Below are 57,671 nucleotides of genomic sequence, written 5' to 3'. Positions count from 1 at the left end.
TTGCACTGTTCTAAATTCAATAAATCGATACAAACCGGTTCAATCCGTCAGCTCTGCGGGCTAAAATTCTAGCACCTTAAAAAAATTAAACATATAAATAAACAAAACTTACATGACCTTAAATACCTTATATGGTTGAAATCTTCTACTTTTTAGAAAAAAACTTACCTGACATATATTTTAAAAACTTTATTGTTTAGCGCGTTCGTATTGTTTTGGCCAAACGGTTTCTGCTTGTAAATCATGAGCAAATGTCAATCCTAAATTGGGGTCTCTTAATGATTCTCTAGCAAATAAAACCAAGTCGGCTTTTCCAGAAGCAACAATTTCTTCGGCTTGGTGCGCTTCGGTAATTAAACCTACAGCACCGGTTAGAATTCCTGTTTCTTTTTTAATGCGTTCCGCAAAAGGAACTTGGTAATTAGGCCCCAAAGGAATTTGTTGGTGTGAAACCGCCCCACCCGAAGAGACATCAATTAAATCCACTCCTTTTTCTTTTAGTATTTTCGAAAGTTGTACTGATTCCTCCGCATTCCACCCTCCATCTGCCCAATCGGTAGCCGAGATTCGAACGAACAAAGGCAAATCTTTTGGCCATTCCGTTTGTACGGCAGCTACTACTTCAAGCGTAAACCGAATTCGGTTTTCAAAACTTCCTCCATATTCATCCGTTCTTAGATTCGACAAAGGCGAAAGAAACTGGTGTAACAAATACCCATGAGCGGCATGAATTTCCATTACTTTATAACCGGCTTGCACGGATCTTTTGGTGGCTGATTTAAAATCAGAAAGTACTTTTTGAATTCCGTTTTTATCCAAAGCCACAGGACTTGCTTCATTATCATGATAGCCAATTTCAGATGACGCTACGGTTTGCCATCCCCCTTGAGTCGCGTCTAATTTTTTATTGCCTTCCCAAGGAGCCGAAACACTCGCTTTCCTTCCAGCATGTGCGAGTTGGATTCCAGGAACTGCATTTTGACTTTCGATAAATTGATTGATTTGAATGTATTTCTCGATATGAGCGTCACTCCAAATTCCAAGATCGCCAGGAGAAATTCTTCCTTCGGGGGAAACGGCTGTCGCTTCTTGGATGACTAATCCAGCTCCACCTGATGCGCGACTCCCTAGATGTACCAAATGCCAATCATTGGCAAACCCATCTATAGCAGAATATTGACACATGGGTGAAATGGCAATGCGGTTTTTAAGGGTGATATTTTTTATTTGAAGTGGAGAAAATAATTTTGAGGACATACTTTATATTTTTAATGTATTATAAATGAGAACAACGGAAAAACCGTTTTTGAAAAGTAAAGTTACGGGACATCAACCAAAGGAAAAATTCAAATTCTAATAATTAACAAACATTTAAAAGGGTCTGGAACAATTATTGCAAATTAAACAAATAGAAAACCTTACTTTTGTGAGTTATAAAAAGAATTAAAATTTAAAAATGGATCTATTTATCAAGCTTTCTCAATTTTTATTGAGTTTATCATTACTTATTATACTTCACGAATTAGGACATTTTATTCCTGCTAAGTTATTTAAAACCAGAGTCGAAAAATTCTACTTGTTTTTTGACGTAAAATATTCCCTTATAAAAAAGAAAATTGGAGAGACTGAATATGGTATCGGTTGGTTGCCTCTAGGAGGTTATGTAAAAATTTCAGGAATGATTGACGAGAGTATGGACAAAGAGCAAATGGCTTTGCCTCCACAACCTTGGGAATTTCGTTCTAAGCCTGCTTACCAACGTTTGATTATCATGTTAGGTGGTGTGACCGTGAATTTCATTTTGGCTTTTATTATTTATATCGGAATGGCATTTGCTTATGGAGATACATTTGTAGCCAATACTGATTTCAAAGATGGGATGCTAATCGAAAATCCTGTGATGATAAAAGCAGGATTTAAAACAGGTGATAAAATATTGGCTGCTGATGGTGTCACTATTGCAAAATTTGATAACGATATCAACATGAAAATCATCATGGCTAAAAAAGTGATGATTGAAAGAAACGGAATTCAACAAGAAATAAAAATGCCAATTGATTTTGTAGATCAATTATCAAAGTATGAAAAAGGTTCCCTAATTGCTATTCGTATGCCATTTGCCATTGGTGCTGTTAGCGAAGAATCTCCAAACACTAATTTACAAGCTAAAGACATTATTACTTCTTTAAACGGACAACCAACAAAATATTTTGATGAAGCTAAAGTGATTTTAGCAAATAGCAAAGGAAAAACCATTCCTGCAACTATACTTCGTAATCAAAAAGAAGAAAACATTACTCTAATAGTATCTAAAGATGGAAAACTAGGAGTGAATGCAGGCGGAATAAGCATGGAATCTTTAGAAAAACTAGGATATTACAAGGTAAGCACAAAAGAATATGGTTTAATTGAGGCAATTCCTGTGGGAATCACCAAAGGGAAAGACCAATTAGTAGGATACGGAAAACAATTAAAAATGATTTTCAGTCCAAGTACGGGTGCTTACAAACAAGTAGGTGGTTTTAAAGCCATATTTGACATTTTTCCAAGTACATGGAGCTGGGAAGTTTTTTGGAGAATCACGGCTTTGTTATCAATTATGCTGGGTGTAATGAACTTATTGCCTATTCCAGCGCTTGATGGTGGTCATGTCATGTTTTTATTATACGAAATTGTTTCTGGTAAAAAACCATCAGATAAATTCTTAGAGAATGCTCAAATGGTTGGTTTCGTATTACTTATAACACTGTTACTATTTGCTAATGGAAACGACATTTACAAGTCAATTATAGGGAAGTAAAAAAAAGTAAAAAAAATTTAATTTTTACTTGCAGAAATGAAATTTACCCCTATCTTTGCACCGCTTTACAAGTGAAACAAACGGCACTGCTAAGCACACAAAAACGTTCATTCAGTATCAGAATAAAAATATACAGTTTCCTTCTTAGCTCAGTTGGTTAGAGCATCTGACTGTTAATCAGAGGGTCCTTGGTTCGAGCCCAAGAGAGGGAGCTTTTTAAAAAGACTTTACAGCAATGTAAGGTCTTTTTTGTTTTTACTACTTTCGTATTTGGGGGCAGCTCGCGTTCTAGAGTGCCTTAGTTTTATAAAAACCCAAAATATCCACTACACCCTTTTTTAAAACCTCTTTGTAGTACAGGAGCTATTCCTGCCTTTCCTTTCATTCTTATGTATAGCCTTAGCTTTTCTACAGCATAAAAGGAGCTTCTTGCAGTCGCTCTTTTATACCTAGAAAAACAGCAGCCTCTCGCATAAGGAATTCCATTGCAGTCAGGGCTAGGGGGATTTGAGTTTAAGGGAAACATCGTTCCTATTATTTAATAATTAAGACCACAGCAAGAAAAGCTTTTGATACAACTTAAAAAACACCATAACACTACTAAACTTGATACTTGTTGAGAATAAACCTATATATTTGTAAAGCATAAAAATAAAAACATTGTAAAATTTACTTCCCATAAAAGGAAAACTTTTACACGAAACCAAGGTTAGGTAATGAAAAAAGTTGAAGTAGTCGCAGCAATAATATATTTTAAAAATCAGATTTTATGTGTTCAACGGCCTAAAAACAAACTCAGTTATATATCCGAGAAATTTGAATTTCCTGGTGGTAAAATAGAAGAAGGTGAAACACAAAAAGAAGCCTTAAAGCGTGAATTAGTTGAAGAGTTAAATATTGATACTGAAATTAAATCTCTCTTTGTAACAGTCGTACACAAGTACCCAGATTTTGAATTGACAATGCACAGTTACATTTGTGAAGTGCAATCTAAAGAATTAACTCTAAATGAGCACATCGCTAAAGAATGGTTAAGTTTAAATGAACTTAAAAAACTTGATTGGGCAGAAGCAGATATTCCTATTGTCAATAAATTAATAATGAATGGATAAGATAATTCAAATTTTCAATTCCAGTTTACAAACAGGCTACGTAGATAAAAATATTTTATCCGATCTAGCATACCAACCAGAGTTGCTTGTAAATCAAAAAAATCCACCCAAAAAAGTACTTACAACAATACTTCACGAACTTGAAAATTGTAATCAATTTTATATCTCCGTAGCTTTTGTTACAACAAGTGGAGTAGCTACTATAATAAACAAATTAAAAGAATTAGAAAACCGTAACATAACCGGTCAAATCTTAGTTTCTCAATATTTGAATTTCACCCAACCTGAAGCATTAAGAAGGTTATTACAATTTAAAAACATTGATTTACGCATTGCAACAACTGGTAACGCACATGCCAAAGGTTACATTTTTAAAAATAAACATCATTATAACTTAATTGTAGGTAGTAGCAATTTAACAGATAGCGCTTTATCTACTAATAAGGAATGGAATATAAAAGTATCAGCCTTAGATGAAAGCGGTTTAGTTGGCAAAGTACTAGGAGAATTTCAAACTGATTTTGAAAAAGCAACTCCCGTAACAGTTGACTTTATTTCTCATTATGAAGAAATTTATAAAAAGCAATTTCTTAATAGTAGAACTCAGGAAGCAGATGATTCTTTAACAGAAATTAATCCTAATGCGATGCAAGTAGAAGCATTAAGGAATTTAAATAATTTACGAAAAAGCAATAAAAATAAAGCTTTAATAATTTCTGCGACAGGAACAGGAAAGACCTATTTATCAGCATTCGATGCAAAAGCATTTAATCCTAAAAAGTTGCTATTTGTAGTACATCGTTTGACCATTGCAAAAGACTCATTAAAGACTTTTCAAAAAGTTTTTGGGACAACAAAAACAATGGGATTATTCTCTGGTGAAAAAAGAGATTTAGATTGTGATTTCGTGTTTTCAACAATTCAGACAATTTCAAAACTTACGCATCTTGAAAACTTTTCAACAGATCATTTCGATTACATTATTATTGATGAAACACATCGATCTGGCGCAGATTCGTACTTGCGTTTAATAGATTATTTTGAGCCCAAATTTCTCTTAGGAATGACTGCAACTCCTGAGAGAACTGATGGTAACGATATATTTCAACTGTTTGACCACAATATTGCTTATGAAATTAGATTAAACCGCGCAATGGAAGAAGAAATGCTAAGTCCATTTCATTATTATGGTGTCTCAGATTTATTAATTGATAATAATGTGATTGATAATAAATCGGACTTCAACTTATTGGTTTCTACTGAAAGAGTAAAAAGAATAATTGAACAAGCTAAATTTTACGGCAGTGATAACGGTATCACCAGAGGATTAATTTTTTGTTCAAGAAAAAAAGAAGCGATTGAACTATCTAACTTATTTAATTCAAATGGCCTTAAATCCATTTCCTTAACTGGTGATAGTTCAGAAGCAGAAAGGTCAAAAGCAATTGAAAGATTAGAATCGGATAACATAAATGACAAGCTTGATTATATATTTACTGTTGATATTTTCAATGAAGGGATTGATATTCCTAAAATTAATCAGATAATAATGCTTCGACCAACTGAATCAGCTATCATTTTTATTCAGCAATTAGGTAGAGGATTAAGAAAAATTGAAGGGAAAAATTATGTAACTGTTATTGATTTTATTGGAAACTATGAAAACAACTATCTAATTCCAATTGCACTTTATGGAGATACCTCGTATAGTAAAGATTCTCTTCGAAAATTAATTACCGAGGGTAGTAGAATGATTCCTGGCTCATCAACAATTAATTTTGATGAAATCACTAAAGAAAAAATATTTCAATCTATTGACTCTGCAAACATGCAATTGTTTTCTGATTTGAAAAAAGATTACAACTTATTAAAATTCAAACTCGGTAGAATACCAATGATGATGGATTTTATAGAACATGGCTCTAGAGACCCTTATTTGTATGTGAATTATATCGGCTCATATTATAATTTCATTATCAAAGTTGAGCAAGAATACAATTCCGATTTAAAATCGGAGCAAATTAAACTTTTAGAATTGTTTTCGAAAGAAATAAATAATTCCAAAAGAGTTGAAGAAAGTTTAATCATCAAACTATTAATTAGCAACGGTTCTCTTTCAATAAATAGTTTAAAAGAAACGATATTAAAAAAATATCATTATTCAGTTTCTGAAGAAACAATTCAATCTTGTATCACAAACTTGAATTTTGAATTTATTAGAGAAAAAAAAGAGGGGAAACTTATTTCAGCAAAGGAGATTTATAATTTAGATATTATAAAATTAGAAAATGACAATTTCATTTTCTCAACTACATTTCTTTCGTATTTAAGTCAAGATATTTTCAAAGCTTTTCTACTTGATTGTACCGATTATTCAATTTATGAATTTGACAGACAATTCGAACCAAATAACTGGCAAGAAGGTTTTGTACTATATAGAAAATATTCTCGTAAAGATGTTTTTAGAATATTGAATACTAAAGAAAATCCTGTAGCACAAAATGTAGGCGGGTATTTAGTAAGCCCCGATAATACTCATTGTCCCATTTTTGTAAACTATCACAAAGAAGAAGAAATATCTGAATCTACTAAATATGAAGATAAGTTTGTAAATGCTAAGGAATTTGATTGGATGTCAAAATCAAATAGAAAAATAAATAGCAATGACGTTCAATCTATTCTGGGCAAAAACGGTCCAATTAGACTTCCTCTTTTTATCAAAAAAAATAATGATGAAGGAATGGACTTTTATTATATGGGAGAAGTAAGCCCTGAAATGAATCAGATTGAGCAAACTACGATGGGTAATGATAGTGGGAAACAAGTTTCAGTTGTTAAAATCCGTTTCAATTTAGCTAATCCCGTTTCACCTTCGATGTATAATTATTTGGAAGAAAAAGTAACTGTTAAAGCTGCAAAACCTGAAAAGAAAGTCGAAAAGAAAGGGTTTCAATCAACTATTGATTTTGAACCCGTTTTACACAATCCAATTCCTTTATACGATTTCTATGCAGCAGCTGGAACATTTAGTGAAATTCAATCTGAGAGAGAATTTACCTTAATTGAAGGACCTGCAAATTCTAAAAGCGACTATTTTGCATGTAAAATCATTGGAGAATCAATGAGTAGAATTATTCCAAATGGATCGATATGTTTGTTTAAGCCTTATACTGGCGGTAGTAGAAATGGAAAAATAGTTTTAGTTGAAAATATTGACATTCAAGATCAGGATTTCAATTCGGCTTTCACAATTAAGACCTATTCAAGTGAAAAAGTAATATCTGATGAAGGTTGGGAACATACTTCGATTGCTTTAAAACCAAATTCGTTTGACTCTTCCTATAAAGATATTATTATTAATGAGGAAAATGGTACTTCTATGCGAGTTGTTGGAGAATTTGTTTCAATTATTACATAAAATCAAAAATTTTAATCCACAAAAGAAAAACAAAAAAAGACAATCAACACTATATGTTTTGATTGTCTTTTTTAATTTGTATGCGGCACTTACTTTATTTGCTATGGCAATAAATCAATACCCACCACGATTCCCATCCAACACCACCCACTTTTTATCGCTGTTCAATCTAAAGGTGCCAATGTGCTCTCTATTCCATTCTTGTGGGCTTATCAACGATAAGAAGTTGACTCCTGCCCCATCGCGATACAAATGATAGATCTCGCCTATAACGGGCTCAAAAGAGAACTTCGCACTATAGACCAACTCGTTCCATTCGTATTCTTCCATCAGTTTTTGATACTGCAATTGGAGTTCGTTAAATTTATTACCTAGCTCTTTGTTTACATTCTCAATACCCCTACTTTTCCAAGAAACTACATCATCTACTCTAATTACCGGAGCACCCACATTAGTGCCATAAGGCAATATATTAGAATTAAATCCTTCATCAATTGAATATACCACATTATCAGGTATTTTACTTTTCATCATCTGCTCCTTTAATTTAAAATGACTATCTATTTTTTTGTTTAACAATTTAAACACAAAGATAAACAAAAAAAATAATAGACCCTTTTTTTAATTCAACTTACTATTATTTTCTCGATTGGACTGAAACGTCTTTCCAAAAAATAGATGATCAATGTTCTTAGGTGATTAAAAAATCAAAGACATTGAATAACATCTCACAGGTTAGGTGTACTAAATTGTGTTGGGTTTTATTTTTTTATTTATATTTAACAGTTCTTTAATTAATAACCAAGTAATTAGTATACATTTTTAAAGAATTAATAACTAAACTATCAATTGAAACTATAAACTAAAACGTATTTGCAATGGGAAAAGCACTTTCAAGAAGAAATCTCCTTAAAACTTTAGGCCTTGTTACTGGAGGTATATTAACGATGCCTTTACATGGATTTGCCGAAACATCGATACGATTGCATCTTCCCGATCCAAAAAAGTATCCCGCTCCAATAAAACCAGTTACCGCTATTACACTAGGCGCTGGAAATCGTGGTAATGTATATGGTAATTATGCCGTTCAATATCCAGAACATTTAAAAATTGTAGGAGTTGCAGACCCCATTGATATAAGAAAAGAGCGCTATAGTGAAAAACACGCTATTCCTGCCGAAAATAGATTTGTAACCTGGGAAGATGTTTTTAAACGTCCCAAATTTGCTGATGCCATCATCATTTCTACACCCGATAATTTACATTATGGGCCTTGCATGAAAGCGCTGTCAATGGGTTACGATATCTTACTAGAAAAACCTATTGCACCCACTGAAAAAGAATGTCGAAAAATATTGGCTTTAGCCAAAAAAACAAACCGTATCGTGGCGGTATGCCATGTATTGCGTTATTCTCCTTATTTTATCAAAGTAAGAGAGCTCATCCAAAAAGGATCAATTGGAGAACTAATTAGTATTCAACATCTCGAACCGATCCAGCATATCCATATGTCCCACAGTTATGTACGTGGCAACTGGCACAATAGTAAAGAAACTACGCCTATCATTCTGGCCAAGTCATGCCATGATCTTGATATTTTGCGATGGTTGGTAGGCAGTTCTTGTGAAAAAATAACGGCTTTTGGTGACTTAAAATGGTTTAAAAAAGAAAACACTCCTGTAGGCGCAACGCCTCGTTGTACGGATGGATGTGCAATAGAAAAAGAATGCCCGTATAGTGCTTTGAAAATTTACTACCGAGACAGACAGCGAACCCATGTATTTGACCTTCCTACCGAAGTAGAAAAACAAGGAGAAGCTATATTAGATCGCCTGAAAACTACTAATTACGGCCGTTGTGTGTACCAAATGGACAACGACCAACCCGATCATTACACGACCAACCTTCAATTTTCTAATGGCGTTACAGCAGCATTTAGTATGGAAGCGTTTACCTCTTATGAAGGAAGACGCACCCGTGTCATGGGAAGTCATGGAGATATTGTTGGGGATATGTCGCAATTTACATTAACTAACTTTTTAACTGGCGAAAAAACCGAATGGCAACAAAACAGTGATGCCCATGGTGGAGGCGATTGGAATTTAGTCTCCGATTGGATACAAGCCGTATCGCAACAAAATGCAGGTTTACTATCTTCCTCTATAGACGCCTCAGTGGAAAGTCATATTATTGGGTTTACCGCCGAAAAAAGCCGCTTAAAAGGAACAGTAGAAAAGGTGGTCTTATAAAGGTTAAATTGGCTTATCTCCAGTCGTTCATTAGAGAAAGCCATTACTAAAAACATTTCATTAATTCACTAGTTGAAAAAGCTGCACACCATCCTTTTCTAAAATAAAACCTACATGGAACTACAAAAAAAACGATACCTATCATTAGACATTTTTAGGGGTCTAGATATCGCCCTTATGATCATTGTTAACTCTCCAGGGAAAAGCGCCACTACTTTTGCCCCCTTATTGCACGCCAAATGGCATGGATTTACACTTACTGATTTGGTCTTTCCTACGTTCCTTTTTATTGTAGGGAATTCTATTAGTTTAAGCATGAATAAATACAGCCATTTATCTGATAAAGTGTTTTTAACTAAAGTACTAAAACGGACAGTACTACTCTTTCTACTTGGGTTTTTAATGTATTGGTTTCCGTTTTTTGAAAATGGCGCACTGAAACCCTTGAGTGATACGCGGATTTTTGGTGTCCTGCAAAGAATTGCTTTGTGTTATTTTTTTGGCGCTATTATTTTACGCTTTTGGAAAACCGAAGGAGCAATCATTTTTAGTATCATCGCACTGCTGTCTTATCAATTTTTGCTCTATACATTTGGTGATCTCACGCTAGAAGGAAATGCAGTATTAAAACTAGATACTTGGTTAATTGGAGCAAATCATATGTATCATGGTGACGGAATCGCATTTGATCCTGAAGGCTTGCTTAGTACCCTTCCCGCTATTGTAAACGTTATTGGTGGTTATCTTGCGGGTTCGTTTCTTCAAAAAAGCGGTCAAAATTATAATACCATTATGAAAATGGTTCTTGCTGGTATCGTTTTAATTATAATTGCCGTAGGATGGAACTCTTTTTTACCCATAAATAAAAAATTATGGACCAGTTCCTTTGTTGTGCTTACTATTGGTCTCGACCTCATTATCCTTTCAGTATTGGTTTACCTATTGGATATCTTAAAAAAGACCAAATGGACTTTCTTTTTTGACGTTTTAGGTAAAAATCCATTGTTTATTTACCTCCTTTCGGAATTGTTAGTAATCACGCTTTATCAATTTAAAATAAAAAACACTTCGTCCTATGATTGGATTGCAGAGAATGTTTTTGTGGCGACACTTGGGGATTATATGGGTTCTTTAGGATTTGCTGTTTCCATTCTGCTGACTTGCTGGATCGTGGGTTATTTTCTAAATCGAAATAAAATTTATATCAAGATTTGATTCATTTTCACTATTTGAAGAATTACAAATAGAGAATGAATCTTTTTAATAATAAAAAAGACTTTACAGCAATGTAAGGTCTTTTTTGTTTTTAAGCCATAGTGAAATCAAGACTTTAGCACGTTTAACTATAAAAGGGGAATTTTTGTCGGTTGACAACTTCTACAATGATTTTAGGAAAAAAAGAAATCCAATTCGGTAACACTTCTTTTATAAAAGGTATCCTCCTTTTAAAATGATGCCAAACCCCTATCCCACCTAACCCAAAAGTTATGAAAAAAAATTCCAAGTTTTATTACTTTTAACCTCAACTCCAATTTTAGTAATAAACCTATCTTTTAAATAAATTTTAAAATAAGGCTTTTATAAAAACCAAACCTTTACTAAATTACGTATCTAGACATACAAAACCGTACTAAAATGAAGAATCCCCTTTTCAACAAAAAATATGTAACGATTGCTTTTTTATTTTTACTTACTCTTTTTACTGCCACTAAAGCAAATGCCCATGTTGCCATAGTCGATTTAGAAGACATGTCGGCCACTGACACGGTTTTTCTATACATCAAATTGGGTTTTGAACACATTATCCCACTTGGTATAGATCACATTCTATTTGTGCTCAGCTTGTTTTTACTAAGTCCTAAATTAAAACCTGTGTTGATGCAAGCAACGGCATTTACCGTTGCGCATACAGTTACTTTAGGATTATCGATGTATCAAGTTATTAATCCGCCAAGTTATATTGTAGAACCTATCATTGCGATTTCTATCATGTATGTTGCGATGGAAAATATTTTATCCAAACAATTAAAAAAGACCCGAATAGGAATTGTATTTCTATTTGGATTAATTCACGGAATGGGATTTGCAAGTGTTCTTAGCGAATTGGGTTTGCCCAAAGAATCTTTTTTAACTTCGCTACTGATGTTTAATGTTGGCGTAGAGTTAGGGCAAATTTCAGTAATTGTTTTAGCCTATTTCTTATTAGCAAAATTCTTTGGCGATAAGCCATATTATCGCAAATACATTGTAATTCCTGTATCTGCGGCCATATTCCTAATTGCAACCTATTGGACTATCGAACGCATATTCTTTAGCTAATACCAACTTATTGTAAGCATGTTGTTTCTACATAGATAATGACATAAAAGCTATTAAAAAGTGACTTCTATACAAATCCATCACCTTCCACAATCACTCATTTTACAAGTTAGCTCAGATTATTAAAATCCATGACGAATAAATAATTCTAAAAATGAGTGTTACTTAAATCATTCGATTTACTAAAAAACAAAAAGGAGATACTAATGATGTAAATTAGTATCTCCTTTATTATTAAAAACCTGTTTTGCTTAGCGCAAATTATTCCAATTTAGATTCTAAATCCCTGCCAATACTTGGACTCAAATCGTAGAAGTTTTCATTAGCGGCTTTAAAAAATGCTGTGGCATTATAGCCTTTTTTGCTTGCTTCCATAAGCCTACCCATATAATAAAGTTCCAATGCTTCCAATGGTTTGCCAGAAATGTGTTTTTTATAGATTGCGTTTGCTTCGTCTATTTTGTTATTGTTCAATAAGGCAAATGCATACCAAGAATACGTTTGTGGCGTAGCTCTATTTTGTAATTCGGCTTTAGCCAAAGCCTCTGCTTTACCAGGGTTTTTAAGGATTCCAGTATACAATTGAATTAAATATTTATTGTACATTTTACCATAAATAGAGTCGGTAACAATTGCCTCAAATTCCTTCGCATATTTGGCTTCGGCAACTGCATCTTTTTTATGCTGTGCCACTAGAATTAGTTTGTATAACGGATCTGGAGATTTTGTTTTGGTTTGAACAAATTCGAATATTTTTGTAGCCAAGGCATCTTTACCGTCATTTACCAATGCAATCCATCCGATTCCCATTAAACTATGTAAATCAGAATTATTGATTTTTAAAGATTGTTGGTAACAAGCTAGTGCTTTATCCAATTTTCCGGCGTGTGTGTAAAGATCCCCAACATTGGACAGCGCAGTCGATTTAAGTATTGGATTGTTTTCTACAAGACTGTCTGCTTTTTCCATTCGGGAAATAGACTCCTCTAATTCTCCTAAATAATGTGCCATTTTTGATTTTCTAAATTGATAACCAAAATCTTTAGGATCTTTCATTTTATCTAGATTTGCCGTGGCTTCTTCTATATTTCCTAACTCAAAATCGACGTCAAAAGTAGTCGCATAACTTTCGGCATTTTTAATTCCAATAGCCTTAGCTTGCTTTAAATAATTTTCAGCATTTTTAAAATGATGCTGTAAAATAGCATTAGAGCTTAACGCCAAAAAGGGTCCAGCTTGTTTATTTTCAAATTTATTTTCGATATCCAAAAGTAAACTATCCGCTTTTGTAACATCATTAATATCTCCTGTTAAATGAAAACGCGCTACCAGATTTCCAGCATATCTCGATTTATTTACCATATCAAAAGCATTACCGTTAATACGACTTTGCCAAAATTGTATTTCTTTTTCATTATCTGTTATGGCTTTTGGAGTGCCATAGTTAGTAATTAAACTATCGATATACGTTTCGGCAACCAATTGCTTTTGGTTGTGTTTGCACTGTATAAATAAAAGACTACTGAATAAAAGGACGGTGATTTTTAAAATGCGCATGGTTTCTGTTTTTTTTATATACGAAAACAAAGTAATCTTGGATTGGAATCTTTGGAAAATTATGGCAATAAGCTCCTAAGTTAACTCATTTAATTTCAATAATTATACATACCAACAATCAGGTTAAAACCAAAGGACAAATGACTAAATCGAGAGTCCTTATTTAGTACTTAAACCACCTAAAAAAATAAGCTAAATTGACAAAAAGCCAGTTTTTAATTAAATAAACATCTAAAATTTACTGTTATAATTTTGTGCGTTTTTATTAAATTCGTTTTAAATTAACAATATAATTTTTATTTAAAAAAAAATTAATAAATTAGAATACTAAATTAATTTTTATGAAACGTCGCCAATTTATTCAAACTACTGCCCTATTTTCTGTAGCCTCATTCGTAAACGCAAATGAACTATTTGTCAAAAATCCACTTATCAATAAAGTAGGATTGGGATTGTTCTCTATCCCTAAAATGTTAGAAAATGACTTTGATGGAGCCTTTGCAATGTTAGCTAAAATGGGATACAAAGAAGTGGAGTGTTTTGGACCTTATGAATTCAGTACCGAAAAAGCAAAAACTTCATGGAATGCGGTTACACCACAATTAGGATTCAAAGGAAGTGGTTTCTTTAATAAAACAGCTTCTGAATTTTATAATGCAGCAAAATCAAATGGAATTAGTATTCCTTCTATGCATACTGACTTTGATACACTACTAAATAATATGGGCCCATTGGCGGAAGCCGCTAATTTAATAGGTGCAAAATATGTGGTACTCCCTTCGATTCCTGATGCCGAAAGAAAAACCTTGGATGACTATAAACGCACAGCTGAAAAATTCAACATAATAGGTGATCAAGCTAAGAAAGCAGGAATCCGTTTTGCTTATCACAATCATGGATATGGCTTAAACCATGTGGATGGGGTGATGCCATTGGATATTATTTTTAATCAAACTGACCCCAATTTAGTCTTTTTTGAAATGGATCTTTACTGGACAATTGCTGGTGGAGCAGATCCTGTTGAGTTGTTTAAAAAACACAAAGACAGATATAAAATGGTACATATAAAAGATATGAAAGAAGCTAAAAGATTCTCAGGAGATGGTGGTGATGCTTCCCAATGGATTAGTCTTTTTCCTTTCATGACTTCATGTGGTGAAGGTGTGCTAGATTTATCTACAATACTTACAGCCGCAAAACAAAATGGTGTTGAGCATTTCTTCGTCGAACAAGATATGGTACAATCGCCTGACATTGCTTTGAAAAAAAGTATCGATTATTTAAAAACGCTGTAATTTATTTTTATACTACTACTTTAGATCGTTTTTAGCTTCTTTTTTATTTTATAAAAAGAGATTAGACTTTTTAAAACGAATGGAGTTCTATGTCCTAATTTACAACTGAACTGATTTTTAAATTCGATACTTAAAACCCTCAAATTCAAAAATGAATGGCAATGTATTTTATTTCCTTTAGAGAAAGTACGTCTTTCTATCGGCGTTCTATAGGAAACTGTCGATTTGCATTTTAAGACTTAATTTATTGCGTATATTTATTTTTTAAATTGCAACAAATGAAACCTTTTTCAGTCAAAGACATTTCTATTTTTTCAAAAGCTTTGATCTTTTTAGGGCTGCTTATAGTTCAAAGTATGCCACTATATATGAATATTAGTTTTCCAATAGAATTTTGGTTAAAACAAACTTTCATGTATTTTATATGGATTTTAGTGTTTTATATCACTTATAAAATAATTATCCCAAAACTTTTATTTCAAGGTAAGAACGGCTTTTTTTTTATCGCAATATGCGCTCTAATAGTTTTGGTTTTAAACATTAGTGATACGTATACTTCGTTTACAAATCTTGATGTTATTTTAAACCAGCATTTTAAATTATCCAAAAAAGACAATATGCATGGTGCTTTGATTTCAAATTTAAGCGAAATCATAATAACCTTACTAATGGTGGGTGCCAGTACCGTAATAAGTGTGGCCAAAAAACTGCAAACAGAAACACAAGTGCGCCAAAATCTGGAAAAGGAGAAAGTCATTTCAGAACTCTCTTTTCTAAAATCCCAAATCAACCCACACTTTTTTTTTAATATCCTAAATAGTATTTATGCCTTAGCGGGTACCGAAAATAATCCTGCACGTGAAGCCATTTATACTCTATCTCACATGATGCGATATGTATTGTATGATACCAAAAATAATCTAACTACGCTACGTAAAGAAGTAAACTTTGTAGAAGATTACCTTAAACTGATGGAGTTGAGAATTACGGATAAAGTGCAGGTAATATTTGATAAACCAAAAAACATAAAAGATGTAGAAGTTGCGCCAATGCTATTTTTACCTTTTATCGAAAATGCCTATAAACACGGAATTAGCGGGATTTATCCAAGCTATATTTACATAGGTATTGAACAGTCGGAAAAATCTATTCAAATTGAAGTTCGCAATTCTATATTCGAAAATCAAACACTAAGTAAAGAAGAAAGTAACGGAATTGGGTTAGTCAACACCCGCAGAAGACTCGATCTAATATATCCAAACAAGTATGAATTGACAACCACCGAAGATCTAGTTCAAAAGGAATACTGTGTAACCTTAAAATTACAAATCTCATGATATTAAAATGTATTGCGGTTGATGATGAACCGCTAGCGCTACAAATTATAGTTTCATACATAGAGCAATCACCTTCCTTGTCGTTAATAGGACAATTTTCGAATGCCATTGAAGCATTAAAAACAATTCATGAGCAAGATATAGACATATTATTTCTTGACATTAGAATGCCCGACATCAATGGAATTGAACTCGCTAAAATTGTAGAACAATACCGTGTAAAAGGGAATTTAAGAATCATATTTACAACTGCTTTTGATCAATATGCGCTTGACGGCTATAAAGTAGATGCTCTTGATTACCTCCTTAAACCTTTTAGTTTTCTTGATTTCAATAAATCGGTTGCAAAGGCGCTTGGATATTTTGAACTTATTAGAAATCCAGAACAGGAAATAAGAAAATTTAGCCCTCCTATTCCCGAAGCCGAAGTAGCTTACATTTATCTAAAATTTGAATACCAACTCGTACGAATTGCTGTTGACGATATCATTTATATTGAAAGTATGAAAGATTATGTAAAAGTGTATCGACTAAGTGAAGACAAGCCTTTATTGTCTTTAACCAGTATGAAATCTCTTGAAGAAAAGCTTCCCGAAAATAAATTTATGCGCATTCACCGATCTTTCATTGTGTCTTTGGACAAAATAAAATCAGCCACTAAAAATTCTGTACAAATTGATAAAGTAACCATTACGGTAACAGATCAATACAAAGAGAATTTTATAGCATTCTTCCAAGGGTGGTCTTAAATTTTTAAAATACTAAACTTCCGTCGACGTTCTCGGTCTCTCTGTCGAATGTGCTGGTATATGTTCCTATTAAGATATTGCTTTGTACTGAATCTAAACGAATTGATTAAAACGATTCTCCGAGATTTAGAACTTAAAATATCTTAAAAATGAAAAAAATTATCCTGCTCACCGTGTTGCTTTTTTCTGCCATAGCTGTACAGTCACAAACTTTTACAGGTACATCTAGTTTAAAAGGTAAAATAACTGGTACTGTCATCGATTCGATAACAAAGGCTCCAGTAGATTATGCTTCTATAAGCATTTCTAAAATTAATTTAGACAAACCCTTAACTGGTACTTTGACCGATGCTTCTGGAACCTTTAAATTAAATGAAATTCAAGTTGGAACTTATACCCTTACCATTTCATTTATTGGCTACAAAGACAAGACTATTAAAGAAATAACTACAACTGATTCAAAATTAGATTTTGAAATTGGTGAAATAGCCTTGAGTCCTGAAACGAATACTTTGAAAGAAGTGGTAATTGTAGGAACAGCACAACAGGTAGTTAATAAAATTGATAAAATCGTTTACAACGTAGAAAAAGACCTAACAGCTGGTGGTGGTAATGCTACTGATGTATTGCAAAAAGTACCTATGGTAAATGTAGATATCAATGGAAATGTATCGATTCGTGGAGACGCAAATGTACGTGTATTAATCAACGGAAAACCATCAGGAGCTACTTCTGCCAACCTTGCGGATGTGTTGAAAACAATCCCTGCTGACCAGATTAAAAACATAGAAGTGGTTACTTCGCCTTCGGCAAAGTATGATGCAGAAGGATCTGCAGGAATCATAAACATTATTACTAAACAAAAAAGCACTTCGGGTGTAAGTGGATCTGTAAGTGGTGGTATTGGTACGAGACAAAATAACTTTAATGCCAATGTAAATTACAACAAAAATCGTTTCAGCCTTTCGGCAAATGTTGGATTCAACAATGGATGGCCACAAGAATCATCATCTGAATCAACACAAGCTTTTGACAATAGTTCAGCCAAAAGTCTGCAAGTTACCAAAGGTATAAACGAAGTAAAACGCAGCGGTTTACTAGCATCCGTAAACGCTGGATATGATTTTAATACTTTCAATAGTTTGACTACTACATTTAGATACAATAAGGGAGGATTTGAGCGAACAGGTACAAATGATAATCAATTTACTGATTATATGAATGCTTCAAATAGTAGTGTTTATAAAGGAGAAAGCAGTTCTAAAAATGCATTTGGAGGATTTGATTGGAATCTAAATTATGCTCATAAATTCTCAAAAGAAGGACATGAAATTACCTTTTCATCACAATGGAGTCACAGCATTGTAGAAACTAATTATCAAAATATATACTCTAGTTTTTATACCAACCAAAAGGCGAATAATGACGGAGCAAACAATGAATACACCCTACAATTAGATTATACTTTACCAGTAACCGAAAAATTCAAACTGGAAGCGGGTGGTAAATCAATCACCAGAAGGATTTCAAGTGATTTTCAAAATTATGTTCCTGATAGCCAAAACGCATTTGTTTTTGACCCTATTAGTTCTAATTTATACAATTACAATCAAGATGTTACTTCAATCTATTCCGTGGGAACGGTAACTTTACCTAAAGGTTTTACGGTAATGGCGGGAGCACGATTTGAAAATACAGCTATCAAAGGCGATCCTACAAATGAGCTACAAACTAATTTAAATCCATTTAAAATCAATTACGGAACCTTTATTCCTAGCTTTACTTTACAAAAAGCATTATCGCAATCGGCATCATTAAAATTGACTTATAGCAAACGTATTTCAAGACCAAGCCTTACTTACTTGAACCCGTTTATCAATAAATCAAATATTCAAGCACAAACACAAGGAAATCCAACACTTGATCCTGAAGTTTCTCAAACTGTAGAACTAGGGTATTCTACCTTTTCACAAAAGCGCACGATAAATATTTCGGCTTATTATAAATACACTGCCGATTTAATTGAAGGCATTGCAACACCATTGCAAGACGAAACAGGAACAATTACAAATTATCAAAATATTGGAAGCAATAAATCATTTGGAATGAGCTTTTTTGGATCTGTAAATCCGTTTAAAATTTTAACCCTACGTGGTAACTTTAATGCTTTTACTTACAAGCCAGATCCAACAGGAATTTACAGCTTAGAGCAATCAAGTAATGGAACATCCATTCAATATTCCGCATTTGTAAGTGGTACATTGCAATTAAAAAACAACATTGCAGCCGAAGCTTTTATAATCCAAAATTCGTCTAAGAAAACGCTTCAAGGAACCAGTCCCGCTTTTAATCTAATGGTTTTTGGTGTCAAAAAACAATTCTGGAATAAAGCCGCATCACTTGGTGTTAATATAGTATCTCCGTTCAAAAAAGAATTAGAATTTAAACAAGTTTCAAGCGGACAGGGATTCAGTCAAAGCAGTACCTTTAAATTCCCAATCCGTTCATTTGGACTTACCTTCAGCTATAATTTTGGTTCCATGAAATTCACTGGAGCTAAAAAGAAAGGCATCAATAATGATGATCTTAAAGAAGGAGAACAAAACAATCAAGGTGGTGGTATGCCAGCAATGAAATAAGAAAATAAGACCTGCCAGAAAACTCAAAAAGGTTTCAGGATAAGCTCCTGAAACCTTTTTTTTAGTCACTTTATTATGATAAATTCTTTAGCTTTTTTAATTAAGGAATTAATCTTTCTAGGCGGAGCTTTTCAAATAAATCGTAAAAAGATTCTTCAGTTCTCTGATAAACACTAAAGCCCAGTGTACGACTTTTAGACATATCAGTCATCACTTCTATGGGGCGTCCCAAGTCAAGATCCGTATGCCAAGGAGAGGCCAATCTATCTATATTTGATTCTTCAAGAGCATGTTCCAGAGCTATTTTTTCCCAAACAGGAGCTTGATTTTCCATTTGCTCCTCAAGAGGATGAATCATACCATCATAACCTATTGCCTCAATCCCGAACGAAGATGCTATTTTTCCCCACAGCCATTTCCAACGAAAATAGTCTCCATTTACGACATTAAATGCTTCATTTTTGGCCGCTTCCGTAGTAGAAGCCCAAATTAAATGCTCTGCTAATACTCTAGCATCCGTAACATCCGAAACTCCATTCCATTGCGCTGCTGAACCTGGCCACTGAAACGGTTTTCCCGTTTCTTTGCAAATGCTAGCATACACAGCAAGGGTTGTTCCTAGATTCATTAAGTTACCCACCGCTTTCCCAATAACAGTGTGCGGACGGTGAATGCTCCATGTAAAACCATCACGTGCTGCTGCGGCATAAACTTCGTCCTCTTGCGCATAGTAAAAGTTTTCTATGTCAAGACGAGGTTGTTCTTCTCTAAATGGGGTTTCAGGTAAAAATCCTTCTTTGGCGTAAGCCTCAAAAGGTCCAAGATAATGTTTCAATCCTGTAACAAGCGCTACGTGCTGCACTGATTTTTTAGAAGATAAGGCCTCTAGAAGATTTTTAACCATCAAGCTATTTACTCTTATATTTTCAGCTTCAGTATCCTGACGCATCCAACTTGTAATGTAAACATGGGTAGGAGAAACATCTTTTAAAGCTAGCTTTAAATTTTCAAGATCTAAAAGATCAGCAGCAACAGGCTGTAGATTTTCTATATCTTTTCGAGGGTTTCTGGCTAAACCAAAAGTGATCCAGCCTCTAGCAATAAGTCTTTCTGCAAGATTATTACCTGTAATCCCTGTTGACCCAACTATTAACGCTATATTTTTCATATTTGTGTTTTTAAATTTTGAAGTACAAAATTCGAAAACAGCCATGGAATAATATAGGACATACATCACATCTTTTTTGTGACCTATATCACATCAATGCGTTAAACGACTCAATGTCTCTCTCGAAATTCCAAGATAAGAGGCTATTAAAGTTTTAGGAATACGGTGAATCAAATCTGGATATAATTGGATAAATTGCGCATATCGTTCCTCAGAATTCTTGCTCATTAACGATAGAATCCTGCTTTGAAGTGCAATATTACCAGCGGTCATTTTTTGCAAAAAGAAGAACTCCATTTTCTGTAACTCTGCGCACAGCTTTTGCCTGTTTTCAAGAGTGATGTAATACGTTTGTGCATCTTCTAAACAATCAATATTGAGTGTGGCATTTTGATTATTATAAAATCCGTGACTATCCGTTACCCACCAATCTTCCATGGCAAATTGAAGAATATGACTCTTACCCGAGTGGTCTATATAATATGATTTCAACAAACCTTTAACTACGAAATGAACATACGGAACGGGATTATCTTGCTGAACTAGATATTGATGTTTTTTATATTTTCCTATCGAAAAGTGAGAAAGCACAAATAGAAATTCATCATCCGTTAATAATACTATTTTCTCAATATGTTGTCTTAAAATTGCTTCCATTATTTGTTTTTAAAAAACGGTATAAAAATAATTAAAAAAAGGAGACTGACTACAACTCACAATTATTGGGTTTTATTTATTAAAGGGTGACTGCTTGAAGTATAACTTGCTTTTTATTTGATAAGATACAAAATAGTAGGGATAATTAGATCATAAGCAGTAGTATTAACCGGCTTGATTTAACTATTTCGTTTTTGATTAAATATTCAAAACCATTCACCGCTTTTTCTGTTACTCAGCAAAATAATGCACAAAAGAAACTTTTATAAACGTAAAATCTACATTTGAATTATAGGTGTCAAATAAAGGAGCAGTTTTTCTCTTTTTTTATTTTAAAAATTTCGATATTTACATTTAAAAATAAATAAATGATGGTACGAAGAAGATTTATAGGATCAACAGCTTTATTGGGAATTGCTGGTATTTTTGGATTTGCAAAACGACCAATTGAAAAACCTTTATTACACCATGTATTTTTTTGGTTAAAAAACCCCGAATCCGAAGCGGATAAACAACAATTAATTTCTGGTCTAAAAACCTTAGCTGCTATTCCAACAATTCGTCATATTCATGTAGGTGTTTTGGCCTCTACTGAGAAACGGGAGGTAGTCGACACTTCCTGGGATGTTTCGGAACTCATGTTTTTTGATGATGAAGCGGGTCAAAAAGTATATCAGGATCACCCAATTCATCAAGCTTTTGTGAAGAACTGTTCCCATCTTTGGACCAAAGTACTTGTTTATGATTCTATTGATGTGTAACCAATGAAAATGAAATTATCATGAATGTTCTATTCTAAAAGTAGCATTACAATTGAAGTTTGAAGAATTATTTCTTGAAACCTTTCTTATAGAAAATCGTGAAGTAAATAAAACTAAAAAAAATATTTACTTGATTAAACCTTTTATAGCTTTTGAGGTCAAATAAAGAAAAATAAAAAACTATAAAAAAACCATTTACTTATGTCAAAAAAACAAAACCTTAATGCGACAATGCGCATAGTTCACCGCTATCTAGGCTTTTTCCTTGCTGGAATTATGGCTGTTTATTCCCTAAGCGGATTAGTATTAATTTTTAGAGATACTAGTTTTCTAAAACAACAAAAACAGATCGTTAAAACAGTAAAGACCAATGCTAGTGGAGAGGATTTAGGTCGTATGCTTGAGATCCGTGGTTTTAAACCAGATCGTGAAGAAGGTGACGTTGTTTATTTTAAGGATGGAACTTATAATAAAAAAACAGGAGTAGCTGACTATAAAACAGAAAGCCTTCCTGCAATTGTAGAAAAAATGACGCACCTGCATAAGGCAAGATCAGGAGAACCATTATTCTTTTTGAATGTCTTTTTTGGACTATCACTTTTCTTTTTTGTACTATCATCATTTTGGATGTTTATGCCAAAAACAACAATATTTAAAAAAGGACTATACTTTACCGCTGCAGGTATTGTATTAACCTTAATTTTATTATTTATATAGATTTAATTATTAATTCGATTACAGTTTTTATAAATAAAACAAAAGCCTGACAATGTTGTCAGGCTTTTGTTTTTAAATGATCATCGTCAACTGAATGCGTTTTCTATCCTCATCGACTTCAGTAACTTTTACCTGAACATGTTGGTGTAGCTTCACCACTTCGTTTACATCGCTTACAAAGCCTGCTTTGAGCTGAGAGATGTGAACTAAACCACTTTCTTTGACTCCAATATCCACAAAACAACCAAAATTGGTAATGTTGTTGACAATTCCAGGTACTATCATTCCTGATTTAACGTCTTTTATCGTTTTTACATTGGGATCAAATTCAAATACTTTAGCTGATTTTCTTGGGTCTAATCCTGGTTTTTCAAGCTCTTTTATAATATCTTTCAATCCTAGTAATCCTATCTCTGGTGTGATATAATTCTCTGGTTTGATTAGGGCCGTTTTTTCTTTATTGGCAATTAAATCATTCACAGTCAATTTTAAATCTTTGGCCATTTTCTCTACAATTCCATACGATTCTGGATGAACAGCCGAATTATCCAACGGATTTTTAGGATTCGAAATTCGGATAAAAGCGACTCCTTGTTGGTATGCTTTTTCACCCAATCGAGGTACTTTCTTCAGTTGTTTTCTGTTTTCAAAAGGACCATTCTCCGAGCGGTAGTTCACAATGTTTTCGGCTAGCTTCTCTCCTATTCCACTCACATAACTCAACAAATGTTTACTCGCCGTATTGATGTTTATTCCAACCGAATTCACGCAACGAATTACTGTATTGTCTAATTCTTCTTTCAGTTTCGTTTGATCTACATCATGCTGGTATTGACCTACGCCAATAGCTTTTGGGTCAATTTTTACCAATTCCGCCAAAGGATCGCTCAATCTTCTCCCGATAGAAACTGAACCTCGAACCGTAACATCATAATTAGGAAACTCGTCTCTTGCAATTTTAGAAGCTGAGTATACCGAGGCTCCAGCTTCGGAAACTATGAAGACTTGTACTGGTTTATCGAAAGCAATTTTCTTTATGAAGAATTCAGTTTCCCGTGAAGCAGTTCCGTTTCCTATCGATATAGCATCAATTTTATAAGAATTCACCATCGAACGAATTTTTTTCATCGCCATCGCTTCCTCTTTTTGTGGCGCGTGCGGATAAATGGTTTCGTTGTACAACAAATCTCCTTTTTCATCCAAACAAACAATTTTACAACCCGATCTAAAACCGGGATCAATGGCTAAAATTCGTTTTTCTCCTAAAGGCGGTGCTAGTAACAACTGCCCTAGATTATTAGCAAAAACTTGAATCGAATTGGCATCCGCCTTGGCTTTTGCTTCTTGCAAAGCTTCATTGGAAATCGCTGGATTCAACAATCGTTTGTAACTGTCTTCAATAGCCAATTGTACATGTGGAGTTGCTTTATTTTGTCCTTTTAAAACCAATTCATCAATAATAGCATAGGCATCATCGATATCAACGGCCACTTTAAACTTGATAAAACCTTCATTTTCGGCACGAAGCATCGCTAATAAACGGTGTGAAGGTGCTTTCGTTAACGGCTCTGACCAATCAAAATACTGATTGAATTTTTGTGCGCCTTCCTCCTCTTTCTTGGTTTTAACTACCTTAGTTGTAATCGTCGCTTTGCGCTCGTATAAACGGCGCAATTGCTTACGAACATATATATTTTCATTAATCCATTCGGCAATAATGTCACGGGCGCCTTGTAGGGCTAAATCTTCGTTAATTATAGTATCATTCAGGTATTTTGTAGCAATAAAATCAACATCATCGTTATTTTGTGCCATGATAATTTTAGCCAATGGCTCTAATCCACTTTCGCGAGCAACATCAGCCTTAGTTTTTTTCTTCTTTTTAAAAGGCAGGTAGAAATCTTCTAATTCTTGTAAATCAAAACTTTTATCGATTTTAGCAAACAATCCTTCGTTCATAGCACCTTGCTCCATGATTGATTTTAAAATCGCTTCCTTGCGTTTTACAATCACCTCATATTCTTTTTGAAACTTGGCTATATTTTCAATTTGAACTTCATCTAGATTTCCTGTAGTGTCTTTTCGATACCTAGAAATAAACGGAATCGTACAATCTTCTTGTAAAAGTTCAACTGTTTTTTGAATGTTAATCGCTGCTGTAGCTACAAATTTGGAGATGAATTGTATGTTGTTCATTTTAATTTTTTTCGAACAGCTAAAATAATATCTTTGAATCTTAAATTAAGTTAAATGACTCTTTTATTCTACTGTTTTTTGATTATAAATGGTATTGCCTTTGTATTAACTGGTTATGATAAATATTTAGCAAAAGCACAAAAAAGAAGAATTCCAGAGAAAACTCTTTTAAGTTTTGTAGCCTTTGGAGGCACTATTGGAGCTGGAATTGCTATGTTGATTTTTAGACATAAAACGTCAAAATACTCGTTTTTATGGAAGTATTTTGGAATTCTAGTACTGCAAATTGCAATTATATATGCTTTATTCTATACTGGTTTACTAGGTCCTAAGAGTTGGTCTAGTCTTAGATTACAATATAAAATCTAAATAATTTGACTTATTTATTACCTCAAAATTAGCTTCTGGATACGCTTTGGCGAAAGCCGTAGGAACTTTAGCTTTTTTGTTCTCATTCCATTTAAATTCAAAGCCGGCCAATGATTGTCCCTTTTCTTCTAACCAGTCTAACTCTTGCTGGTCATAGGTGCGCCAAAAATAATTTTTAGTTTTCAATTTTTGGTATTCTTGCTTCTTAATACGCTCTACAGCCAAATAGTTTTCCCATAAATCACCAACATCTGTTCTTGATTCTAATCGGTTGAAATTATTTATAATTCCGTTTCTGATACCGTTATCATAAAAATACCAACGACTTGATTTTACAATTTCTTTTCGAAGATTACGACTAAATCCTTCTACTTTAAAAATGATAAACACCTTAGACAATAAGTCTAAATAATTAACAACCGTATTTTTGGATAATTGCAATTGATTCGCTAACTCTTGTATTGAAACTTCCTTCCCAATCTGGAAAGCAATCAACCGCAGTAAATTATATATTTTATCGGCATGTTTTATCCCTTCAAAAACAAGGATATCCTTAAGTAAGTAGGAATTAATTATTTCGAATAAATACTCTTTTTTTTCTTCCCAATCAGGATATTGCATTAACTCGGGATAACTACCAAAGAGCAGTCTTTCTTCTAATTTTTCTATGGTTTGCTTATAATTTTCTTGTATTGAAAACTCTAATTGTGCCAGCGGATAAAGGTATAAGGTATTTTTACGGCCTACTAATGGTTCGCCTAATGTGTTGTTTAAATCGAAAATAGAAGAACCTGTAGCTATAATTTTAATACCTTCAATACTATCAACAATCAACTTTAAAATCAAACCAATTTCAGGAATTGTTTGGGCTTCATCAATAACTAATAAATCTATATTAGCTAATAATCGTTTGTAATTAACCACCGACCGCTCTTTGAGTAAATTAGCGTCATTAATATCCTCTCCATTTAATTGTAAATAGGTCGGTGATGGAATATTTTCTAAATAATTTTTAATCAATTCTGTTTTACCAACACGTCGTGCACCTAGTAAAATCAATACTTTATTAGGTAGTACTTTTTTACTAAAGGAATCAAAAATCGCTCTTTTTAAATGACTTTTCATTTATTTTGAATTATAAACACAATTCAAATATACATAAAAAATAATAATTCAGTCAGTACATTGACTGAATTAATGTAAATTCAGTCAGTACAATAATTAAATTAACGTTAATTCAGTCAATAGAAATAAAAAACGAGCCAAGTTTAAAACTCAGCTCGTCTAAAATAATTGGGCCTTGGCCCGCAATTTTTTTATAAAATCCTTATTAACAAGAAATTTTATTCACTCTATTTTGATGTCTTCCTCCTTCGAATTCAGTAGCTAGAAAAGTTTCTACAATTTCTACTGCTTGCGGAATAGAGGTAAAACGAGCAGGAATACTTACAATATTAGCATCGTTATGTAAACGTGTTAAATATGCAATCTCTTTAGTCCAACATAAACCAGCTCTCACTTTAGGATGTTTATTTACTGTCATTGCAATTCCATTTCCGCTTCCGCAAATAACGATCCCAAAATCTGCTTTTCCTTCAGTAACATCTGTAGCTACAGGATGTCCAAAATCAGGATAATCTACACTATCTTCTGAATCTGTTCCATAATTAGTTACTTCGTGACCCTTTGCTATAAGCATTTCAACAATGGCTTTTTTATAATCTGGTCCAGCGTGATCGTTCCCTATTGAGATTTTCATTTTATATCTGTTAAGTTGTGTGGTGCAAATTTACCAAAAGATTATTGGATATTATAAATGAAGCTTTTGTTTATTTGTTAAAAAAATAAAGTCCTTTAAAAAGTATCTATTTACATGTATTATAACTATCAGATTGCTATCTATTTATGAGTTATCCACAATTTTCATAAATACATAAATCATTGATAATCAATAAATAATTCGAAAATAAAATGTTAATATTTTACATTGTTAATAGTGAAACGCAATTGCTTGATATTCAGTTAACTTTAAATTAACATTAAATGTTAATAACTTCGGATAGAATATTAGAAGTATTTTTTGGTTCTATTAAAAAAATAAGTAATCCAAAACCCACTTTTAAAAACCTAATTTAGTTTACTGAATTTTTAGAAAAGTTATTAATACTTAAAATAGGTTTATCAACAAAAATAAAAAAAATACTTATTTACAAATTGAAATGGTTTTAGTTTATTAACTGTTGTTAATTAAAATATAGTAACTCTTTAAAACTAAAGACTTAGATAAAAATAACTATGTTAATAACTATAAATAACATACTATAACTTAATATCATAGCATTTTAAAATAAATTTATAGTAGCTATTAACATGCTATAATACCCATTAATAAATAATTTAATTTTAATTTTTCTTTTTGTTGTATTATATATGTGTTGACAACTTTCAAAAAAATTAAACGATTTTTAAATTGTTATCGTATCTCATTTCTTGAAGAATAGTTTTTACACTTGAAAAATCGTTAGGATGAATTTTAAGTTGGATTCCTCCCAAAGCGGTTGAGTACATTGGTGCAAAAGAAGACATAATTTCGTTTTGAAAAAAGTATTGCAATCCTTCTTGATCTAATCGATGTTTCAGTATTTCAATTTCATGAATGTAGTCAAAAACGGCGATAGTGATAAATGCTTCCATAATTTGATTCTTTGTATAAAGATACAACTATCTAGTGAAAGTTATATTTTCTTTAAAACTGACCGCTATTTTCTTATAACTGTTAACTATTTTGTAATTTTCGACTTTTAAGAAAAGATTTATGAGTAAAAGATTAAGAAAGCCGGTAAAAAAAGAGAAAGAGTTCTCTGAACAAATTATAAAAATACTATCGCAAAGTGCTAATAAAGCATTCAATTATAAACAAATAGGAGCAAAGTTGGAACTTGATGATACACAAAGTAGAAATCAAATTATTAAAGATTTAAAGATTCTTGCTTCTCAAAACAAAATTATCGAGTCAGAACCTGGAAAATATTTAATTAAAGCCGCTAGTAAAGAATATTACGAAGGTAAAATAGACATGACAGGCCGTAAAACAGCTTATTTTGTCTGTGCTGAATTAGAGGAAGATGTATTTATTCCAACGAATAATTTAAATCATGCTTTAGATAAAGACATTGTCAAAGTATATGTTTATAACCGAAGAAAAGGGAAAAGACCTGAAGGTGAGGTTATTGAAGTTATCGAACGAAATAAAACTGATTTTGTTGGAGTGATTGACATCCAAAAGAATTTCTCTTTTGTTTCAACAGCCAACCCAAAAATGTATACCGATATTTTTATTCCAAAGGATAAAATAGGAGAAGCAGAGCAAGGAGATGTTGTTTTAGTTCATATCGAAGATTGGCCTTCCAGAGCCGATAGTCCTTTTGGAAAAGTAATAAAAGTACTAGGTAAACCTGGAGAGCACGATACGGAAATTCATGCTATTTTAGCCGAATATGGTTTACCATCAGAGTTTCCTATTGAAGTAGAAACGTATGCACAAAAAATTGATACTTCAATTACTGAAACTGAAATTGCTAATCGTCGTGATATGCGTGATACACTAACATTCACCATTGATCCAAAAGATGCAAAAGATTTTGATGATGCTTTATCATTTAAAAAATTAGAAAATGGAAATTACGAAATAGGAATTCATATTGCCGATGTTTCGTATTATCTAGAAGAAGGAACAATACTAGATGATGAAGCCTATCAACGTGCTACATCAGTCTATTTAGTAGATAGGGTAGTACCTATGTTACCTGAAGTATTGTCTAATTTTGCTTGTTCATTGCGTCCACAAGAAGAAAAATATACTTTTTCAGCTGTTTTTGAAATCTCTGAGAAAAGTGAGGTTATCAACCAATGGTTTGGTCGAACAGTAATCTATTCAGATCAACGATTTGCTTATGAAGAAGCGCAATACATCATAGAAACGAAAGACGATACCATTCCGGAAGAAATTTCGATTACAGGTAGTTCATATCAAGTTTCTCCTGAAATTGTCGCAGCAACGCTTAAATTAGATGAATTAGCTAAGATTTTTAGAAGAAAAAGAATGGCTGACGGTGCAATTTCATTTGATAAAGTGGAAGTAAAATTTAATTTAAGTGAAGAAGGCGAACCAGAAGGTGTTTATTTTAAAGTGTCTAAAGATGCCAATCATTTGATTGAAGAGTTCATGCTTTTAGCTAATAAGAAAGTGGCAGAATATATTGGAAAACAAAAGAAAACATTCATCTATAGAATTCATGATGAGCCAAATGAAGATAAACTTTTTGCTATGCAAGCGCTTATTTCTAAGTTTGGTTATAAAATAGATTTTCAGCAAGGTTCTATTTCCCAAGCTTTAAACAAATTAATGGAAGATGTTAATGGTAAAAAAGAGCAAAATTTAATTGATACTTTGGCTATTCGTTCGATGAGTAAAGCCAAGTATTCAACTGATAATATTGGTCATTATGGACTAGCATTTGATTATTATTCTCATTTTACTTCACCAATTCGTCGTTATCCTGACGTTATGGTACACCGTTTGCTACAGTTTTATTTAGATGGAGCCAAATCAGCCGATGAAGAATTGTATGAAACCAAGTGTTTGCATTGTTCTACTATGGAAGGTTTAGCAACTAATGCCGAAAGGGATTCTATCAAGTACATGCAGGTAAAATACATGCAAGATCATCAAGATCAAGAGTTTTTAGGTGTAATTTCAGGAGTGACCGAATGGGGAATTTATGTTGAAATTATAGAAAACAAATGTGAAGGAATGGTGCGTATTCGGGATATAAAAGACGATTATTACACTTTTGATGAAAAACAATATGCATTGGTTGGAGCAACTTCAAATCAATTATTACAATTAGGAGACGAAATCTTCGTTAAGGTTAAAAATGCCGATTTAGTTAAAAAACAATTGGATTTTAATTTTTTAAGAAGAATTGATGAACCTGTAAAATAAACAAATTATGAAAAAAGTATTGATTTTAACTCTTGCATTAGTAGTTCAAACTACTTTTGCTCAAGTCACTAAGAACATTGGTGACTTTAATACTATTAAAGTTTTTGATAAACTGAATGTTAAATTAATTTCGTCCTCAGAAAATAAAGCAATTATTACTGGAGATAGGGAAGATGAAGTTGAGTTTGTAAATAATAATGGAGAACTTAAAATAAGAATGCCATTTCCTAAATTATTATCAGGAAATGATATTTCTATCAAATTGTATTTTAAAAACATTGATGGAATAGCAGCTAGTGAAGGTTCTTATGTTTCAAGTGATGGTGTTTTTAAAGAAACTATCTTGGATTTAAATGTTAGAGAAGGAGCAGAGATCAATTTACAATTAGATGGAACTAAAAAAGTAAATGTAAAAGCCGTTAGTGGTGGGATAATAGAATTATCCGGGACTGCTGTTAATCAAGATGTAGTAATTATGTCTGGAGGTGTTTTAAAAGCGAAAGAATTAGAGACATCACAAACCTCAATAAACGTTTCTGCAGGAGGAAATGCTGAAATTAATGCTAAAGTATTAGTGGATGCAAAAGTAAAGGCTGGAGGAGCTATTTATGTGTATGGAAAACCAGAACAGATAAATAAAGAAACCCTTTTTGGTGGAAAAATTATAGAAAAAAATTAAATTGCAATCTTTTTATTCCAAAACAAATTTCAATTATTAATGGTTAACGATATTTTATCAGGTATTCCTTGGGGAATTTTCTTAAGCTTTATGATAGGTCCCGTTTTTTTTATTTTACTTGAAACAAGTATAATAAAAGGATTTAGAGCGGCTTTAGTTTTTGATTTAGGTGTGGTCTTAGGTGATATTTGTTTTATTGGAATTGCATATTTAGGTAGTTTTAGATTAATTCAAAGTTTAAAAGACAAACCTGCTCTTTTTATATTTGGAGGTATTTTAATGTTAGCTTATGGTGTTATTTCGTTCATTAGTTTACGAAAAGAAAAAAAAATAAATACTGCAGAAATTGACAAAGAAATCATCAAAAAAAATTACTTAAGTCTTTTTATAAAAGGATTCTTTTTAAACATTATTAACATTGGAGTATTAGGATTTTGGTTAGCTATTATTATTTCTGTTGGTCCAAAATTAGATATGGAAAATTCCAGAATGTTAACTTTTTTTAGTACTGTAATCATCACTTATTTATTGGTTGATTGTATTAAAATATTATTAGCTAAACAATTAAAAACGAAAATGACACCTACTAATATTCTTAAAATAAAAAAAGGAATAAGTGTAGTTCTAATGGTTTTTGGACTAGTGTTAATAACTCAAGGCTGGTTTCCAAAAGAAAAAGAAATGGTTAAAAACGCTTTTCAGAAAATAGAAAAACAACATTAAATTTTTATAAAATAGATGTAAACCGCTCTAATTGAGCGGTTTTTTTATGTTTAAAAATGTATTGAATTAAGATTTTACCATTAAGAAATTAAAAAAAGTTACGTTTTATAAATAGCTTTTATTATGTCAATAGTTTTAAAAGTATGTAAATCTCTGTAGCTTCTTTGTGAATCTCTGTGAAACAATTCTTTAAAAATTAGATATAAAAAAAGAGATACATTGCTGTATCTCTTTTGAGGCATCGTGCGGATTCGAACCGCAGTAGGAGCTTTTGCAGAGCCCAGCCTAGCCACTCGGCCACGACGCCATTGTTTAATGGACTGCAAAAGTAACTAAAATCTCCAAAGTTTAAAACTTTTAGTCCAAAAGTTTTGTTTTTAACTTCTATATTCTTCTAATTCTATTGTAACTGATTCTACATCACCACCAATAGGAGGGTTTAGTTTTGATACACCAAGAAGGATTCTTGACACTTCGGGAATTTCATTAAAAACTCTTGTTATTATTCGATGACCTACATGTTCTAATAAATGGGAACGAATCTCCATTTCTTCAACTACAATTCGGTTTAATAGAACATAATCTACCGTATCATGTAGATCATCACTGATACATGATTTTCTTAAATCGGTTTTAATTTCTAAGTCAACGGAGTAATCTGAACCAATTTTTCCTTCTTCTATCAAACAACCGTGATAAGAATAGGTGCGTATATTTTTTAGTTTAATAGTTCCCATTTTAATTTTTTATTTAATGTTAGCAGTTTACCGTTTCTTGTGTTAACTTTAAACGTTAATCCTTAAACTTTTTTTTACCTTTGCTAAAATAAAACAAAATAATGTCAACTGAAGATAAATCACTCCATTTTATAGAACAAATCATAGAGGAAAACCTAACTGATGGATTTCCAAAAGATAAACTCCGTTTCCGTTTTCCGCCAGAACCTAATGGTTATTTACATATTGGTCATGCTAAATCGATTTGTTTGCAATTTGGATTGGGTTTACGTTATAATGCACCTGTAAATTTACGTTTTGATGATACAAATCCTGCCAAAGAAGAGCAGGAGTATGTAGATGCTATTAAAGAAGATTTGCAATGGTTGGGTTTTAATTGGGATGAAGAACATTATGCTTCTGATTATTTCCAACAATTATACGATTGGGCTATTATCATGATCAATAAAGGGATGGCTTATATTGACAGTCAATCATCCGAAGATATGGCTATTCAAAAAGGAACTCCTACGCAACCAGGTGTTGATGGACCTTATAGAAACCGTTCTATCGAGGAGAATTTGACTTTATTTGAAGGAATGAAAAACGGTGATTTTCCAGAAGGAAGTCATGTTTTACGTGCCAAAATTGATATGACTTCTACTAATATGTTAATGCGTGATCCATTAATGTATCGTATTTTACATCGTCATCATCATAGAACTGGAAACGATTGGAAAATCTATCCTATGTATGATTATGCTCATGGCGAAAGTGATTATATAGAACAAATTTCGCACTCTATTTGTACACTAGAATTTGTAATGCATAGAGAATTATACAATTGGTTCTTGGATCAAATTTACGATGATACTAAGGTGAAACCACATCAATATGAATTTGCTCGTTTGAACTTGAATTATACAGTGATGAGCAAACGTAAGTTATTGCAATTGGTTCAAGAAAACATTGTAAATGGTTGGGATGATCCTAGAATGCCTACTATTTCTGGATTAAGAAGAAGAGGATATACCGCTAATTCTATCCGTAAATTTTGTGATACGATTGGTGTTGCTAAACGAGAAAATATCATTGATGTTTCTCTTTTAGAATTTTGCTTACGCGAAGATTTAAATAAAACGGCTCCTAGAGTGATGGCAGTTTTAGATCCTGTTAAAGTTATTATTACTAATTATCCAGAAGGAAAAGAAGAATCATTAGAAGCAGAAAATAATCAAGAAGATGAAACTGCAGGTTTTAGACAAGTTCCTTTTTCTAGAGAATTATATATTGAAAGAGAAGACTTTTTAGAAGTGGCTCCAGCCAAATTTTTCCGTTTAAGTTTAGGTAATGAAGTGCGTCTTAAAAATGCCTATATCATTAAAGGAGAAAGTGTTGTAAAAGATAGTGAAGGAAATATTACTGAAATTCATGTTACTTATGATACGGATTCTTTAAGTGGGAGTGGGAGTGAAGCATCTAAACGTAAAGTAGCGGGAACCTTGCATTGGGTTTCTATTAAACATGCCGTTCCAGCTGAAGTTCGTTTGTATGATCGTTTATTTATAGATGAAGCACCAGACAGTCATAAAGATAAAAACTTTCTTGATTTCATGAACAAAACTTCTCTAGAAACGGTTACGGGATATGTTGAACCTAGTCTAGCAACTGCTGTTAGTGGAGATAAATTCCAATTTCAACGATTGGGTTATTTCAATGTGGATAAAGATTCAACTCCTTCTAAATTAGTATTTAATAAAACAGTTGGTTTAAAAGATGCCTGGGAAGAAAAAGGAAAGAAAGAACTAAATAGTATCAATAATTCTTTAAAAGAAATCAATAAATATTTTAAAGTAGCTACTAAACCGGAACGTTTGGCTATTGAAAATAGTATTGGTGAAACCATAGCAGCGATTGCGAATTATAGTTTATTACAAAATTCTTTCAAAAAGAATATTAACAATAATAAAGCTTCGTTGTTGTTTGCTAATTTTATTTTAAAATATTCCAATTTAAAATCAGCCGATTTTGATAAAGAAGAACTTTCTAAATTATTTTTAATGTCTTTGAGAAGTGAATCTACATTTGTTAGATCAAAAACACTTTTGAATTTAAGAGATCTCGAATATGATTTAGAATATGTAAGTTCTTTTAAAGAGGAGATTTTAAAACTAAAATCAAATCCAACCAAAAGTACTACCGAAAGAGAATCGGAGATTATAGACCAAGTACTTCATCAATTATAATTATCAAAAACACCTTTATTTAAGGTGTTTTTTTATTATTGATATTTTCTATACTTTTTTTAAAAAACATCAGATTTAGTAATTAAAAACAGCTTTAAAAGAACGTTTTTAAAGCATTTTTATATTTTAAGGTTATCTTATTATGATTTATGTTTTTTTATCCTTCTATAATCTTCATAATCGTTTTTAGCACAATAATTCTCACTTTAACGGCTTGTTAACAGCAATGTGTTAATAAAATAGCTAACTTTATAAAAAGTATAAATTTTAAAAATAGAGTTATGTCAAATAGTACAGGAAATACATTATTAGCCATTTTAACTGGTGCTGCTATTGGAGCGGGAATAGGAATTTTATTTGCTCCAGATAAAGGATCAAGAACTAGAGGAAAAATTAAAGACGGATATAAAGATGCGCAAAAGGATTTTAAATATAAATTAGATGATTTTTCTGGTGAAATGAAACACAAATTAAAAAGTGCTAAATTAGATTTAGAAGAAACGTATGTTGATTTACTTTCTGATATGAGTCACAAAACGGAAGATGTTATTTCTTTTCTGGAAATAAAATTGGCCGAATTAAAAGAACAAAATGCCAAGCTTCAAAAATAAACGAATAGAATTTAAAAAAATCAAAATATGGCTTTTGAAGAATTAAAAGAAAATTCAGAGAATATTCAGGAACATGTTACTAAATACTTAGAAAATAGTCTTGAGTATTATAAATTACGTAGTTTCAAGATGGCGATGAAATCGACTACAGCATTTTTAAAATTTTCATTAATTTTATTAGGTATTGCTATGGTTTTATTCTTTTGTTCCTTTGCTCTAGCTTTTGCTATTGGAAATTATTTTGATAGTTATCCTTTGGGTTTTTTAATTGTAGGAGGGATCTATTTTTTCTTTACTATGCTGTTATTTTTAATAAAAGATAAAATGATTGAAGGACCTCTTTTAGAGAAATTTTCAGAAATATTTTTTAACGACTAAATTATGGGAACAAGAAAATATTCGTCATATGCTCAGATTGATAGAGAACTAGAAATTTTAAAAATTGAGAAGGAAATAAACCTTCAAAAAATCCATTTAGAGATACAAGGTGTAAAAGAGAATTTAGAGCCAAAAAACATCATGAAAAATGCTGTAAGTGGTATTGTAAGCTCATTTAGTCCAAGTATTCCAGGACCTTATGGAAAGATTATAGGATTGGCATTTCCATTTATAACAAAATGGATATTTAAAAAAAGAGGCCGTTAAGCCTCTTTTTTGTTGTTGTTATATTTCTTCTTCTGCTTCATCTTCTTCTCTTGAAGGTTCAATTTCTTTTACTTCTTTCTTCGCTTGTTTTCTATTTGTTTTTTTCATCATTTCTCCCACTTGATTGGATGCACTAAATGAAGCTACCATGTTATTTAGCATTTCGCTTCCTGCTTGTGGTGAATTAGGTAATAAAATTAAATTTGAATTGGAGTCTGCGCCAATGGCTTGTAATGTGTCGTAATGTTGCGTAACTACTATAAGGGCCGAGGCTTCTTGTGAGTTTATTCCAACTCTGTTCAATACATCCACACTTTCTACCAGTCCTCTTGCAATCTCTCTTCTTTGATCAGCAATACCTTGTCCTTGTAAACGCTTACTTTCGGCTTCTGCTTTGGCCTTAGCTACAATTCTAATTCTTGATGCTTCTGCTTCAAATTCAGCTACCGTTTTTTCTCTATCAGCAGCATTTATTCTGTTCATGGCGTTTTTAACTTGAATATCTGGATCAATATCAGTAACTAAAGTATTGATGATAGTGTAACCGTAAGTGGTCATAGCTTCATTCAATTCTCTTTTTACTGCAATAGCAATATCATCTTTTCTTTCAAATACATCATCCAGTTTTAGTTTTGGAACTTCGGCACGAACCACATCAAATACATAAGAGGTGATTTGATCATGTGCATATTCAAGTTTATAAAAGGCATCATACACGGTATCTTTTACAACCATAAACTGTACTGAAACTTTAAGTTTTACAAATACGTTGTCTTTTGTTTTGGTTTCGATAATAACATCCAGTTGTTGGATTTTTAGATTTACGCGTCCTGCAACTCTATCAATCAATGGAATTTTTAAATGTAAACCCGATTGTCTTACGCTGTGAAATTTTCCAAATCGTTCTATAATTACTGACGATTGTTGTTTGACAGTAAAGAAGGAGGAGAGTAAGATAAAGAATCCAAAAACAAGAATAATAAGTAATGCAATGTTCATAATTATATAATTTAGTTTAAAAATTACTGTTAAATTACGAAAAATCTTTAGGTTTGTGTTAGTTTACTGTTATTATATGAAAAAGCTAGTTACATCCTTCGTTTTATTTTTTTTTACTTGTATAACATTTGCCCAGTATGGCTATAGGGATTCTAATAGAATTGGAATTACTGTTGGTGTAAATCAATTTACCTTAAACACCAATAACTTTCAAACAAAACCTGATTTGGGTTGGAATACGGGGCTTTCCGTTCGAGGAAATTTCTACGACAATTGGGATATGGTTTATTCAATTCAGTTTTCAGAAAACAATTTTTTAGTTCAAACAAATAATGTTGGATTTGGGCATAAAGATGTAAACTATAAATTACCTTCAGCTCAAATTTCATTGCAATTAAGTTTTGTTTTAGTTGAAAATGTGTTGAGTGTTGAGTTTGGCCCAATTGTACAAATAAACGGAAAATTTAAAATCAAACCCGAAGAAGAGAATAATGTTATTTCAGGAACTACTTTATTAGCTAAAGATATTGTGGATATTTCTAAGTTTAATTTTTATCCAACAGTTGGATTAACTACTGGAGTGAAACATTTCCGATTTAATGTGTCCTATCAATATGGTGTCAATAATATGCTAGGGAATTTAAATTCTAAAAATTTAGGATATGATTTTAAAGGAAACCCAGGAATTCTGAATGGTAATATTCTATTGTATTTATAAAAAAAGTCCCGAGTTTATCGGGACTTTTTTTGTTTTTATAAAGTAGCTATTGCTTTTTGAATTCTCTTAATCGTTTCGTCTTTTCCAATTACTTCTACGATATCAAATAGGTGAGGACCTTTCAGTGCGCCAACTAAGCTCAAACGGAATGGTTGCATTACTTTACCCATTCCTATTTCGTTTTTCGTCATCCAATCTTTAACAATCGTTTCTATGTTCATCGAGGTAAAATCGGTAATTTCTTCAACAACCGAAATCAATTCTTGCATTAATGCAGGAGTATCTTCCTTCCAGTTTTTTCTTGCTTTTTCATCATAGGTTGTAGGAGCCACAAAAAAGAAATCACTCATTTCCCAAAATTCAGATACAAAATGTGCTCTTTCTTTGATTAAAGAAACCACTTTTGTCACGACATTTTCATCTACTGTAAATCCTTTTTCTTTTAAAATAGGAGTGAAGGCTTTCGCCAAAGTAGGATCATCTGCCTTAATTAGATACTGGTGATTGAACCATTTGTTTTTCTCTGGATCAAATTTAGCACCCGCTTTATGTACTCTGTTTAAGTCAAATTTTTCAACTAATTCTTCTAAGGAGAATAACTCTTGTTCCGTTCCATCATTCCAACCTAATAAAGCCAAGAAGTTAACAACAGCTTCAGGAAAGAATCCGTTTTCTCTATAACCAGTTGAAATACCTTCTTCTGTTTTCCATTCTAATGGAAATACTGGAAAACCTAGTTTGTCTCCATCACGCTTTGATAATTTACCATTTCCAACAGGTTTTAAAATCAAGGGCAGGTGAGCAAATTCTGGTGCTTTCCAACCAAAAGCTCTGTATAATAAAACATGTAAAGGCATGGAAGGCAACCATTCTTCTCCACGGATTACATGCGAAGTCTCCATTAAATGATCATCTACAATATTTGCCAAATGGTAGGTTGGCATTCCATCACTTTTAAACAATACTTTATCATCCAGTAAACTAGTTTCAAATTTCACATCACCACGAATGATATCATGAAGTTGTAACGTTTCATCTACTGGTGTTTTAAAACGGATTACATAATGTTCTCCATTTGCAATTCTTTTAGCAGTTTCCTCTGCTGAAATAACTAAAGAAGTATCTAGTTTTTCTCTATTTGTATGATTGTAAATGAATGTTTTCCCTTGTTCTTCTTCTGATTTTCTAAAAGCATCTAACGCTTCTGGAGTATCAAATGCGTAATAAGCCCAACCTGAATTGATTAATTGATCAGCGTATTCTTTATACAAATGTTTTCTTTCGCTTTGACGGTAAGGTCCAAACTTTTCGTTCTTTCCAATTGTTTCATCAGGGGCAATTCCTAACCATTCTAATGCTTCCATTATATATGCTTCGGCACCTGGAACAAAACGATTTTGATCTGTATCTTCAATTCTTAAATAGAAAGTTCCACCATTTTTTTTGGCAAACAAATAATTAAATAAAGCAGTACGTACACCGCCAATATGTAAAGGTCCTGTTGGACTTGGTGCAAAACGCACGCGAATTGGGTTTGACATTTTTGTAAATTTTGATGCAAAGATACAATTTCAATTATTCAAATGGTTTATTTGAAATCGGGTAATTCCATCATTTTCAACTTTGCATCCTTTTAACATTTCTTTATTGACATGTAGCTATTTATTGTTTTTCATTGGTCATATATAATTCACATGTTATGTTTGGTATTTTGAGTACTTTTTTCTGATGTTCATTTCATATAAATTGTTACTTTTATTGGTTATATAAAACAGTTATAGATTTTGGAGAATTCAAATTTTATTTATCAAAAATTAGAAGCTTTCATTAGAAAGTTTTATTTAAATGAATTGATACGAGGAATCGTTTTCTTTATCGGTTTGGGTTTGCTGTATTTTCTATTTACTCTTTTTGTAGAATATTTTCTTTGGCTTAAGCCAATAGGAAGGATGTTTTTGTTTTGGATTTTTCTTGGAGTTGAAGGGTTTCTTTTCTTTCGCTATATTCTGTTCCCAATTTTTAAATTGTTTAAATTTCAAAAAGGGTTAGATTATAAACAAGCGTCCAAAATTATTGGTAGTCATTTTGCAAATGTTAATGATACGTTGACTAATTTTATTCAACTTTCGGATGCTACGTCTATAAATTCTAAATCAGAATTGTTACTCGCATCAATCGAACAAAAGGCAAATGCTTTAGAACCGATTCCTTTTAGTAATGCAATTAATTTTAATTCGAATAAAAAGTATTTGCCATTAGCCATTATTCCTGTTTTGTTATTTAGTGCTTTTTTTGTATCCGGCAATAAAAGTATTATTTCTCAAAGTTTAAATAGAGTAGTGCACTTTAATACTGCATTTTTGGCACCAGCTCCATTTCAATTTATGGTGCTGAATTCCGCTTTACAAACAGAACAGAATAAGGATTTTATTCTTAGAGTAAAAACTATTGGTTCTGTTGTTCCTGAAAATGTTATGATTTTTATAGCTAACGAAAGTTATTTTTTAGAAAAAAACGGCAACGGCGAGTTTCATTTTAAAATAGCAAATCCTAGTACGGCTATTTCTTTTCATTTAGAAGCCAACACAGTTTCGTCTCCGGATTATGAGTTAAAAGTTATAGTTGTTCCATCTATTGTGGATTTTGAAATGCAATTGAATTATCCGTCTTATTTAAATAAGAAATCAGAAGTAATTCAAGGAACAGGTAATGCAATTGTACCCGAAGGAACACGTGTTGTATGGAAAATGAAGACGCTGGCTACTGAAAATGTAGTGTGGTTTAGTGATAAGGTGGAATTTCCCTTTTCAAAAGAGGAAAACAAGTTTGTTTTGTCTAAAAATATACTTCAAAATACAGATTATCAAATTATTACCTCCAATAATAGAGTAAATAATTACGAAAAATTAAATTATCAGTTATCTATAATCAAAGATCAGTTCCCTGCCATACAAGTGCATACTGCACCGGATAGTTTAAACGTGGATCGCAACTATGTTTTAGGTCAAATTTCTGATGATTATGGATTATCAAAGCTTCAGGTTGTTTATTATCCTAAATCGAATCCCATCAATGTAAAACGTGGAACAATTGCAATAAAGTCATCACCATTTGATCAGTTCGTATTTTCTTTTCCTTCTAATCTTCCAGTGGAAAAAGGTGTTTCTTATGAGTATTATTTTGAAGTTTTTGATAACGATGGAGTGCATAATTTCAAAAGTTCAAAATCATCTGTTTTTTCTAATCGTGTGGCTACAGATGAAGAGCAGAAAGATCAATTTTTGCAACAGCAAAATGATAATATCAAGGGTTTAGAAAATTCATTAAAAAATCAAAACAAGCAAATTTCGGATTTAGATAAACTTCAGAAATCGGGAAAGGAAAAAGACAAGTTTGAATTTAAAGAACAACAGGAAGTAAATGATTTTATCAAACGTCAAAAACAACAAGATGATTTGATGAAGCAATTTGCTGATAAAATGAAAGACAATCTTAATAAATTCAAATCAAAAGAAAAGGATGAGTTGAAGGAGGCTTTACAAAAGCGATTAGATAATGCCGATAAAGATTTAGAGAAAAACCAAAAATTATTAGATGAACTTAAAGATCTGAATGATAAAATTAAAAATGAAGAGTTGTTATCTAAGCTAGACAAATTCAAACAAAACAGTAAAAACCAAGTAAAAAATTTACAGCAATTGGTGGAGCTTACTAAGAAGTATTATGTAGATAAAAAGGCAGAACAGATTGCGGATAAGCTAGACAAACTTTCACAGAAGCAAGATCAATTGTCAGATAATGTAAAGGAGAATTCGTTAGATAAACAGAATGAAATTAATAAGGCATTTGACAAAATCCAAGAAGATCTGAAAGATTTAAAGAAAGACAATAAGGAGTTGAAGGCGCCACTTGATTTATTTGATGACGCTGTCAATGAAAAGAATATTGATGATGATTTAAAGAAAGCATCGGATGAACTGCAAAAAGACAATAAAGATAAGGCTAAGCCAAAACAAAAAAATGCGGCTAAGAACATGAAGTCTATGTCTAAGAAAATGGCTCAGAGTTTGGAGTCAAGTGAGATTGAACAATTAGATGAAGATGTAAAAATGTTGCGTCAAATTTTAGATAATTTATTGGCTTTTTCTTTGTCTCAAGAAGACTTAATGACGCAGTTTAAAAGTTTAAAAACAGGTTCTCCAGCTTTTAATAAAAAAATTAAATGGCAACAGGATTTAAAACAGCAGTTCAAGCATGTTGATGATAGTCTGTTTGCAATGTCAGTTCGTAATCCTAAAATTGCCGAAGATGTTACTCGTGAAATAGGAAACATGCAATACAATATAGATAAGTCTTTGGAGAGTTTATCTGACTCTCAAATTCCAAAAGGGTTGTCTCATCAACAATATACTATTTCTGCAGCTAATAAATTAGGTGATTTTTTAAGCGATATATTAAATGGCATGCAAATGTCTTTATCAGGAATGGGTTCAGGTAAACCAAAACCGGGTGAAGGGTCAGGGATGCAATTGCCAGATATAATTAAGAAGCAAGAAGGAATAGGAGAAAAGGTCAAGGAAGGAATGGGAGCTGGAAAGAAACCTGGTGAAGACAAAGAAGGAAAGCCTGGTGAGGGTTCTAAACCAGGAAAAGGAGATTCACAATCTGAGGAAGAAGGAGAAGGAAATGCTAAGGCAATAATGGAGATTTATAAAGAGCAACAACAACTTAGAGAGGCGCTAGAAAATGAGTTGAATAAACAAGGGCACGGCAATCAAGGACAAAGTGTTTTAGAACAAATGAAACAAATTGAGAAGCAGTTGCTGAACAAAGGATTTAAGAATGAAACACTGCAAAAGATTCTTAATCTTAAGCAGGAATTATTGAAATTAAAAACAGCCGTTCAAGAGCAAGGGGAGGAAAATAAACGCCAATCACAAACAAATAAAAAAGACTTTAATAATGAATCTAAACCGTTACCAGACGCATTGTTAGATTATTTAAATACGATAGAGATTTTAAATAGACAATCATTACCTTTGCGCTCCAATTTCAACCAAAAGGTTCAAGAATATTTTAATAAAAAATGATCAATTTTAATTACGAAAACGAGTTTAATTTAGATAATGAAGAGGCAATCGCTAGCTGGCTTTCTGCTGTAATTATTTCTGAAGGTAAAAAAGAAGGGGAGATTAATTATATCTTTTGCGATGATGAGTATTTACATAAAATAAATGTGGAATATTTAGATCATGATACCTTGACTGATATTATAAGCTTTGATTACACAATGGGGAATGAGATTAGTGGAGATGTATTTATATCTGTAGAGCGCGTACAAGACAATGCTGTTGATTTTAATGTCGCTTTCGAAGAAGAATTGAAACGTGTTTTAGTCCACGGTGTATTGCATTATTGTGGCTATAAAGACAAAGGTGAGGATAACGAACGTTTAATGCGTTCTAAAGAAGATGAAAAAATCGCCATGTTCCACGTGGAACAGTAAATTCTAATATAGATATTCTTGGTTTTGTTTCACGTGGAACAATTCTTGTGGATTGTTTTTAGTGCGAATGTAGTTCCACGTGGAACAATGGAAGTTGTGCTTTTAGAAAAATAAAATAGTACTTAGATTTTAATACCATTCTCGACGAAGTCGAGTTAATTTATAAAGAAAATGTTTCAAGAAGAATATGATGTTATTGTAGTTGGTGCAGGGCACGCTGGTTCAGAAGCCGCTGCTGCCGCTGCAAATTTAGGTTCCAAAACTTTATTGGTAACAATGAGTTTGCAGAACATCGCGCAGATGTCTTGTAATCCTGCCATGGGTGGAATTGCCAAGGGGCAGATTGTTCGTGAAATTGATGCGCTTGGTGGTTACTCTGGAATTGTTTCGGATCGTACGGCGATTCAATTCAAGATGTTGAATAAATCAAAAGGGCCTGCAATGTGGTCGCCAAGAGTTCAAAGTGACCGAATGCGTTTTGCTGAAGAGTGGAGGTTGATGTTGGAAGGGACTCCAAATTTGGATTTTTACCAAGAAATGGTTCAAGGACTTATTATCGAAGACGGAAAAATAAAAGGAGTTCGTACTTCGCTTGGAATCGAAATCAAAGCGAAATCAGTTGTGTTGACTAATGGAACTTTTTTGAATGGTTTAATTCATGTTGGCGAAAAACAATTTGGTGGTGGTAGAGCAGGGGAAAGTGCTGCTTATGGAATCACCGAAGATTTGATAAAAGTAGGGTTTGAATCTGGTAGAATGAAAACCGGTACACCTCCTCGTGTGGATGGTCGTTCTCTTGATTTTACTAAAATGAATGAAGAAAAGGGAGATGTGAAACCAGATAAGTTCTCGTATTCGGATATAACTTCTCCGTTGGTTCATCAACGTTCTTGTCATATGACATATACATCTCTGGAAGTACATGATATTTTGAGAGAAGGTTTTGATCGTTCACCGATGTTTAATGGTCGTATAAAAAGTCTAGGGCCTAGATATTGTCCTTCTATTGAAGATAAGATAAATCGTTTTGCCGATAAAGAAAGACATCAGCTATTTATAGAGCCCGAAGGTTGGAAAACCTGTGAGGTTTATGTAAATGGTTTTTCTACTTCTCTTCCTGCCGATATTCAATTCAAAGCCATGCGTTCTGTTGTGGGTTTTGAGAAAGTACAGTTCTTGCGTCCGGGTTATGCAATCGAGTACGATTATTTTCCTCCAACACAATTAAAACATACCTTAGAAACTAAGTTGGTAGAAGGGTTGTATTTTGCGGGACAAATTAATGGAACTACAGGATATGAAGAAGCCGCCTCTCAAGGATTGATGGCTGGAATTAATGCGCATTTAAAAGTGCATGAAAAAGCGCCATTGATTTTAAAGCGTGATGAAGCTTATATTGGAGTATTAATTGATGATCTAATTACTAAAGGTACTGAAGAGCCGTATCGAATGTTTACCTCGCGCGCTGAGTATAGAACGTTGTTGCGTCAAGACAATGCTGATTTTAGGTTGACACCGATGTCGCACGAAATTGGCTTGGCTTCTGAGGCACGTTTACGCAGAATGGAGCACAAATTGAAAGAGTCAGAAAAAATGGTTGCTTTCTTCCGAGAATCTAGTATTACAATGGCAGAAGCAAATCCAATTTTGGAATCAAAAGAAACTGCATTGATTTCGCAAGGAGATAAAATGTTTAAAATTTTCTCGCGTCCTCAAATCGATTTAGAGGATATGATGAAATTTGAAAAAGTAAAAACATATGTTTCCGAGAATGATGTGGATCAAGAAATATTAGAACAAGCCGAAATTCAAGTGAAGTATTCTGGTTACATAGAAAAGGAACGCAACAATGCGGATAAGCTAACTCGTTTAGAAGATGTGAAAATTCCTGAAGATTTTGATTATCATAAAATCAAATCCATGTCTATTGAAGCAAAGCAAAAGTTAACTAAGATACGTCCAGTAACTATTTCTCAAGCGTCAAGAATAAGTGGAGTTTCGCCAAGTGATATTTCGGTCTTGTTGATTTACATGGGGAGATAATATTTTAGAGTGCTATAGTATTATTAGCGATTTCTGAGTTTTAGATTTGCAATCTAAAATCGTTAATCTACAATCTAAATTCATTTTGTTCCACGTGAAACTACTCTCGAAACCCTTGTTATTATTGAATAGTTTTAAAAATAAATAAAACACAACCCTAAAAGTATTTCTGTGCTTTTGGGGTTTGGTTTGAAAAAGTATAAATAGTATATAATTTAATAAATGGACATTTCTAATAAAAAACATTTCCTTACCGTAAAAGACCATTCCGTTTCAAAAGAAATTTTCGAATTATACTATGATGAAAATCTGGATATGTTAGTAACACATCCGCAACCTAGTTTAGACGTTTTAGGTAAGTATTATGAAAGTGAAGATTATATTTCTCATACGGATGGGAAACGTTCTTTATTTGAGAAAGCCTATCATTTTGTAAAAAGCATCGCTTTAAAAAACAAACTAGATTTAATCAATTCACTTCAACCAGCTAAAGGACGCATTTTAGATATTGGTGCAGGTACAGGTGATTTTTTATCGGTGGCCAAACAAAATGGTTGGGAAACAATAGGAGTCGAGCCAAGTGAAAAAGCAAAAGCTATAGCAAGTAAAAAAGGAGTTGCTTTTGTGGAAGAAACAAGAACTCTAGAAAATCAATCTTTTGATGTGATTACGATGTGGCATGTGTTGGAACATGTACCCGATTTAGATTTTCAAATAAAAGAATTGAAACGGTTATTAAAACCCACAGGATCTTTAATTATTGCAGTACCGAATTTTAAATCATTCGATGCAAAACATTATGGCGCGTTTTGGGCAGCATATGATGTACCGATTCATTTTTGGCATTTTTCTAAAAAAGCAATAAAATTACTTTTTGAAAAAGAAAACATACAATTGGAAAAAGTACTTCCTATGAAGTTTGATTCATTTTATGTGAGTCTACTTTCAGAAAAATATAAATCCGGAAAAATGAATTTTATAAAAGCATCTTTTGTTGGTTTATGGTCCAACTGGAAAGCAAAAGGTAGTTTTGAATATTCATCCCATATTTATGTGCTAAAAAACAACTAAAATCGATTTTAATATAGTTTTAAGACTCGATTGTTGTTTCAGACGTATGTTTTGTTGGCTATTTTTAGATTTAAGCTTATTTTAACGCTATTAAAGCCGTTTTTTATAATTACAAATTATACTTTTGTTTTTTTTAATAGTAAAATCTAATAGTATAAATAAACTCGTAAAATCTAAACTTTTTTAGGTTACTATCTATTTTTTTATATTTTTGTCGTACACACATTAAATTACAAATAAACCAAAATGAAAAAAGTATTATTAATTATTGCAATTTCTATTTCAGTTGTTGCTTGTAACAAAACTGCAGAAGTTAAAGAAGTAAAAACAGCTTATGTAGATACTTCAGTATTAATGAAAGAATATACAGAAGCAAAAGATCTTGAAGCTAAATATAAAGCACAGTCTGCTGAAAAAGGAAGACAGCTAGAAGCAGAGATTAATCGTTTCAAACAAGAAGCTGCCAATTTTCAATCTCAAGCGCAAGCGAATGGGCAAGAATGGGCACAAAAAAAAGGTGCTGAATTGCAAAAAAGAGAACAACAATTAGGGTATGCACAACAAGCTTTATCGCAACAATTGCAACAAGATAGTAGTGTTGAAATGGATACTTTAGTAAGTGGTGTTAAAAAATTCATCAAAGCATATGGTAAAGAAAAAGGGTACAGCTACATTTATGGTACTGGTGATGCTGCTTCTATTTTGTATGCTGAAGAGAAATATGACATTACAAAAGATATTGTTAAAGCATTAAATGACAAATACAAATCAGCTGCCAAAGCAGATGAAAAAGTAGAAGTTAAAGCTGATGCTAAAACAGAAACTAAAAAATAATTTTATTTTTAATTCGATTGAAGCCTTCATTCTTTTATTAGAATGAAGGTTTTTTTTATAATTATTTTTTTACTTAGGATTATTTCGAAAGAAAATAAGTCTAAAAGGTCTAATAAAATAATAAAAAAAATAGAGGTTTTTATTAAGATTAACTGCCATAAAATCATTGGATTGTGGTGTTAATACTGTCAGTAAATTTTTTATAAGGAATAAACTTTTATGTTTTGTTTTTTTATAATATTTCATAGTTTCAGTACTATAATTATAATAAAATTTTAATATTTCTAAAAAAGGCAATTCAAAAGTTATATTTTTTTTATACGAGCTCGATAGTATTTTGGTCGTTAGTGTTTTATTTGAGTTATTTTTTACATTTTCAATTTTGAATTCTATTCCCATTAGATCACGAATCAATAATTGTATAATTTGTAAATCGTAATTTGTATTCATCTCCTTTAATGTTTCTTTTTCAAAGGAATTAGACAAAGCTGAATTTTCAATCATTTCCATCTTAATTAAACCTTGAGAAACATCAACAACTGTTTTTAGGTAACCCATTCCATCCTGAAGCATATGATGCAAAGAGATGGCTCTAAAATGCTCTATGGGATTTAAAATACTTACTTGTTCTTTGAACAAAGAATCCTTTCCTAAACTACTTGTTTTAAAATCATTTTGATATTTTGAAACATAAATATTTTTACTAATAATATTAAAATGTAATTCTACATGATATTGCCTACTATTTCCAGTGTATTTATCAAAATTAAAATCTTTATGCCTTTTTATAAATTGTTTATGACCTAAACTGTAGTAATAGTTTTTTTGGTGGGATTGAAAGCCATCATTTTCTAAGGTATGGATTGCTTTTGTAATGTCATTAGAATCTATAACAAGATCTATATCACTTGATTCTCTCATGCTTATAGTACCAAAAAACTGCTTAGAAAAAGCAGTGCCTTTATACGGAATAACATTGATATTATTTTGCTGAAGTAATAGAATCAGTCGTTCTGTTTCTCTGGCTTGGTCAAAACTTTGCAAAGAAATCTTGTTTAATTCATTACTAATTCTTTTTTGAATTTCTTCGGGTAATGTAGCCTTTAAAATAATTTTATAAACTAAGGGTCTAATTCGATGTTTACGGCAGGTTTTAAAAAAAACTATCCAGTCAATATTATTGTTGCAAATAAAGGCATTCAAATCGGTTGCCATGGCTGTTTTAAAGTAAACTCTACAACATATAATGGCTAATGCCATAGCATTTCCATATTGGTTTTTTATGTCTGAAATAATGATCATTGCTATAAATTAATTTTAAGAAAGTTTCCAGTCAATCAATAGGTGGATTCGGTCAGTTTCTCCCGTATTTTCAACAGAGTGGTATTTATCGTCATTATTTATTTCCCATATTTCTCCTTTTTTCATATTGATAATCTCATTATCCACTTCAAACAAGCATTTTGGATTAGTTATTATGGGAATGTGAATTCTATGGTATTTTTTAAAATTTTCCGCTTTATCAATATGCCTTTTTATTTTTTTTCCTGCTGGGAGATTGATTAAGATAGCAGATTGAAACTCTCCTTTTCCTAATTTTTCAGATAAAATTATTTTTATTTTTCCAAGTTCAGGAATAAAACGTCCAAAATCTTTATGAATTTTTATAGTCTGTAGCTTTTCATCAAAAAGCAAAGGGACAGTCAGTGTTTCTGCGTGGACTTTGTGAGTTAGTTGTCTGAATTTATATTGATTCCAGTCTAATCCTTCCAGTTTTTTTACTAAATCGTCAATTTCAATTGTACCAAAATGTTTAAAATTAAATGTCATAACCTAAATCTTTAAAATCGTCTATAAATAATTGTTGAACCTGTTTTTTTTGTTCTTCAGTATAATAAGTATTAAAATCTTCTCTTGTAGAGGAGTTGACTTTGATTTTTGGTAAATCTTCTAATTTAAAGTTAATTAATTCAGATAAAGGGGTGATGTCTTGTGTCAAATCTTCTAATTTAAAATAATGAATTGTAGCATTTATATCATTCCATTGGGTTTGATTAAAATAAAATCGTAAACCGCCCCAATTTCCTCTTGCAAATGACTTTTCTTTATGACTAATACTTCCATAAAATTTTTCATAAAATCCATCAATTTCATTAGGTAACAAATGGATATGTTGATTTAATTTTTCAATCAAATCATCTATACTTATTTTTGTTTTTAAAATATCCATTTGATGAAACCAAGCTGAAATAAAACGATCATATGGATTTCTTACTATTTGAATAATTTTATAATTAGATAGTTTTTCTAAAGGTACATTATAAACATAACAGATTTCTGATAGCGTAAGGTGATATACTGGATACTCTACTTTTCGTAAAGTGGGTCGAAAACGAAATCCCGATTCCATTAAAAGTTTTCTTAAGGAGTTGGAGGCTGTTTTTGGAGGTAAAAGCAGAATTATTTTTTCTTTTTCTATAACCATAGTTTAATTTTTTAAGACTAAAATGATTTTAAATGTTTAAATCAATCAAATAATCGATTTCTTTTAAAGTATTATATCGTTTCATTTTCATGAATTCATTTTCAGCTTCTTTATTTTTGTATTCTTCTTCAGAAATCATCAAACCAGTGTGGTTTTTAATTTTGTAATTTTTCAATTCTTCTGATTTTGTATGAATCCAGTAATCTGCAAAAGCCAATGTTTTAGCGCCACTTCTTTTCGGTTGTAGGCGCACTTTATCGGGTAAAATACCTACGGCTAAATTTCTAAATAACGCTCTAGAATAGGGTTTGGGTTTAAATAGATCAGCGGGTAAACTGTACATAATTTCTAATAAACGAATATCAGCTAAGGGATACACGGTTTCTACGCCATATTGATTAGCATAAGCGCCTTCAGATTCGATACGCAAGCATACATGAGCAGTGCAAATTTGTTCTTTTTGCCAGTTTTTAAAACTTGGGTTAAAAGCAAATAAACCATCTTTTAGATTTTTGTAAAAAATAGAATTTGGATTTAATAAGTTTCGTTTCTCTCGAATTATTGAATAGTCTGAAGTTGTGTTTTTTTTGTTTTTAGCTCTGAAATAATGTATGGTTTTTAGAATGGCTCCACGTCTAAAATCAATTAGAAATCTAAACAAACCTTTTATATTAAATTCATTTAGATAATCATAAAAATAATTATTCCCATTTTGGGAAACACCTTCATCTCCGGGAAAACCACTAAAAATCACTTCTACCTGGTTTTGTTCTGCAGCAACTTTATAAAGACTGTCTTGCCAAATACAATCGCTATTAGCATAGCCTCCCATAATCTCATTTTTTTTAACAAATTCTTCAAATACATCTTTATAATGAAAGGAAGTAATGGGATGATGGTTTTCACGAATTAAATCAGCATAATTGATGATTTCTTCTTGAGTTCCTTGTTCATCAATCCCATTATCTGAGTATGCTTTTGTAGTTTCGTCTAGTATAAATGAATAAGTATGAAGCTTATTTTTATCCATAATTCGAGATAATAGTACAGTAATTGCTGAGGAATCCATTCCGCCTGAAAGTTGGCAGCCTACATTTTTTTTACCTCTAATTCTGGATTGTATTGCAGTTTCAAGTGTTGTTCTTAAAAGTGCATAGTAGTCTTCGTTAGTTTTACAATGGCTTAAGTCAACTGTTTCAAGTTCCCAATACAGTATTTCTTCAAGTTTTCCTTCAGCACCTATTGAAAGATAGTGAGCAGGTTTTAGTCTTTTAATGTCCTTAAAAAAACAGTCTTCTACTTTTTGAGGATAATTGAGTAGTTCTTTAGCTATATATTCTTCATTTAAGCCCGGTTTTTGAATTAAAGCCGACTTTATCGCCGGAATAGTGGTACTAAAATAAAGCAATCCCTCTTGCTCTGTATAAAAAAGTGGACGAATACCCATTTGATCCTTAGCCAAAAAAAGATTTTTTTTATTGACATCCCAAATAGCAAAACTAAAATCACCTATCAGATGTTTGACACAATCAGCTTCCCATTGCTTATAAGCAGCAAGAATCACTTCTTGTTCTACCGCTTTTGAATCAAGATTAAATTGAATTTGCAGTTCTTCTATATTATCTAATCGGCACCAGCCTGCAAAATAGAGATTAGGATAATTATCATTTTTAACAGTTGATGTTGTGAAATTTTGGAGTAAAATTTCATCATTTATCAATAAAGTATTTTCACGGTTTAGCAATTTAGTATTAAGATAGTTAGTGGTAACTTCTCTAAAATTGCCATTATTTAAGTTTAATATTCCAAAAAATCCGTTCATTTCACTGTATTTTTTTACATTTGCGAAGTTAAAAAAATATTAAAATTAAGCGAGCTAATGCAATATAATTATAAGGTTTTTAATTTAAACTGTACTTCAACGATTCCCTTGCCTTCATTTATTCTTAATGAGGTTATTCAAAAAGCAGATTTTGAAGTTGCTTTAGGAACTGTAGCACCCAGTTTTCAAAAAGAGCCTACAGTAAAAAAACCTTTTACACAATTCAATGAGAACGAGTTTTTCTATCAAGTACCTGATATAGCTAGATATTTTGTTACTAATGGTAATAAAGTTGTAATCGATCCCCTTTGTGAAGATTGGGATTCTATTTTATTGTTTTTTTATTCGAATTGTATTGCTGCCATTTTATTTCAAAATAATCAAATTCCTTTTCATGTTTCAGGAGTTTTAGATAAAAACGAAGGACTTTGGTTGTTTGCAGCTCCCTCTCGAACTGGAAAATCAACCACTGCGTTAAAATTAAAAGAAAAAGGATATACTTATTTCACTGATGATACGGCATTGATTACTATTGAAGATAATTCTTGCGTAGCTATAGCTTCGTATCCTATGTTGAGAGCATGGGAAAACACCATGAACAATCAGCAAGTATATAATTTATCAGAAGGGAAACAATTACGTGCCGAAATTAATAAATTTGGAATTGCTTTTCATGACGATTTTGTAAGCACTTCTCAAAACGTAAAAGGAATTATTTTCTTAGAAATGCAAGGGGATAGTATTCAAATAGAAAGATTAAAATCTACTGATGGTATGAAACGTTTGGGCGATAATATTTATCGAAATAAATGGGTACTTGGCATGAACAAGCAATTGTTGCAATTTAAAACGTTGAGTGCTATTTCTCAAAAAGTACCTTTTTGGACAGCGACAAGACCTAAAGATCAACCGAGTTTTGACAGTTTTGCAGATGCTATAATTGAACAAATTATTGAAGTTGATGGAAAATAAAATTATCTGGTTAGCCTCTTATCCTAAATCGGGAAATACCTGGTTTCGAAGTTTTTTGACGGCCTTATTGAATCAAGGAGAAATTGATATTAATAAAATGGAAACGGACGGTATTTTCTCTAGTAAGGAATATATTGAAAGTATTTTAGATATTTGTACAGACGATTTAAGACCTAGAGAATTAGAATCTTTTAGAAAGGTTGCGTTTACTTATAAGGCTCAGGAAATTCAAAAAGAATCTTTTGTAAAAATACACGATGCCTATACCTATTCCCGTTGGGATGGATTGCCTTTAATTCCTGCATATGGAAGTCGTGTGGCTTTGTATTTAGTTCGAAATCCATTAGATGTAGTACTTTCACTAGCCAATCATACTGGTTTGAATGTAGAGGATACTATTAATAAATACATGAATTGCGAGGAAGGCGCCTTTGTTAAAAAAGGAAAAACCGCACAACAATATTACCAATTGATGGGCACCTGGGCCATGCATGCTTCTAGCTGGATGAATCAAAAAGATATTCCAGTGCATGTCATTCGCTATGAAGATATGAAAGTCAAACCCTTTGAAACCTTTAAAATAGCTGTTGTACAAATGCAACTGGATTATAGTGATGAAGCTATTTTGAGTGCTATTGAAGCCTGTGATTTCAAGAAACTAAAACAACAAGAAGAAAACAAAGGCTTTAAAGAAAAAGCACTTCCTTCCTCAGCTTTCTTTTTTAAAGGAGAAACAGGACGTTGGAAACAGGAATTAACCAAAGGACAAATAATAAAAATTATGACTGTAAACGAATCGATGATGAAACGATTCGGCTACTGGGAAGAAGTGATGAATCATATAAAATAAACCCAAAATATGGAAAATAAAAAATACCTTTTGAATACCGATAAAGTTTTGTTTACACCTCTTGAAGAAGAAGGTGTTTTATATGCTATTGAAGACAATAAATACATTAGTCTGAACACTACTTATACGTCTATTGTACAATACATTGCAGAAGGCCTAGAATACAATGGTATTGTTTCTCAATTAATGGACGAATATGAGGTAGAAAAAGAAGTTTGTGAAGGACAATTAAAAGCCGTAGTGGCCGATCTTCTGGCTAAAGGATATATCAATGAAGCGACTGCTTAAAAGGCTTAAAAACGTTTGCATATTAACTGCACGCCAGCGAAAATTCATTTTGCTGGTGTTTTGGCTTTCTATTTATAGAAATCTCTTGCTTTTATGGGGTTCTAAAAAAGGATTTAGCGAGCATATTTGTAAAAATCAAAAAGTAAATGTAGTACTAACACCAGAAAAAATAACTCTAGCAAAAGATATTATTATAGCTATTCATATTGTCAACAACTACCTTCCTTGGAAAAACGTTTGCCGTCACCAATCGTGGCAGGCAGTGTATTTATTATTAAAATACCAAGTTCAATTTGAATATACTGTTGGTATTCATAAAACAAAAAATATCAAAGAAGCACATTCTTGGGTTAAAGTAAATAGTAAATTTATTTGCGGAAGATGCAATGAAAAGAATTATTTTATACTGTAATGAATTTATAATTGATTTATAAATTTAATAATTCCTTTTGAGTTAAAGAAAAAAAAAGTTTTTTCCATAAAAAAAGCTCACTTACAAAGTGAACTTTTATAAAAGTTAAGTATTTCAATTTTTTTTTAATTAAAATATTTACGAATTGTGATAAGCAAAACCTTCATAGATTGAATTGACAGGAGTACCACTATTTACTTCAATTTCAGTAGCTTGAGGCGCTATCCATGGTTTTTTTTCTGTATTCATAAGTTGTGATTTAAGTTGCTATAATGATAAGACAAACTTATTTATTTATTTTCTAAAATAAAAATTTAATGTTAAAATAATAATAAACATATTTAAAAAATAGTTTTATATAAAAACAATGGTATTGTTTTTATACTATTTAAGCCCAAAAGTGTAATTTTGGTTATTTAAATTTATGTAGTAAAATGACTTTAAATAACAATTTATTCCAAGAAAACTATTCGGTTTCTAGAAAAGAACGAGAGCAACTCAATGCACATGCTTCTTTTACTATATGGCTTACCGGTTTTTCGGGTTCTGGGAAATCAACTTTGGCGGCTGCATTAGATCAATGGTTTTACAAGGGTCAAATTCGGTCTTATATTACGGATGGCGATAATACCCGTATGCATCTTAACTCTGATCTAGATTTTAGTAGAGAAGGAAGAAAAGAAAATATTCGTCGTGTTGCCGAAGTAGCTAAACTTTTTAATGATGCAGGAGTTGTAGTAATTAGCTCTTTTATTTCACCATTTGAAGAAGATAGAATAGCAGCCAAATCTATTGTAGGAGCAGATAATTATGTGGAACTTTATATTGCTACGCCTTTAGAAACTTGTATTAAGAGAGATGCGAAAGGCTTGTATGAAAAAGCACAAAAAGGAGAAATCAAGGATTTTACGGGAATCAATAGTCCTTATGAAGTGCCAACTAATCCAGATATTGTGGTTGATACCACTGTAGATACCATTGAAACTTCTTTACAAATTATAACTACTTGGCTGTTGCAAAACAAATTACAAGCGGTTCCTGCATTAAACTTGTAATTCATCGTGAAAAAACAATTCCAATTTAAGAAAATTCTTCAGGATTATATCCAAATTTTACAAATCATCTACAAAGCTTCTCCAGGCAATGCCGTGAGTTATTTTGTATTAGTATTGTTTCAATCTGTTGTTCCTGTTTTATCACTTTATATTACTAAAGAAATTATTGATATTATCACCAATCAAAAAGGACATGATTTTAATGAAATTATTAAATTGGTTGTAGGATTTTGTGTCTTGCAACTTATTTCTTCTGTTTGCAGCCAAATGGCAACCTATGTCAATGGTCTTTACCAACAAAAAGTGGGCGATTATTTGTCGCAACGCGTGTTAGAGAAAGCCATTTCGGTTGATTTCTCGTATTATGAAAATCCTATTTACCACGACACTTTGCATCTTGCACAGCAACAAGCAGTTTTTAAAGCCGCTCAATTGTTAAATGGTTTCAGTAACTTATTGATGCAATTTTCAAGTGTTATCATGATTGCGAGTATGTTGGCTTATTATTATTGGCAATATGCGGTAATTATTGTGGTGCTTTCTTTGCCTTTGTTTGCAATTAAATGGTTTTTTTCTCGAAAAAGCTTTAGCGAAGAAAAAAGATTGGCCACCGCAGAAAGAGAATCTAATTATCTCCAACAGGTTTTAACTGGATTGAGTTATGCTAAAGAGGTACGCCTTTTTGGTTTCGGGAAAGAGTTCATTTCTCGCTATAGCATTTTGAGAGAATATTTGTTTAAGCAACGTAAATCCATACAAAACAAACAAAATTTTTATAGTGTTATTATCGAGGCAGGAGAAATTATTTTGGTGGGTTTTATATTTTTATCGTTGGCTCAAAATACTTGGGCACAAATCATAACACCGGGACTTTTTGTGATTTATTTGCAAGGATTCCAAAAACTACAATCAGGGACAAAAAGTTTTTTGACGGCTTTGGTGCAATTATTCCAACACCGAATGTTTATCAATCATCTTTTTCAATTTTTAGATATTCCTGATAAAAATGCAAATGAAGCTGTAGTTCCTTTCCCAATAAAACCGTCTAAATTGGAAGTAAAAAACCTTCATTTTTCTTATCCAGAGACGGATAGAGTAATTCTTAATGACATTTCATTGTCTTGTGAAAAAGGGCAAATTATAGCTATTGTCGGTGCCAATGGTTCCGGAAAATCTACTCTAGTAAAACTTTTAGGAAAGTTGTATGACTATGAAAGCGGAAGCATTACTATTGATGGTATATCCTTGAAAAATATTGATAAAGAAGAATTTAGAACCAACAGTGTTTTCCTTTTTCAAGATTTCGAAAAATACTTTCTTAGTGTTGCTGAGAATATTAGTTTAGGTGCAAAAGATACTAAATATGATAATGCTTTAAAGCAAGCGGCAGTCAATAGTGGAGCACAAACTTTTATTGATAAAATGAAACGTGGATTTGATACTAAGTTAGGGAGAACTTTCTGGATGGGCGAACAGCTTAGTGGTGGAGAATGGCAAAAATTAGCTTTGGCAAGATTGTTTTATCGGGATGCCGATTTTGTGGTTATGGATGAACCAACTAGTTCCTTAGACGCGTTTTCTGAAAGCGAATTGTATAATTCACTTCGGGTTTGGGGTAGGGAAAAAATGATTATATTAGTATCTCATCGGTTGTTTCAATTGAAAAAAGCAGATGTAATTTATGTCATGAAAAACGGGCGCATTGTAGAGAAAGGAGATTTTGATGCTTTAATCGCCCAGAAAAGTTATTTTTGTGAAATGTTTAATGATCAATTGTAATTTGGATTTTACCGTTTGCAATTGTAATATTTTATAACCTATACGCCTAATGCAAACCATTTCCGAAGCTGCCTCTTACACGCTGCAATTTATCAATCAAACTCAACGATCTGTTTTTCTGACCGGGAAAGCAGGAACTGGTAAAACCACTTTGCTTCGTGAAATTATAGCAACGACCCATAAGAATACGGTGGTGGTTGCACCTACAGGAATTGCGGCTTTAAACGCTGGCGGTGTTACAATTCACTCCATGTTTCAATTGCCTTTTGGAGGTTTTATTCCTTCTTTTAATGTCGATTCTCAATTTACGGATACGGTAAAATTTGAGTCCAAAGACACCTTGCGGAGGCATTTTAAAATGAGTGGATTGAAGAAATCCGTAATTCGTAATATGGAATTGCTGGTAATTGATGAAGTGAGTATGCTTCGCGCTGATTTATTGGATGCGATGGATTATATGATGCAAACGGTTCGCAAGAAAACAACCCCTTTTGGTGGTGTGCAAGTTTTGTTTATTGGAGATTTATTACAATTACCACCGGTTATTCGCGATGAAGAATGGAAAACGTTGCGTGCTTACTACCAAGGAAAATTCTTTTTTCATTCGCATGTTGTGCAACAAAGTCCACCTCTGTATATCGAATTATCGAAAATATACCGCCAAACAGATACGGGTTTTATTTCGGTTTTAAATAATTTAAGAAATAACCAAATTTCTACTGAAGACATTGAGTTGCTCAATAAATACGTGAAACCTGATTTTGATCTCAAAGAAAACAAAGGCTATATCACATTAACTACACATAATGCCAAGGCGGATACCATGAATGCGCAAGCATTAGAAGATTTAAAAGGAGAATTAATTAATT

The 57,671-nt window shown here is 32.2% G+C and carries 49 protein-coding genes and 2 tRNA genes (1 of these 51 only partly in view); 34 read left to right on the top strand and 17 right to left on the bottom strand.

Going from position 1 to position 57,671, the window contains the following annotated elements; translation table 11 throughout:
• Positions 1–189: 189 nt before the first annotated feature.
• Positions 190–1,257 (bottom strand): NADH:flavin oxidoreductase/NADH oxidase, encoded by a 1,068-nt coding sequence (locus AB3G39_RS02530; protein WP_369765933.1) that lies wholly within the window; start codon positions 1,255–1,257, stop codon positions 190–192.
• A 199-nt stretch (positions 1,258–1,456) separates the two neighbouring features.
• Between AB3G39_RS02530 and rseP the strand changes: the two genes are divergently transcribed.
• The 4 genes from rseP to AB3G39_RS02510 all read left to right on the top strand — a co-directional run bounded on the left by rseP (position 1,457) and on the right by AB3G39_RS02510 (position 7,330).
• Positions 1,457–2,800: an RIP metalloprotease RseP gene (rseP, locus tag AB3G39_RS02525; RefSeq protein ID WP_369765932.1), complete on the top strand. Its 1,344-nt coding sequence runs from the start codon at positions 1,457–1,459 to the stop codon at positions 2,798–2,800.
• Positions 2,801–2,938: 138 nt separating this feature from the next.
• A tRNA-Asn gene (locus tag AB3G39_RS02520) sits at positions 2,939–3,012 on the top strand.
• Positions 3,013–3,516: 504 nt separating this feature from the next.
• The gene (locus AB3G39_RS02515) at positions 3,517–3,912 is read left to right on the top strand and encodes a (deoxy)nucleoside triphosphate pyrophosphohydrolase (protein ID WP_369765931.1); all 396 of its coding nucleotides are present in this window, start codon (positions 3,517–3,519) and stop codon (positions 3,910–3,912) included.
• A complete protein-coding gene (locus AB3G39_RS02510; RefSeq protein WP_369765930.1) occupies positions 3,905–7,330 on the top strand; it encodes a DUF3427 domain-containing protein in 3,426 nt (1,141 codons plus the stop codon). Before AB3G39_RS02515 ends, AB3G39_RS02510 begins: the two co-directional genes overlap by 8 nt.
• Positions 7,331–7,444: 114 nt before the next feature.
• Here AB3G39_RS02510 and AB3G39_RS02505 read toward each other — a convergent pair whose 3' ends face one another.
• Positions 7,445–7,861 (bottom strand): DUF2452 domain-containing protein, encoded by a 417-nt coding sequence (locus tag AB3G39_RS02505; protein ID WP_369766256.1) that lies wholly within the window; start codon positions 7,859–7,861, stop codon positions 7,445–7,447.
• 347 nt (positions 7,862–8,208) lie between these two features.
• On the opposite strand from AB3G39_RS02505, the gene AB3G39_RS02500 reads away from it, so the two are divergent.
• The 3 genes from AB3G39_RS02500 to AB3G39_RS02490 all read left to right on the top strand — a co-directional run bounded on the left by AB3G39_RS02500 (position 8,209) and on the right by AB3G39_RS02490 (position 11,898).
• Positions 8,209–9,579, top strand: coding sequence for a Gfo/Idh/MocA family protein (locus tag AB3G39_RS02500; protein WP_367772705.1), 1,371 nt, complete (start codon positions 8,209–8,211; stop codon positions 9,577–9,579).
• Positions 9,580–9,693: 114 nt separating this feature from the next.
• The gene (locus AB3G39_RS02495) at positions 9,694–10,794 is read left to right on the top strand and encodes an acyltransferase family protein (RefSeq protein WP_369765929.1); all 1,101 of its coding nucleotides are present in this window, start codon (positions 9,694–9,696) and stop codon (positions 10,792–10,794) included.
• A 420-nt stretch (positions 10,795–11,214) separates the two neighbouring features.
• Positions 11,215–11,898: a HupE/UreJ family protein gene (locus AB3G39_RS02490; protein ID WP_369752847.1), complete on the top strand. Its 684-nt coding sequence runs from the start codon at positions 11,215–11,217 to the stop codon at positions 11,896–11,898.
• 261 nt (positions 11,899–12,159) lie between these two features.
• Here the strand turns inward: AB3G39_RS02490 and AB3G39_RS02485 are convergent, their stop codons facing one another.
• Complete coding sequence (locus AB3G39_RS02485; protein WP_367772711.1) at positions 12,160–13,455, bottom strand: tetratricopeptide repeat protein; 1,296 nt, start codon at positions 13,453–13,455, stop codon at positions 12,160–12,162.
• Positions 13,456–13,796: 341 nt separating this feature from the next.
• On the opposite strand from AB3G39_RS02485, the gene AB3G39_RS02480 reads away from it, so the two are divergent.
• From AB3G39_RS02480 to AB3G39_RS02465, 4 genes are all read left to right on the top strand, one after another.
• Positions 13,797–14,750 carry a sugar phosphate isomerase/epimerase family protein gene (locus AB3G39_RS02480; protein ID WP_367772713.1) on the top strand — a complete coding sequence of 318 codons (954 nt, stop codon included), beginning with the start codon at positions 13,797–13,799 and terminating at the stop codon, positions 14,748–14,750.
• Between the two features lie 278 nt (positions 14,751–15,028).
• Positions 15,029–16,087 carry a sensor histidine kinase gene (locus AB3G39_RS02475; protein ID WP_367772715.1) on the top strand — a complete coding sequence of 353 codons (1,059 nt, stop codon included), beginning with the start codon at positions 15,029–15,031 and terminating at the stop codon, positions 16,085–16,087.
• Positions 16,084–16,836 (top strand): LytR/AlgR family response regulator transcription factor, encoded by a 753-nt coding sequence (locus tag AB3G39_RS02470; RefSeq protein WP_367772717.1) that lies wholly within the window; start codon positions 16,084–16,086, stop codon positions 16,834–16,836. Before AB3G39_RS02475 ends, AB3G39_RS02470 begins: the two co-directional genes overlap by 4 nt.
• A gap of 149 nt (positions 16,837–16,985) precedes the next feature.
• Positions 16,986–19,475, top strand: coding sequence for a TonB-dependent receptor domain-containing protein (locus AB3G39_RS02465; protein ID WP_369765928.1), 2,490 nt, complete (start codon positions 16,986–16,988; stop codon positions 19,473–19,475).
• A 100-nt stretch (positions 19,476–19,575) separates the two neighbouring features.
• Here the strand turns inward: AB3G39_RS02465 and AB3G39_RS02460 are convergent, their stop codons facing one another.
• Both AB3G39_RS02460 and AB3G39_RS02455 read right to left on the bottom strand, forming a co-directional pair.
• Positions 19,576–20,643, bottom strand: coding sequence for an SDR family oxidoreductase (locus tag AB3G39_RS02460; protein ID WP_369765927.1), 1,068 nt, complete (start codon positions 20,641–20,643; stop codon positions 19,576–19,578).
• 93 nt (positions 20,644–20,736) lie between these two features.
• On the bottom strand, positions 20,737–21,300 hold the full coding sequence (locus AB3G39_RS02455) for a Crp/Fnr family transcriptional regulator (protein ID WP_369765926.1): 564 nt from the start codon (positions 21,298–21,300) through the stop codon (positions 20,737–20,739).
• Positions 21,301–21,668: 368 nt separating this feature from the next.
• Here AB3G39_RS02455 and AB3G39_RS02450 point away from each other — a divergent pair, with 368 nt between their 5' ends.
• Both AB3G39_RS02450 and AB3G39_RS02445 read left to right on the top strand, forming a co-directional pair.
• Positions 21,669–22,061 (top strand): Dabb family protein, encoded by a 393-nt coding sequence (locus tag AB3G39_RS02450; protein ID WP_367772725.1) that lies wholly within the window; start codon positions 21,669–21,671, stop codon positions 22,059–22,061.
• Positions 22,062–22,262: 201 nt separating this feature from the next.
• A complete protein-coding gene (locus AB3G39_RS02445; protein ID WP_367756184.1) occupies positions 22,263–22,778 on the top strand; it encodes a PepSY domain-containing protein in 516 nt (171 codons plus the stop codon).
• Positions 22,779–22,850: 72 nt separating this feature from the next.
• Here the strand turns inward: AB3G39_RS02445 and AB3G39_RS02440 are convergent, their stop codons facing one another.
• Positions 22,851–24,974 (bottom strand): Tex family protein, encoded by a 2,124-nt coding sequence (locus tag AB3G39_RS02440; protein ID WP_369765925.1) that lies wholly within the window; start codon positions 24,972–24,974, stop codon positions 22,851–22,853.
• Between the two features lie 54 nt (positions 24,975–25,028).
• Here AB3G39_RS02440 and AB3G39_RS02435 point away from each other — a divergent pair, with 54 nt between their 5' ends.
• A complete protein-coding gene (locus AB3G39_RS02435; RefSeq protein WP_369752854.1) occupies positions 25,029–25,343 on the top strand; it encodes a DUF1294 domain-containing protein in 315 nt (104 codons plus the stop codon).
• Here AB3G39_RS02435 and AB3G39_RS02430 read toward each other — a convergent pair.
• The 3 genes from AB3G39_RS02430 to AB3G39_RS02420 all read right to left on the bottom strand — a co-directional run bounded on the left by AB3G39_RS02430 (position 25,326) and on the right by AB3G39_RS02420 (position 28,037).
• Entirely contained in the window at positions 25,326–26,468 is a 1,143-nt protein-coding gene (locus AB3G39_RS02430) for an ATP-binding protein (RefSeq protein WP_369752855.1), read from the bottom strand. The genes AB3G39_RS02435 and AB3G39_RS02430 overlap by 18 nt on opposite strands.
• A 205-nt stretch (positions 26,469–26,673) precedes the next feature.
• Positions 26,674–27,102: a ribose 5-phosphate isomerase B gene (gene rpiB, locus AB3G39_RS02425; RefSeq protein WP_367756190.1), complete on the bottom strand. Its 429-nt coding sequence runs from the start codon at positions 27,100–27,102 to the stop codon at positions 26,674–26,676.
• Between the two features lie 695 nt (positions 27,103–27,797).
• Positions 27,798–28,037 (bottom strand): DUF2007 domain-containing protein, encoded by a 240-nt coding sequence (locus AB3G39_RS02420; RefSeq protein ID WP_369765924.1) that lies wholly within the window; start codon positions 28,035–28,037, stop codon positions 27,798–27,800.
• A 121-nt stretch (positions 28,038–28,158) separates the two neighbouring features.
• On the opposite strand from AB3G39_RS02420, the gene rnr reads away from it, so the two are divergent.
• The 3 genes from rnr to AB3G39_RS02405 are packed head-to-tail and all read left to right on the top strand — an operon-like array spanning position 28,159 to position 31,750.
• A complete protein-coding gene (rnr, locus tag AB3G39_RS02415; RefSeq protein WP_369765923.1) occupies positions 28,159–30,348 on the top strand; it encodes a ribonuclease R in 2,190 nt (729 codons plus the stop codon).
• A gap of 7 nt (positions 30,349–30,355) precedes the next feature.
• Complete coding sequence (locus tag AB3G39_RS02410; protein ID WP_369765922.1) at positions 30,356–31,027, top strand: head GIN domain-containing protein; 672 nt, start codon at positions 30,356–30,358, stop codon at positions 31,025–31,027.
• Between the two features lie 39 nt (positions 31,028–31,066).
• Positions 31,067–31,750, top strand: coding sequence for a LysE family translocator (locus tag AB3G39_RS02405; protein ID WP_369765921.1), 684 nt, complete (start codon positions 31,067–31,069; stop codon positions 31,748–31,750).
• A 236-nt stretch (positions 31,751–31,986) separates the two neighbouring features.
• Here AB3G39_RS02405 and AB3G39_RS02400 read toward each other — a convergent pair.
• Positions 31,987–32,057 (bottom strand) — tRNA-Cys (locus AB3G39_RS02400).
• Between the two features lie 70 nt (positions 32,058–32,127).
• Positions 32,128–32,487 (bottom strand): dihydroneopterin aldolase, encoded by a 360-nt coding sequence (folB, locus tag AB3G39_RS02395; RefSeq protein WP_367772741.1) that lies wholly within the window; start codon positions 32,485–32,487, stop codon positions 32,128–32,130.
• A gap of 101 nt (positions 32,488–32,588) precedes the next feature.
• On the opposite strand from folB, the gene AB3G39_RS02390 reads away from it, so the two are divergent.
• The 4 genes from AB3G39_RS02390 to AB3G39_RS02375 all read left to right on the top strand — a co-directional run bounded on the left by AB3G39_RS02390 (position 32,589) and on the right by AB3G39_RS02375 (position 35,968).
• Positions 32,589–34,712 (top strand): glutamine--tRNA ligase/YqeY domain fusion protein, encoded by a 2,124-nt coding sequence (locus AB3G39_RS02390; protein WP_369765920.1) that lies wholly within the window; start codon positions 32,589–32,591, stop codon positions 34,710–34,712.
• Positions 34,713–34,993: 281 nt separating this feature from the next.
• Entirely contained in the window at positions 34,994–35,323 is a 330-nt protein-coding gene (locus AB3G39_RS02385) for a YtxH domain-containing protein (protein ID WP_369765919.1), read from the top strand.
• A gap of 27 nt (positions 35,324–35,350) precedes the next feature.
• Positions 35,351–35,701: a competence protein gene (locus tag AB3G39_RS02380; protein WP_367772747.1), complete on the top strand. Its 351-nt coding sequence runs from the start codon at positions 35,351–35,353 to the stop codon at positions 35,699–35,701.
• Positions 35,702–35,704: 3 nt separating this feature from the next.
• Positions 35,705–35,968 carry a DUF6327 family protein gene (locus AB3G39_RS02375; RefSeq protein WP_367772749.1) on the top strand — a complete coding sequence of 88 codons (264 nt, stop codon included), beginning with the start codon at positions 35,705–35,707 and terminating at the stop codon, positions 35,966–35,968.
• A gap of 18 nt (positions 35,969–35,986) precedes the next feature.
• Here AB3G39_RS02375 and AB3G39_RS02370 read toward each other — a convergent pair whose 3' ends face one another.
• Positions 35,987–36,967, bottom strand: a complete 981-nt coding sequence (locus tag AB3G39_RS02370; protein WP_367772751.1) for an SPFH domain-containing protein — start codon at positions 36,965–36,967, stop codon at positions 35,987–35,989.
• 76 nt (positions 36,968–37,043) lie between these two features.
• Between AB3G39_RS02370 and AB3G39_RS02365 the strand changes: the two genes are divergently transcribed.
• Positions 37,044–37,685, top strand: a complete 642-nt coding sequence (locus tag AB3G39_RS02365; protein WP_367772753.1) for a PorT family protein — start codon at positions 37,044–37,046, stop codon at positions 37,683–37,685.
• A gap of 35 nt (positions 37,686–37,720) precedes the next feature.
• Here the strand turns inward: AB3G39_RS02365 and gltX are convergent, their stop codons facing one another.
• Complete coding sequence (gene gltX / locus AB3G39_RS02360; RefSeq protein WP_369765918.1) at positions 37,721–39,226, bottom strand: glutamate--tRNA ligase; 1,506 nt, start codon at positions 39,224–39,226, stop codon at positions 37,721–37,723.
• Between the two features lie 243 nt (positions 39,227–39,469).
• Between gltX and AB3G39_RS02355 the strand changes: the two genes are divergently transcribed.
• The 5 genes from AB3G39_RS02355 (at position 39,470) to AB3G39_RS02335 (ending at position 47,139) form a co-directional block, all read left to right on the top strand.
• Positions 39,470–42,775, top strand: a complete 3,306-nt coding sequence (locus tag AB3G39_RS02355; protein WP_369765917.1) for a hypothetical protein — start codon at positions 39,470–39,472, stop codon at positions 42,773–42,775.
• Positions 42,772–43,191: an rRNA maturation RNase YbeY gene (gene ybeY, locus AB3G39_RS02350; RefSeq protein ID WP_369765916.1), complete on the top strand. Its 420-nt coding sequence runs from the start codon at positions 42,772–42,774 to the stop codon at positions 43,189–43,191. The genes AB3G39_RS02355 and ybeY overlap by 4 nt, the downstream gene beginning before the upstream one ends.
• Before the next feature lie 171 nt (positions 43,192–43,362).
• Entirely contained in the window at positions 43,363–45,234 is a 1,872-nt protein-coding gene (mnmG, locus tag AB3G39_RS02345; protein ID WP_369765915.1) for a tRNA uridine-5-carboxymethylaminomethyl(34) synthesis enzyme MnmG, read from the top strand.
• 222 nt (positions 45,235–45,456) lie between these two features.
• The gene (locus AB3G39_RS02340; RefSeq protein ID WP_369752869.1) at positions 45,457–46,305 is read left to right on the top strand and encodes a class I SAM-dependent methyltransferase; all 849 of its coding nucleotides are present in this window, start codon (positions 45,457–45,459) and stop codon (positions 46,303–46,305) included.
• Positions 46,306–46,551: 246 nt separating this feature from the next.
• Positions 46,552–47,139, top strand: a complete 588-nt coding sequence (locus tag AB3G39_RS02335; RefSeq protein ID WP_367772765.1) for an OmpH family outer membrane protein — start codon at positions 46,552–46,554, stop codon at positions 47,137–47,139.
• A 69-nt stretch (positions 47,140–47,208) separates the two neighbouring features.
• Here AB3G39_RS02335 and AB3G39_RS02330 read toward each other — a convergent pair whose 3' ends face one another.
• Genes AB3G39_RS02330 through AB3G39_RS02315 form a run of 4 tightly spaced genes read right to left on the bottom strand, consistent with a single transcriptional unit; the run spans position 47,209 to position 51,446 of the window.
• A complete protein-coding gene (locus AB3G39_RS02330) occupies positions 47,209–48,441 on the bottom strand; it encodes a nucleotidyltransferase family protein (protein WP_369765914.1) in 1,233 nt (410 codons plus the stop codon).
• Positions 48,442–48,456: 15 nt separating this feature from the next.
• Entirely contained in the window at positions 48,457–48,969 is a 513-nt protein-coding gene (locus tag AB3G39_RS02325; protein WP_369765913.1) for an aspartyl/asparaginyl beta-hydroxylase domain-containing protein, read from the bottom strand.
• Positions 48,959–49,624 (bottom strand): sulfotransferase family 2 domain-containing protein, encoded by a 666-nt coding sequence (locus tag AB3G39_RS02320; RefSeq protein ID WP_369765912.1) that lies wholly within the window; start codon positions 49,622–49,624, stop codon positions 48,959–48,961. Before AB3G39_RS02320 ends, AB3G39_RS02325 begins: the two co-directional genes overlap by 11 nt.
• A 28-nt stretch (positions 49,625–49,652) precedes the next feature.
• On the bottom strand, positions 49,653–51,446 hold the full coding sequence (locus AB3G39_RS02315) for an asparagine synthetase B (RefSeq protein WP_369765911.1): 1,794 nt from the start codon (positions 51,444–51,446) through the stop codon (positions 49,653–49,655).
• Positions 51,447–51,503: 57 nt separating this feature from the next.
• Between AB3G39_RS02315 and AB3G39_RS02310 the strand changes: the two genes are divergently transcribed.
• The 7 genes from AB3G39_RS02310 to AB3G39_RS02280 form a co-directional block, all read left to right on the top strand.
• Complete coding sequence (locus tag AB3G39_RS02310) at positions 51,504–52,418, top strand: hypothetical protein (protein ID WP_369765910.1); 915 nt, start codon at positions 51,504–51,506, stop codon at positions 52,416–52,418.
• Positions 52,408–53,268, top strand: coding sequence for a sulfotransferase domain-containing protein (locus AB3G39_RS02305; protein ID WP_369765909.1), 861 nt, complete (start codon positions 52,408–52,410; stop codon positions 53,266–53,268). Before AB3G39_RS02310 ends, AB3G39_RS02305 begins: the two co-directional genes overlap by 11 nt.
• A gap of 9 nt (positions 53,269–53,277) precedes the next feature.
• Entirely contained in the window at positions 53,278–53,556 is a 279-nt protein-coding gene (locus tag AB3G39_RS02300) for a PqqD family protein (protein ID WP_369765908.1), read from the top strand.
• An 85-nt stretch (positions 53,557–53,641) separates the two neighbouring features.
• On the top strand, positions 53,642–53,968 hold the full coding sequence (locus AB3G39_RS02295) for a lasso peptide biosynthesis B2 protein (protein ID WP_369765907.1): 327 nt from the start codon (positions 53,642–53,644) through the stop codon (positions 53,966–53,968).
• A gap of 434 nt (positions 53,969–54,402) precedes the next feature.
• A complete protein-coding gene (cysC, locus tag AB3G39_RS02290; RefSeq protein ID WP_369765906.1) occupies positions 54,403–55,023 on the top strand; it encodes an adenylyl-sulfate kinase in 621 nt (206 codons plus the stop codon).
• A gap of 6 nt (positions 55,024–55,029) precedes the next feature.
• Positions 55,030–56,802 carry an ABC transporter ATP-binding protein gene (locus AB3G39_RS02285; RefSeq protein WP_369769667.1) on the top strand — a complete coding sequence of 591 codons (1,773 nt, stop codon included), beginning with the start codon at positions 55,030–55,032 and terminating at the stop codon, positions 56,800–56,802.
• 49 nt (positions 56,803–56,851) lie between these two features.
• Positions 56,852–57,671, top strand: the 5' end (the start) of a protein-coding gene (locus AB3G39_RS02280) for a helix-turn-helix domain-containing protein (protein WP_369752870.1). It continues 1,454 nt past the right edge of the window; 820 of the gene's 2,274 nt are visible here — the first part of the coding sequence; it begins with the start codon at positions 56,852–56,854; the stop codon falls past the right edge of the window.

The sequence above is a fragment of the Flavobacterium sp. WC2416 genome (assembly GCF_041200095.1).
Lineage (GTDB): Bacteria > Bacteroidota > Bacteroidia > Flavobacteriales > Flavobacteriaceae > Flavobacterium.
Note: the sequence above shows the minus strand (reverse complement) of the source record. Positions and strands in the feature narration are given on the sequence as shown.

Excerpts from the sequence above, each read along its gene's own strand:
- AB3G39_RS02475 (WP_367772715.1), top strand. The coding sequence starts at position 15,029 with ATGAAACCTTTTTCAGTCAAAGACATTTCTATTTTTTCAAAAGCTTTG.
- AB3G39_RS02380 (WP_367772747.1), top strand. The coding sequence starts at position 35,351 with ATGGCTTTTGAAGAATTAAAAGAAAATTCAGAGAATATTCAGGAACAT.
- AB3G39_RS02450 (WP_367772725.1), top strand. The coding sequence starts at position 21,669 with ATGATGGTACGAAGAAGATTTATAGGATCAACAGCTTTATTGGGAATT.
- AB3G39_RS02510 (WP_369765930.1), top strand. The coding sequence starts at position 3,905 with ATGGATAAGATAATTCAAATTTTCAATTCCAGTTTACAAACAGGCTAC.
- AB3G39_RS02500 (WP_367772705.1), top strand. The coding sequence starts at position 8,209 with ATGGGAAAAGCACTTTCAAGAAGAAATCTCCTTAAAACTTTAGGCCTT.
- AB3G39_RS02370 (WP_367772751.1), bottom strand. The coding sequence starts at position 36,967 with ATGAACATTGCATTACTTATTATTCTTGTTTTTGGATTCTTTATCTTA.
- AB3G39_RS02320 (WP_369765912.1), bottom strand. The coding sequence starts at position 49,624 with ATGGTTATAGAAAAAGAAAAAATAATTCTGCTTTTACCTCCAAAAACA.
- AB3G39_RS02390 (WP_369765920.1), top strand. The coding sequence starts at position 32,589 with ATGTCAACTGAAGATAAATCACTCCATTTTATAGAACAAATCATAGAG.
- rseP (WP_369765932.1), top strand. The coding sequence starts at position 1,457 with ATGGATCTATTTATCAAGCTTTCTCAATTTTTATTGAGTTTATCATTA.
- AB3G39_RS02340 (WP_369752869.1), top strand. The coding sequence starts at position 45,457 with ATGGACATTTCTAATAAAAAACATTTCCTTACCGTAAAAGACCATTCC.
- rpiB (WP_367756190.1), bottom strand. The coding sequence starts at position 27,102 with ATGAAAATCTCAATAGGGAACGATCACGCTGGACCAGATTATAAAAAA.
- AB3G39_RS02330 (WP_369765914.1), bottom strand. The coding sequence starts at position 48,441 with ATGATCATTATTTCAGACATAAAAAACCAATATGGAAATGCTATGGCA.
- AB3G39_RS02445 (WP_367756184.1), top strand. The coding sequence starts at position 22,263 with ATGTCAAAAAAACAAAACCTTAATGCGACAATGCGCATAGTTCACCGC.
- AB3G39_RS02460 (WP_369765927.1), bottom strand. The coding sequence starts at position 20,643 with ATGAAAAATATAGCGTTAATAGTTGGGTCAACAGGGATTACAGGTAAT.
- AB3G39_RS02515 (WP_369765931.1), top strand. The coding sequence starts at position 3,517 with ATGAAAAAAGTTGAAGTAGTCGCAGCAATAATATATTTTAAAAATCAG.
- AB3G39_RS02495 (WP_369765929.1), top strand. The coding sequence starts at position 9,694 with ATGGAACTACAAAAAAAACGATACCTATCATTAGACATTTTTAGGGGT.
- AB3G39_RS02385 (WP_369765919.1), top strand. The coding sequence starts at position 34,994 with ATGTCAAATAGTACAGGAAATACATTATTAGCCATTTTAACTGGTGCT.
- AB3G39_RS02365 (WP_367772753.1), top strand. The coding sequence starts at position 37,044 with ATGAAAAAGCTAGTTACATCCTTCGTTTTATTTTTTTTTACTTGTATA.
- AB3G39_RS02505 (WP_369766256.1), bottom strand. The coding sequence starts at position 7,861 with ATGAAAAGTAAAATACCTGATAATGTGGTATATTCAATTGATGAAGGA.
- AB3G39_RS02310 (WP_369765910.1), top strand. The coding sequence starts at position 51,504 with ATGCAATATAATTATAAGGTTTTTAATTTAAACTGTACTTCAACGATT.
- AB3G39_RS02455 (WP_369765926.1), bottom strand. The coding sequence starts at position 21,300 with ATGGAAGCAATTTTAAGACAACATATTGAGAAAATAGTATTATTAACG.
- AB3G39_RS02375 (WP_367772749.1), top strand. The coding sequence starts at position 35,705 with ATGGGAACAAGAAAATATTCGTCATATGCTCAGATTGATAGAGAACTA.
- AB3G39_RS02440 (WP_369765925.1), bottom strand. The coding sequence starts at position 24,974 with ATGAACAACATACAATTCATCTCCAAATTTGTAGCTACAGCAGCGATT.
- rnr (WP_369765923.1), top strand. The coding sequence starts at position 28,159 with ATGAGTAAAAGATTAAGAAAGCCGGTAAAAAAAGAGAAAGAGTTCTCT.
- gltX (WP_369765918.1), bottom strand. The coding sequence starts at position 39,226 with ATGTCAAACCCAATTCGCGTGCGTTTTGCACCAAGTCCAACAGGACCT.
- AB3G39_RS02315 (WP_369765911.1), bottom strand. The coding sequence starts at position 51,446 with ATGAACGGATTTTTTGGAATATTAAACTTAAATAATGGCAATTTTAGA.
- AB3G39_RS02325 (WP_369765913.1), bottom strand. The coding sequence starts at position 48,969 with ATGACATTTAATTTTAAACATTTTGGTACAATTGAAATTGACGATTTA.
- AB3G39_RS02305 (WP_369765909.1), top strand. The coding sequence starts at position 52,408 with ATGGAAAATAAAATTATCTGGTTAGCCTCTTATCCTAAATCGGGAAAT.
- cysC (WP_369765906.1), top strand. The coding sequence starts at position 54,403 with ATGACTTTAAATAACAATTTATTCCAAGAAAACTATTCGGTTTCTAGA.
- AB3G39_RS02300 (WP_369765908.1), top strand. The coding sequence starts at position 53,278 with ATGGAAAATAAAAAATACCTTTTGAATACCGATAAAGTTTTGTTTACA.
- AB3G39_RS02470 (WP_367772717.1), top strand. The coding sequence starts at position 16,084 with ATGATATTAAAATGTATTGCGGTTGATGATGAACCGCTAGCGCTACAA.
- AB3G39_RS02420 (WP_369765924.1), bottom strand. The coding sequence starts at position 28,037 with ATGGAAGCATTTATCACTATCGCCGTTTTTGACTACATTCATGAAATT.
- folB (WP_367772741.1), bottom strand. The coding sequence starts at position 32,487 with ATGGGAACTATTAAACTAAAAAATATACGCACCTATTCTTATCACGGT.
- AB3G39_RS02405 (WP_369765921.1), top strand. The coding sequence starts at position 31,067 with ATGGTTAACGATATTTTATCAGGTATTCCTTGGGGAATTTTCTTAAGC.
- AB3G39_RS02465 (WP_369765928.1), top strand. The coding sequence starts at position 16,986 with ATGAAAAAAATTATCCTGCTCACCGTGTTGCTTTTTTCTGCCATAGCT.
- ybeY (WP_369765916.1), top strand. The coding sequence starts at position 42,772 with ATGATCAATTTTAATTACGAAAACGAGTTTAATTTAGATAATGAAGAG.
- AB3G39_RS02435 (WP_369752854.1), top strand. The coding sequence starts at position 25,029 with ATGACTCTTTTATTCTACTGTTTTTTGATTATAAATGGTATTGCCTTT.
- AB3G39_RS02430 (WP_369752855.1), bottom strand. The coding sequence starts at position 26,468 with ATGAAAAGTCATTTAAAAAGAGCGATTTTTGATTCCTTTAGTAAAAAA.
- AB3G39_RS02530 (WP_369765933.1), bottom strand. The coding sequence starts at position 1,257 with ATGTCCTCAAAATTATTTTCTCCACTTCAAATAAAAAATATCACCCTT.
- AB3G39_RS02480 (WP_367772713.1), top strand. The coding sequence starts at position 13,797 with ATGAAACGTCGCCAATTTATTCAAACTACTGCCCTATTTTCTGTAGCC.
- AB3G39_RS02410 (WP_369765922.1), top strand. The coding sequence starts at position 30,356 with ATGAAAAAAGTATTGATTTTAACTCTTGCATTAGTAGTTCAAACTACT.
- AB3G39_RS02490 (WP_369752847.1), top strand. The coding sequence starts at position 11,215 with ATGAAGAATCCCCTTTTCAACAAAAAATATGTAACGATTGCTTTTTTA.
- mnmG (WP_369765915.1), top strand. The coding sequence starts at position 43,363 with ATGTTTCAAGAAGAATATGATGTTATTGTAGTTGGTGCAGGGCACGCT.
- AB3G39_RS02335 (WP_367772765.1), top strand. The coding sequence starts at position 46,552 with ATGAAAAAAGTATTATTAATTATTGCAATTTCTATTTCAGTTGTTGCT.
- AB3G39_RS02485 (WP_367772711.1), bottom strand. The coding sequence starts at position 13,455 with ATGCGCATTTTAAAAATCACCGTCCTTTTATTCAGTAGTCTTTTATTT.